Raw genomic sequence first — 57,671 nt, 5'->3', positions numbered from 1 at the left:
CGCGTGATTATTTTGCTTTTAAAGAGAACGATAAAGTTACTTCGAAAGTACAAGATGGGCGTATTTTTATTAAACGCGCAGCAATCCAACAAGCCAAGTATGACTGGATTATTCTTGATGCATTTAATGGTGATTACATCCCTGAGCATTTACTTACTAAAGAGTTTTTTGCGGAAGTGAAAAGTGTACTGGCTGATGGTGGCGTAGTAGCGGCAAATACCTTTTCATCAAGCAAACTTTATGAGCATGAATCTGCCACTTATGAAGCGGTATTTGGTGACTTTATTAATGTGAGCACTGAGAAAAATAGTAATCGAATTATTTTAGCTGGCTTTAATAAATTTCCAAGTCCTGTGCAGCTAGCACAGCGAATAGAAAAGCTAACCCCGTTATTAGCCCCCTATCGCGTTGATATCAAAGCGGTGAGCGAAGGGATGATTTCGACCAAAGATAATAAAGACTGGCCTAGCGATACAAAAGTACTCACTGATCAGTACTCACCCGCAAACTTACTCAATTTCTAAAGTTTACGGCCATTTGTTACTACACTTAGGCCAGCTTGCTGGCCATCAAAGCTAACTGCTAATTCCCCCTTTTTAAGTTAATACCCGATTAAATTTCTAATAGAGTCTTCCCTCATAGATTAGTTTAAGGTTCCTGCTGCTGCACTGATAGATAGTGTGCTTTGAGCGAAAGTTATAGTTAGGCTTGTCTTAAGTATTTCTTAAGAATTGCCTGCTATTGTTAAACTAATTATTTTTAGGGGCTTAAAAAGTGGTGATTATTTCTCGGTCTGTATCACGGTTTATGCTTGTGACGGCACTTTTTACTGCTATGGCGAGTGCGCCAGTGTTAAGTAAAGAAACCGTTGTTCCAGTTATCTCCAGTCAGCAACAACTAACCGATAAGTTAGCAGAGCTTAAAGGCCAAGTGATATTCTTAGATTTTTGGGCTTCGTGGTGTACACCTTGTCGTAAGTCTTTTCCTTGGCTTAATGAAATGCAAACAAAATACCAATCGCAAGGCTTTACGGTGTTGGCAGTTAACTTAGATGTTGAGCATCAAGATGCGGTTGATTTTTTAGCACACACTCCCGCTGATTTTCCTATTATTTATGATCCTGATGCACTAATAGGCAAACAATTCGATTTACTCGGTATGCCAAGTAGTTATGTGTACGGCCGTGATGGCAAAATAAAATATCGCCATATTGGCTTTAAGAACAGTAAAAAAGCGCAATATGAGCAAGAAATAACTCAGTTATTAGCCGTTCAGCCTTAAGAAGAGGTAACGATGAAAAAATTAATAAAATAGCCTCCTTATAATGTTACTTGGTTCACAATTCCTCCCCCATTGGATTATTCGCTAATTTGCTCAACACAGTGATATTAAATCGTTTTTAAAGCCCTCTTTGCCGTTATTTTTTTAGAGCGTTTCAATATTTACTTAGCATGCTAAGTAATGTTAAACTAGTTAGCATGCTAAGTAACTAGGTACTATTATGATTTCATCACCTCCTTTTCATGAAACTTTAGATTTAAGTTTATGCGGTAGCATGGGGCGCGTTTTCCGACTCTGTCGCGATGCCGTTACTCTCGCTGTTGAGCCTTTAGGGTTAACACAATCTCGTTGGACTGCGATGATCCATATCCATCATTTAAAACAAGGTGTTACACAACAAGAACTGGCTAGCAGTTTGGGGATTGAAATGCCTTCGCTAACGCGAACAATTAAACAGTTAGAGCAACAAGCGATTATTGTTCGTCGCATTGATAGCGATGATAAACGTAGTCGTAAAATCTATTTTACTGAGCAAGGATTACTATTATTAGATGCGCTCAGAGATATTATGGCTGAGGTTAAAACACAACTTTATGCAGAACTTACAACGCAGCAGCTTGATACTATGGCCTATGGTTTAGTGCAAATGGAAGCCAATGCTCGACGTTGTATTAGCCACTTTTCTGGAGAGAAATAATTCATGACACCGGATCAAAAATTTGCCCGCTATGTAAAAATATCATTAGTTGGGTTTATTTTATTGTTCGCTTACTTTGTCGTTGCCGATATGTTTTTACCGGTTACTCCGCAAGCGCGCGTATATCACCCTGTAGTGCAAGTAACGCCACAAGTGAGTGGCCGCGTGAACCAAGTATTGGTGAATAATAATCAAGCGATTAAAACGGGTGAAGCGCTATTTTTAATAGAAGCAGCTCCTTTTAAATTAGCACTAGAGCAAGCACAACTGGCTTATGCTGATGCGCAGTTGCAAAACCAGCGCTTAGACAGCAGTGTTAAAGCGATACAGGCTCAGCTAGCCGCTGGAAATGCCAAGCTGCATGAGCAACAGTTGTTATTTGATCGCAGTGAATCGTTATTGAAAAAACGGTCTATATCGGAGCAAGAGTACGAAACAATTAGCGCTAATTATCAATCAAGTAAAGCGAATGTCGCAGCTATTGAAGCACAGTTAACCGAGGCAAAACTGGCACGTGGGCAATTAGGCGAAGACAACCTAGCATTACGCCATGCGCAAAACCAACTGGCACAAGCGAAACTCAATTTATCATACAGCATAGTGACTGCTGATGCTGATGGTAAAGTCGCAAACTTGCAAGTAAGCACCGGAACATTTGCTAATAAAGGTCAACCGATGTTAGCTGTTGTGGCCAATAAAGCTGATTTAGTGGCTGATTTTCGTGAAAAGTCGTTAGTTAATATTAAAGTGGGCAGCAAAGCAAAAGTAACGTTTGATGCTCTGCCAGGCCAAGTATTTGCTGCTACAGTGAACTCTTTTGAAGCTGGCGTAAGTAATGGGCAGCTCAATGCTAATGGCTTATTAAGCAGTACTGAAAGCAGTAATCGCTGGGTTCGTGATGCGCAGCGCCAACGTATTCACATTGATTTAGAGCAAGCACAGCTATTAAGTAAACTACCTAGTGGTGCACGTGCAACAGTGCAGCTACTGCCTGAGTCAGTAATTGGGCAATGGTTTGGTGTCATGCAAATTCGCTTTATCAGTTTACTGCATTACATTTACTAATAAGGCTTTATTATGTCTGCATCAGTCCCTGTAAAACTAGACCAGAATGGCCTTCGGCAAGCGTTGCGTATCGCTGGCGGCAGCGCGTTGGGATTTAGTTTATGTAAATTGATGAATTGGCCAAATGGTATTTTCTTCACCGTTTATCCTATGTTGATATTAGGATTAGTGCCGATTTTAAATGCACATATCATTCGTCAGTTTTTTGCCAGCGCGGCATTTAGTGGGTTATTTGTATTAATAGTACAGGGGTTATTTTCTCATTTACCAGTGGCGATGACCTTGCTGTGCTTTTTAGCGTTTGCATTTTTGTTTTATCAAATGAGCTGCGGTGCTAACTTTTTGTTTGGTGCTTTAAGTGTCGTTAGTTTATCTATTCAACTGCACTTTTCTAGTTATGTTGGTAATGGCACAAGTATTTATCCGTTGATCATCAGCAATGGTTTAGCAGTCGTAGTGACCGTGTTAGCGGCGGTATTAATGCACTTTGTATTTCCTGATGTTGCACCACGCCAAGGTCGGGTGATGCCAACAAAAGCAAAAGAGAGTATTCGCCACGAAGTACTGTTGTGCGCTACGGTTGCTACACTGTCGTTTGTGATTTTTCAGGTATTTGATTTACAAGATTCAATTTCAGCACAAGCGGCATCGATCTTAATTTTGTTTCCATTGTGCTGGAAAGCCGCTGGCATGGCTGGTTGGCAACGAGCAATTGGCACATTAATTGGTTGTAATTTAGCGTTAGTATCGCAGCTGTTTTTGTATAATCACACCGATATTCTGATTTTTCCGGCGCTGATCTTGTGGGTTTTAACCTTTATATTTAGCCGTTATCATATTTTAGGTGGCGGTATCCCTGGTGTTGGATTTGGGGTTATTACCACATTTGGAATTTTATTTGGTCAGTCTCTCGGACCTGGGCAAGACTTGGTTTACAGTGCGCTTTATCGGTTTTCGTCTGTATCGGTTGCGATAATCGTGAGTTTATGTGCGGTGTATATTATGCATCATATTCTTAACCGGTTTAGTGTCACCCGTCATCATACTTTCGACTAATATAATAACCGCCTTAGTCAGTTCCTTATGCACTAGGGCGGTTATTACTTTGTTATACTAACTGTGTTTAAATAATGATCACTTTAGGCGTGAGTTTATAAACCACTAATTAACACAATCGCTACTCAACGATGCGTTAAGCTGATTTATTGCGAGTGTTATTTTCGCGGGATCAACCATAAAGTCAGCGCGCCTAACAATATCCCCCAAAATGCCGAGCCAATAGAAAATAAAGTAAGATCAGAGGCGGTGACCAAAAAAGTGATCATTGCCGCTTCAGTATAGTAACTATCAGACAAAGCTTGCTGTAAGCTCGAGGCAATGGTGGTGAATAAAGCAATCCCCGCCAAGGCTAAAATAAGTGCTTGTGGCAAACTTGCCACCAAACCCACTAGAGTCGCTGCTCCAATCGCCATCAGGATATAAAAGCCACCGCCCGCGATACTTGCCCAGTAACGCTTTTTAGGGTCGCTGTCGGCATCTTCACTCATGCAAATTGCCGCAGTAATAGCTGCTAAATTAATGGCATAACCACCAAAGGGGGCAATAAGGATATTACTAAAACCAGTGACATTGAGCGCTGCAGAGATGGGGGCTGGGTAATTATGTGCTTTTAACACTGCAATGCCTGGCAAGTTTTGTGAAGTCATAGTGACGATATAAAGCGGAATACCTACGCTGATCATCGCTTGTAAATTAAATTCAGGAGCGATAAACGCAAACTCGCTCATTTTCCATTGCCAACTGCTGGTATCTATTTGTCCTGTAACGCCTGCCATTACAAATCCGGCAATCAGTACTATAAGCATTGAAAAACGTGGCATTAAACGCTTACAGACTAAATAAACCAGCACCATCGCACCAATTAGCAATGGTTTTTCACCCATAAAGTTAAATACATCTATGCCAAAAGTCACTAAAACACCGCCAAGCATTGCACAAGCAATTTGACTCGGGATACGTTGCATTATTTTTTCAAACCAGCCTGTGATCCCTGATATAAATACCAGTAAAGCACTGAACATAAATGCGCCTACAGCTTGATTTAAACTATAACCTTGGGCACTGGTAATGAGTAAAGCGGCACCGGTTGTTGACCAGGCAATTAAAATTGGGATTTTATAGTAGTACGATAAGCCAATTGAAGTGACACCCATCGCAAGACCTAACATAAGTACCCAACTTGCAACGAGCTCCGCTGTGCCACCTAGCACAATAACGACTTGGTAAATAAGTGCGATAGAGCTGGTAAAACCGATGATCACCGCAACTAAGCCCGCAGTTAAACGGTTTAATAGTTGATTTGATAGTTGCATGTGGTTCCTAAATCGTTGAATTCAATCGTTCTATTTATACACAAATATTACTTTGATGCTAGGGCGTGTTTATCTTTCAAGGTTACTTATGACTAAGGTCTTACTGGTTGGAGAAAGTATTGATGTTCTGAGGTAGTGATAAAGTGTTAGATTTGTAATGGCGACGGTGTAACAGTTTTCACACGTCACCAATGACAGCTTAGTATACAAAGCAATAGTCGTTATTTACGACTAAAATTTTACTGTACTACAGCGCTTAATTTGGGGCTTGGAGTTGGCTGTTCCATCACATCTTTACTGTCTTCATCGAAGGCTAAGCTTAAATTCTCTGGGCGGTCAAAAATACCCAAGCGAATGCGAATAAAATGCAAGATTTCACGAGCCACATTGATCCCCAGTGCAGCTTCTAAGCCTTCAAATCCAGGGCTTGAATTTGCTTCGCAAATTTTAAAGTGATTATCATCAAATAATAAATCAATACCAGCAACGTCTAAATTGAGTACATTAGCTGTTTGTGTAGCTAACCATTCAATCTCTGGAGTAATTGGGTGCGGTTTACCAGTGCCACCTGCACTCACGTTCGCTTTAAAGTTTTTACCGCCAGAGTTTCGCTCCATACATGCGACAGCACGGCCACCAATAGTGAGTACTCGCAAATCACGACCATGGCTAGATTTAACAAACTGTTGCAAGATGATATTAGCTTGCGGGTTGGCGGCTTCAATTAATTGCATTAAATCGTCAAATTCGCTTTTTGACTTTGATAAAAATACGCCACTGCCCTGCGAGCCTGAAAGTGTTTTAATCACCACTGGAAAGCCTATTTGCCTATCTACTAAGTCGATATTTACTGGAAATTTTACCAGCATAGTATTTGGTGTAGGTAAGTTACGCTCAGCTAAAATTTGCTGTGCAAACAGTTTATCTTTTACCGTCTCAATTGATTGTGAGCTATTAACGCAGTACACCCCTAGTCGCTCGAGATGGCGAATAATTGCTAGTGCAAAATAGGTGGTGCTGGCGCCCATGCGAGGAATAACAAAGTCAGGCAAAGTTGTGGTTACACCGTCAATTAGAATGCTTTTGCCATCTTCGCGGGTGATAGTTAAATCAAATTGATCGGGAGAGAAAACTTGTAAATCGATACCTTCTTCTTTTGCTGCGGCCAGTAAACGCTCTACTTCGTAGGTCTCTTGTTTTAGTAATCCAGCACTGTCTTTATAAATGATCCAGCCACGCATGGTATTTCCTCTTGAGTATTGATCCGCAGCTCACAGAAAAAATAGGCTCACTACGTTATAGATGTTCACAGTCACTTATGATGATGAGAGTCTGCGGCAAAAGACGCGGAGTATGAGGTTCATCTGATGTGCAGTAAAACAAATAAATTTTATCGTCACGATAATATTATTTTTCAGATCTCATTTTGGTTAATCAATAGTCGGTGTTTTTTTATTGCAATAAAGTATGTAACTGTAAAAGGTATAATTGATAAGTTAATGTTAACTTAAAAGGTTGTGTTATGAGGGGGAAAGTTAGCTTTTAATAGGTTTTGTTTGATGAAATTATTAACCATAAGATTAATATGATAAATATTTAAAAAGACTGTTTTTATTTTCGGTAACAAATTTATGCTTGCGCTTTAATTTACTCTGATGTAAAAATAACAATATATTAACTTTTAGATCTAAAAGAGAGACAAATGAAAAGGGCTATTGCATTTATAATTGTCGTTCCGATCAGCGCTTTTTTGCTATATGAGTTTGTTATCTACAAAGAAAGCAATGTCACCCATTCGGTTGCTGCGAGTGACGTTCAGTTATCGGGTATAGCGCCTAAGAAGCTAGCCGCTAAAGTATCAGCTGATATATCGTTGCCAAGTGTGTCAGCTACACAGCCAGCTGTAGTAGATCAAACGTATGATGAATTTGATGCTATTAATCGTCTCTCAGAGAAAGCAGAGCAAGTTCTCAAAGCCTCAGGATTATTGCCTACAGATTTACATAACGAAGCTTATATCGAGTTCGATTTAGTGGCGCTCAGAAAGCTCAAGCAAGGTGATAATTTTGATCTAGCTATTCCACAAACTGCTGAAACTTTTAGTGCAGAGGTGACTAATATTATTGCAGCAAGCAATGGTGATAAAAGTATTTTTGGCCGAGTGCTTGGTGCTGATGGGCGATTTCACACCACCGTAATGACTATTGGCGAAGACGCTATATATGGTCAATTAACTGCACCAAGCGGTAATTATGTATTTGAAAGTAAAGGTCAATATGGTTGGCTTGCGGCAAAGCGAGATCTTTATAAAAATCATATGGAACATCAAGTAACGAAACAACCAACCCCTCAACCAAGTAATGGTGAAGATCCATTTGCGCCAAAACCTACGGGTAATAATTTATAGAAATTTAGCAAAATAAATTTTTATAAGGCAATAAACACAACCAAAAAGGAACTAACATGAATAAACGACTAATTCCCTTAGCTGCATTTTGTGCATTAGGTATGACAGCAACTAGCCACGCTGCGACAATTGATATTGCGATTTTATATACAGATCAAGCGGCGGCTGCCACTGCAAACATTAATACTAAAATTAACCAGTATATTGCCTTTAGTAACCAGGTTTACAGTCAAAATGGTATTGATATTACGCTTCGATTAGTTGGTAGCGAAAACTTAGGAAATCATGCGATTACACCTTCAAGTAGCTGGTTAAATTCAGTCACTAACAGTAGCTATATTCAAGGCTTACGCAATAGCTGGGGTGCTGATATGGTCGCGGTACTTGGCACCGGTCAAAGCGCTGGCAGTAACTTAATTTCGTGTGGTATTGCGTGGGTTGGCAGTGGCAGTAACGGCAATTTATATAGCTCAGTAAGTAACAGTATGTACAGCATTACAGCGGTAGATTGTGGAGCAACAACCTTCGTACATGAATTGGGCCACAATCAAGGCTTAGCGCACTCTCGTAAGCAAGGCGATACCGCCGGTGGTGTTTATGTTGATGGTATGGGCCATGGCGTACAAAATCAGTTTGCCAGTATTATGGCGTACCCTCATGTGTTTGGAAGTGCCACGCAATACGATTACTTTTCTAACCCTAGCTGGGATGTTAATGGTATCCCCTATGGTGTAACTGGTGAGTCGTTTGCATGGCGTACAGTAAATGCCACTAAAGACAGTATTGCTAACTTTAAATAGCGTTTATTTTTAGTACATAGTTTTTTCCCTTTTGAGCGCATTTGCGCTCTTTTTATTATTTAATTAAACCAAACCTAATTATGATAGATTTATTACTCAAAGATCAGCTTAGTTAGTTTAAAGCAGGCCAAAGTGTTGCACCATCGCCATCGATTGCATTGAGCACTTTAATTCCCAGTACTTTGGCAATAAGTGGATATATATCTAAATTATTTACTTCATCGATTACTAATGAATTTTTAAATGCTGGGCCATTGGCAATAAAGGTTGCCGCCATATCTTCGCTATACGCATAGCCATGGGTACCTAAATAGCTTACTTTACCGGTATCAGCAAAACTTCTTGGTGCTGTGGTTTGTAAAATAATATCACCAGTTCGGCCATTGTTAGCATAGTGATAAAGCTTACGTTGTTCATCACTTAGCACGGTATAGCGCCCTTTTGCTGCTTTCGTTAAGTGTTGTTTATATGCTGTGATCTCAGCTTTTGTAGTGCCCTTATTAGCATAGATCAATACTCTCGGTCCGGTATTTTTAACCATAAACTTGTCGTCTTTCGGTAAGCTGCTGATAGCAATACTTTGGTTTGGCTCAACGGTACTCATACCATGATCGGAGACAATCACTAAGTTAACATTTTGCTCTAGTTCATTAAGACGTTGCTGTAATTGCCCCATTAATACATCTACTTCTTTTACCGCTTGCTTGGTTTGCTCAGCATCAGGCCCATATTCATGGCCCATACTATCTACCAGTGAAAAATAACTAACAACTAATTGCGGGCGCTGCGCTGCTGGCAATGTTAGCCATTGAATAATTTGATCAACACGATTTTGATAATCACTGTGTTTTGAATAATGGTAAAAGTAATCCGGCAGCATGCCATTAAATCGCGCATCCGATTCTGGCCAAAAATAAGCGGCTGATTTTAATCCTTGCATCGACGCCAAATTCCACAGTGGAATACCGTTGAACCATGTGCTGTCGTCTTTCCCTTTTCCCATGCTATAGCATTCATTTCTTTGTGTATCGCAAAAGCGGTTATCTACTACGCCATGATTAATTGGCAATAAACCTGTAATAATAGATATATGATTAGGAAACGTTTTAGTCGGATATACCGGGCGCATTTTAGTTGCGCGAACTCCCGATTTAGCTATTGCGGCTAAATTTTTAGCACCGTGTTTTTCGATGTAATCCCAGCGGAATCCATCAAGAGAAACAAGTACTACGGTATTACTTGCAGAGTTTTTATCGTCTTTAGCGTGGCTAAAAGAGCTATAAATGAGCAATGCTAATAACAGAAAACTTAAAATAGGCTTCATTGTATTACTACCTTTGTTGGGCATTATTGGTAATCAGAAGATAAACAAATACGTTACGATATGCTTATGTTTAATATGCAGTGTACCGCTATTTTATGACCGTGATAATTATTAATAGATAAATTTATGTGCGAACAGCAGTCATGGATATTAATTTAGTAAACAAGCTGTTAGATTAAAAGTAGACAATAAAAGGAGCGTCTATGATCGATTTCAGCAAAAAAATAACGTCAGCGCGTGAGCTGCGCTCAACCCCTAATTTACAGATGGCGTTAGAAAGCGATCGTGGCCGTATCATCAATAGTGCTGCAATTCGCCGCTTACAACAAAAAACGCAAGTGTTTCCGTTGGAGCGCAATGCTGCGGTACGCTCGCGGTTAACTCACTCTCTCGAAGTACAACAAGTTGGGCGTTTTATAGTGCAACGCATCTTTGCGAATTTAACGGCCAAACAACAAGCTGAATATGGCCTAACAGGATTAGAGAGGCCGCTAGAAAGTCTGGTTGAAATGGCCTGCTTGATGCACGATATAGGTAATCCACCGTTTGGTCATTTTGGTGAAGCTGCGATTAATCACTGGTTTAACGCAAATTTAGCAACGCTTACCCCTCAGCGCTGCGCCGATCCACACACGGGAATTGGCTTAATATTTAAACATTTAGCACAAGATATTTGTAACTTTGAAGGTAATGCGCAAGGTATCCGTATTGTACACTCACTATTATCACTTAATTTAACCTATAGCCAAACGGCTGGTATTCTAAAATACACGCGTCCGGCAAGTATGGCGAAAGAAGATATACCGCGAACTAAAAATTATTTGATGAAAAAAGTAGGCTTTTACTACAGTGAAAAAAACTTTGTTGAAAGATTGCAAAAAGAGCTATTGATAGAGCCACAATGTCGCCACCCCGGCAGTTATATAATGGAAGCGGCTGATGATATTTCATATTGCTTAGCTGATATTGAAGATGCCGTAGAAAAGGGCATTATCACTGTTGAGTTATTATGCGATAAACTCAAACAGCATTATCAAAAAGTGTTAACTAATCTTACTATTGACGATGCAGAACATCAGCACGTGGTTGAAAAAGCAGTTAACTATGCCCTCGATAAGGCCGCTCAGCAACCTTATAACTTTAATAGCGAGTTTTTTATTTATTTACGGGTAACTCTACTCCACCCTCTGGTTAATTATGCGGCCAAACGTTTTATAGATAATATTGAAGCGGTTTATCATGGTGATTTTAATCAAGCCTTGTTAGAAGACCGCAGTCATTTACATGCTATAACCACCACTTTGAAACAAGTGGCGTTTGAATATGTGTTTTCACATAAGGAAGTCGGTAAACTTGAATTACAAGGCTATCGAATTATCAATGGATTACTTGATTGTTATAAGCCATTACTGCTGCTAAGTCATGATGACTTTAAACGGGTGCTCAAAGGGGATGGTCGTTTCTTAATTGAAACACGGTTACTCAAAAAGCTTTCGAAAAAGCATTTAAATAGCTATTTACAAGCCATTGAAGCGATGCAAGCAGAACCCGATCATGTACTCGCTTATGAGTTTTATTATCGCTGTCGATTTATTCAAGATTATATCAGCGGCATGACAGATCAATTTGCTTACGATGAATACCGTACCTTGATGGTAATTGATTAGCAAAACACACTGCTAGATAAATTTGCGCACAACTATTAAACTGGGTTTATTGTGTTATTTTGTTTAATAGATTTATGATGGCTCACGTATTACGACTTTGCTTATTTATTTTATTTACTTTTAGTTTCAATAGCTTTGCTAAATACAGTGAAGCTATGTGCATTTTGTATAAACAACAAATGCAGCAATACAGCGATAATACAAGTAGCCGTAGTTATCGAAATGCGGCAAAAGATTATAAAAACAACTGCAGTAACCCACCTCCAGCAGCGTCTCAAGCGCAACCAGCACCTGTAGTGATTGCACCAAAAACACATGTTGATAATAAAATAAAATCTACATTAGAGACGCAAAACTCGACTGTAAACCCCCTTGACAGCAATTCGTCAGTAGCCAAAAATGAGCCAGCAGAAGTTCAAAGGGAGGCGTCTGTAATTGTTGAAAATGTTGAGAATGTCCAAAGTATTGAAGTTGAGCAAAAGAGCAGCGCAGAAACCACAGTCGAACAGCCGCTTGGGCAAAACAATGATGAAGTTGACGCTACACCCGAAGCCGTAATAACAAGCGAACCTGCGACGATAAAGGTAACAGCCCCAGAACCAGTGCGCACTGAGTCGGATTCGTTATTGATGCCAAGTTTACTGTTGTTAGTAGTTTTACTCTTAGCTGCAATGTTGCTGCAGCGCTTACGGGCTAACAAAAAAGCAGCAGTTGAAACTGCGCCGCTGATTCCTGCAACTGATGAGGCTTCAAGTACAGAAGCCGCTGTATCAAAATTAACCCCCGCAAAGGCTGAGCCCGCAGCAAGCGAATCCACTGTTGCGCCAAAAAAAGCGGTTATAGCAGAGCAAGTAGTCATTGCAACTCCACAAACTGAAGTGATAAGTGCAGACGATGTGAACGTAAAAGTTGAGCTAACGCAGCGGCTTTTTAAAAATGAGCATGATTTTAAAGAGCCTGAAGTGCGTATGTTTGATCCTGATGCGCCATTACCAGGTCAGAAGCCACAACAACCTAAAAATGTCATAAAGCCTGCGACGATAAATGTTAAAGCTGATCTTGATACTAATTTAGAACCACACCAAACGACCACAACAGAGCTCGATAGCGAAGCTGAGCAATTACCTAAAATGGATGATGAAAACGTTATTCATTGCGCAACGAATGAAGTAGCAAATGAAATTGTCCATTCGGATGCTGTTAATAGTAGTGGCCAAGTGCTCACATCAGGCCTTTCGCAAATGAGGGAAGTTAAGCTATCAACGACCGTGGATGTTCAACCACAAGCTGATACTTTAACGGTAACTGACAGTGATGATGAAATAGCACAGGCGCTTGCGGCATTAAACGATGAATTAGCAGCAGAGCAGCATAGTGCATCAGAGCACGATGAAAGAGATGATATATCTGGCGCATTTGTAGCAGATCCAAATCAGAGTAAAGCTAACCCATTTGCTAATTTATCACTCGACCCTACTTGGGATCCAAATTCAAAAGAAAAGCCGACGATTGTCCCGAAAAAAACAGTGCCAAAATCAGCCAAATTAATTGCAGCACAAGAGCGTGCAAAACAGTTAAAAACCGACGATTAATTTATTAATTGTCGCTGGAGATTGATTCTCCAAAGCTCAGACTATTTCGTTTAGTAGCAGCCTGCTCTGGGCTGTTACTTGCTGCTATAAATTACTTTATTGGTATGAGTTAAGATTACGAACCGCTTCACCCTTTTAGCATGTCGCCAACTAAAAAATAAAATCACAACGGTAATAAACAAACAAATACAGACAATCCCCATTAATGAAGAAGCATGTTGTAATAAGCTTGTTTGGGGGAGTGACTTTACGTTTTGAGTAGCTAAACTAATCGATTGCATGCCTTTTCTGGGTAGGATGATTTCATAGACATGATCATTAGGTTGTACTTCGGCACGTTGTAAGTTGCCCGCTGTTTGCCATTGTAATTCAAACTGTTGGCGTTTTTTTCGCTGATGCTCCGTACACCAAAGTGCATTAATGGTGGCGTTTTCTTTAGTTTTACAGCGCGCTGGCAACTCATAAAAATTGCGCCATGCAGTCTGTTTTGCCGTGTTGTTATATGAGTGTAGATAAAAACCAGCTGTTATTGGTGATTCAATTATATTCGCGAAGCTGTCTTTATCGGTTGATGTTGTGATGTTTTCTCTGCGATTACAAAAATCAGCTAGTCGAGTTAATAGTGTTGTGTCAGGTTGTTCTAATTGCGGTTGTGTCAAAGGGGAGTAAACAGCGGATGCAGTACATAGCGGGCTGAAACTGAGGGAGATTAATATAAAAATCCATTTTTTCATTAGTTACGTCCTGTAAAAGATGAACTTACAGCCTACCATTATTTTTTGTTATTGCAAACTTTATAGGTACAAAAAAATAAGACGGTAACCGTTAAAAGCTTATATTTGGCTTGAAAGCACATGAAAAAATTATTATTGATTCTAAGTGTGTCAGTACATTGTTGTTAGTGGGATGATACACAATCCCAAGTAATGGTGGTTTTATTAGACCTAATACGAATCTATTTGGTTAGGGTAATATATTGAAAAATAAAGTGTCAATATTAAAACCGTTAACCAGCGTTGGGTAAACGGTTTTAAAAATGCTTTAATGCATGTCTAGGAAGTAATAGAGCATTGTGAAAGGTAAATTATTAGTTTGCGTTTAGCGTTTTTGTGCCACATAACCACTAAAACCAAGTGTTTTAAAATACAACTTGCCACTATTGAAGCCTGTTTCATCGAGTAAGTCGGCAAGACGAATTCTATCAAGTGGGAAAAACTCATGCTCAAAATTATGCTGCATGCGCTCTACCCCTGTTTCAGTTAAGCCTAATTGTTTGCTGAGTATCAATTGGGCATCACGCTCAAAAAGTGTTTCTGGACGCATTAAATCGGCTAAATATAATTGCCCATGTGCTTTTAGCTGTGTGCTAATTGCTTGCAACATGGCTTTTTTATCGCCGTTATCTGCCACAAAGTGCATCACTAATAAGCATAATGCGGCATCCGCTTGTTGTTTAAGTTCGGATGGCGAGCCTAAGTGTAAAGTAACCCGTTCGCTGATCCCAAGCTCAACAAATCGTTGCTTTGCGATATCGAGCATGTCTTGTGAGGTGTCTTGTGCAGTGAAATGCCACTTAGGCTGCAAGGCAGCAAGGAGGGCGACTTCTTTACCGGTACCGGCGCCTATTACCAAAATATGCGCTTCATCGCCGAGCGTTGCTTGTAGTTGCGCTGCGGTACTGCTGTGCAGTAATTCATACCCCGGTACTAAACGAGGAATGCGAGAATCATACTGCGTTGCTTCGTCTTGTGTAAATGTTGGCATTACTATTCCTTAAATAATTGTAACAGTCGAATAGCCACCAGGTTTCTTGGCGACATGAACTTGGGTAGCAACCCGTTCTGTCATTTGAGATACATGGGAGATCACGCCCACTTTGCGCCCCTGCGCTTGTAATGAATCAAGTGCATCCATGGCAATGCTTAATGTTTCACTGTCTAACGTACCAAAGCCTTCGTCAATAAACAAAGAGTTAATACTTACTTTATTGGATGACAAAGATGCAAGGCCCAGCGCAAGTGCCAACGAGACTAAAAACGACTCGCCGCCGGATAAGGTATTAACTGAGCGTTGCTCATCAGCCATGTCCTTATCAACAATGGCGATATCCAAGGTTTGCTCAATAGCTGTAAGTTCATAGCGTTTGTTTAACGTTCGTAAGTGGCTGTTTGCATAGTGTAATAATATTTTTAGCGTTTGCGTTTGTGCTAAGTTACGCATGGTTTTACCCGTTGCATCACCCAAGACTTTATTAAGTACATGCCATTGCTCGACGTGTTTTTGCACGGTTGCCAATTCAGTTTGTTTGCCTTGCAGCGCCTGACGGTTTTGATTGTGCTGTTCAAGTACAGTATTGGTTGCAAGCAGTGCTTTGTGCTGAGCAGCTTGCTGATCGTTTAAATTGGCTAACTGTTGAATAAGCTCAGCATGGCTTTGCTTAGGTTTATCGCTGTTTTGATGCTGTAAGTAAGCGTGTTTGTGCTGCTTTAACGCGGCATTTTCATCTATTAAAGCTTGCGCTAATTGTTCATGTTGCTTTAAATGCGTTTTAATTTCATCGCTACTTAGTGTTAGTAAAATTGTGACCTGTTCGTGGCTTGCATCGCTGTAGCGGCTTTTAAATTCAGCAAACCATTGATTATAGCGAGTATCGAGGTCGGCTTGTTCTTGCGTATTTTCAAGTAGCCGTTGCTCGAGGCCTTGCAGCGTTATCGCGTGCTCGTCGCGTTGTTTTATCGCGTTATCGTGCGCTTTTTGGCTGTGCTGAAGCTGTGCTTGGCATTGCTCTTGTTGAGCAGCTAGCTTCGTTTGGTAGTCGTCAGCACTAATGTGTTCATTATTAAATAGCGCTAAGCGCTCACTTTGCGAGCTGCTATGTTGTTGCTGTGCTTTGGCTAAATCATCATTTAGGTTTTTTAAGATTAGCTCAGCATCACTGATCAGCGGTGTAAACTGCTGCATCTGTTGGTCAGCGCTATCGAGTTGTTTTTGCGCTTGCTCAAGCTGCTCTTGGTTGTGCTGATATTGCTCAACTTGCTGGTTTAACTCAGTTAAATCAAGTGTATTATTTTGTAGTTGTTGCCAAAATTGAGCCTCTTGAAATTGTGAACCAAGGGTCGCGGTTAGCTCATTAATTTGTGTGCTTAGCTCACTTAGCTTGCTATTGAGCTGGCTTTGTTGATTGCTTAGTTCAAGGTGGCGTGTATGTAACTGTTGTTGAGCTTGCTGCTCATTTTTAAAGATACTTTGCAGTTGGTTTACCTGCTCTTGCAAGTTGCGCTGTTGTTTTTGTGTTGCATAATACTGTGTTTTTTGTTCATTGAGCGCAATGTAACTGGCCTCCAATTGCTCTGAGGTTAAGTCATTAAGTTCAGTGCGGGCCGCTTGCATGGTATGTTTTATTTCAAGCTGTTTAGTCTGTGCAGTCTGTACCGCTTGGCTGTGTTGTGTGTGTTCAGCAACGAGCACAGCATGCTGAGTTTGATGCGAGTGAAGCTCTGCTAGGGCATTTTCGTAGTGCTGTTTTGCAGTTTTATAGTCATTTTCAAAAGCAGCGATTAAGTTAGTTAATTGCTGATCTGCGAATGGGTGTTCGGTTGCTCCACATACCACACAAGGTTCATTTGGCGTAAGTTGAGCACGTAAATGTTCGACACTTTCGCTGGCACGCAAGCGAGCTTGATTTAGTGCGTATTCACTGTGTTTAAGCGTTTGTTCTCGTGTTACTAGGTTCTGGGTTAGCGTTGTTTGTGTTTGCTCGCCCTGACTTAGTTTGCTTGCAATAACACTTTGTTGTTGCGTGCTTTGCTTTAGCTCTTGATTAAACTGTTTGTAACGCTCGCGTTGCTCTTTTAAGTAATCGATACTTTTAAGTTTGGCATCACATTGCTCAATATTAAATTGGCCGTGTTGCTTGTTGAGTTGATCAAGCTTTTGTTGTTCGCTTAAAAGTGTTTGTTCGCTTAGCGTCAGTTTTTTAGTTTGTGTTTCCAGCTGCTCGTTTTGCCTTATAAGCTCAGCTGCTAACTGTGTACTTTGTTCAGTCGTTGTTGCAAATTGCTGCTTAGCGTGCAAAAACTGATTGAAGCTATGCTGATAGTAATTCCAATCACTCGCTAGTTGCTTTAGTTGACTATGCTGGGTTAGCCATTGCTGGTGTTGCTCGGAATGTTTTTTTGCTTGTTGATGACTTACTTGGCTTTGTTTAAATTGCTGCTGTAAATGAGTAAGTTGTTTTTGCTCTTTTTCATTTTGCCTTGTAATGCTGGTTATGGTTTGTGTTTGCATCGCAAGTTGATTGTCGAGCTCACGCGCTTTAGCAATGATTGGTTCTGCGCTTTTTTGCTGTTGTTTCGCCGTTTGCAAGCTCTCGTTGTGCTTTTCAAGTGCGCTGGCAAGATCAGTAATGAGTGCCGCGTGATCGATACTCTTTAAATCATTTACCTTGGTATTTAGTTCATTATTTTGCGCCGTTAAGCTTTTAAAACGATTGCGATTGTCTTTAATTTCCAGTGCACTTTGCGCTTGTTTAGCCTGTTCACTTTGTGTTGCAATGGCTTTAAGCGCTGTACTGGCTTGTTGTTGATTTTGTTGTGCTAGATTCAGTGCTTGCTCTAAGCTATTGGCTTGCTTATACCAGTTTATACCCTGCTCGATGCCAGCTAAGGTTTTTGTAGTATCTTCAATTTGCTGTTTTAAATCATCAAGTAGTTGAGTTTTCGCGGCAAGTTCTTCGTCGGTGAGTAAGGTATAACTGGCTAAACTGGCTTTGAGCAATTCGAGTTTATTTAGCTGTTCTTTATGGCGCTCAAAAATACGTTTACCAATCAAGCTAAATTTATCTGTGCCAGTTAAGCATTCTAAAAGCTGGGCTCGTTCATCACCCGTGGCCTTTAAAAATGCCGCAAACTCATGTTGCGCTAATAATACCGCCCGCGAGAATTGTTCAAAGTTGAGCCCTATTTTACTTTCGACTTCTTTTATGGTGTTGCTTTTATCAGCTATTAGCGTTTCGTCTGGCAAAGTATAGAGGCTGTGCTCAGCTACTTTTAACTTGCCGGTTATTTTTTTATGAGTTCTTTGAATGGTATAGCGCGCGCGATAGAGCTGTTTATCTTGGCCTAAAAAATCGACCTCGGCAAAACCTTCCCATTTACCCTTACGTAATAAGTTACGTGGGTCATTTAACTTTATACTGTCGCCATTAAAATCTATTAAGTTACCTTTATCACCTCTTAATCGAGCTGTTTTGGTATAAAGGGCTAAGCAAATCGCATCTAAAAAAGTGCTTTTTCCTGCACCGGTGTCGCCCGTTATGGCAAATAAACCAGCATCCCTTAACGGTGCTTTGGTAAAGTCGATTTCGGCGTCAACAATTGAGGCTAAGTTATGGATGCGTACTGCGGTTATTTTCATAGTTGTTCTTGCTCCGCAAGTTCGCTTATTACATCGTTTAAAAGGGTTTTTAGCTCATCCGGGACAGCTTGCCCCGCCATGTCTTTGTTATTGGCAAACGCTTGCTCTAATAACATTTGCGGGTTGAGCATCTCGACTTGGCTTAAATCTTCAAAGACAGTTAAACGCTGCTCTTTATTTTGCTGACGAACGCGTTCTATGCCACAAAAGCGCACTTCTTTGTTCTCTAGTGCTTTTTCAATTTGCTCTCGAAAGGTTGTATCGGTATCACCTGCACTAAGCTTTACTCTTACATACGGAGCTTGGCTATATTGGCTTAGGTCTAGGCTCGATAGTTGTTGGCATAATTGTTCAAGAGGTACGCACTCTCCTTCAGGTAATAAAATCACTTCTGTTGGGCGAGGAATGTAAAGGGGGTTTACAGTCACTGCAATCGTATCATCAGTGGTGGTTGTAAACTCAGCAACACATACTTGGTGTTTATAGTTGCGCTCTGAAAACGACATCGGCATTGGTGTACCGCTATAGCGGATTGTCTCGGACTTTGCGACTATTTGCGCTTTATGCAAGTGGCCCAGGGCAACGTAATCAGCATGATTGCTAAACACGTTTGCTGTGACTGATTCTTCTCCGCCAATTATCAAATTTCGCTCAGAATCACTAGAGATATCGCCGCCCTTGGCATGTAAGTGCCCCATCACTATTAGCGGCGTTGTTGCAGGCTTATCAATGAGCGCATGCTCAATACTTAGCTGGTACGCCTTAGCTATGCCTTGAGCGTAATCGTGACCGTTTTCAGTGTGACTAAGTGAACTAACATCACTGGCACGTAAAAATGGCATTGCAACGATATGAGCTGTTACAGGGTTGCTATTTAAACGCAGTACCACATCTGCTGGACTATTCGCATCAAAACGGCCTACGACCTGAGTATCAAACTGAGCAAGCAGCGGCTGGGCAGCCATTATGCGATTTGCAGAATCATGATTACCGGCAATAAGCACTATTTGTAATGCAGGGCAGTGTTTTTTAGCATCTTTTATAAATTGGTAGAGTTGATTTTCACTGCTAGCAGGCGGGGTAGCTGTGTGATAAATATCACCAGCGACTAACAGCAGATCTATTTGTTGTGTGATGAGCGTGTCTATGAGCCAACTGAAAAACACCTGATGCTCTTGGCAGCGATTGTGTTCGTAAAATTGTTGGCCTAAATGCCAATCTGAGGTATGTAAGACTTTCATGTCACGCTCTTAAAAAACAGTTAAGAGCGTCAATATACCCAAGCTAAATTAAGATGCAAGGGCACAAGCTGAATCTTTAACTTGTTAGGTTATACCAAGCAAAGATCACCATGGGTAAAGCTAACAATGCCAGCACTAATGGTACTTTGAGAGCTTTGGTTTGTTTGGCCTGCAGTACTTTTAACGCATTCGTTTCGTTACAGGCAGCTACTTTATCAATATAAAAATAACCTGAATCTAAATACTGTTTACAACTTTGTTCATCTGCTGGAATTGCAATTACTTCTTGTTGTTTTTTTAGGATATAAAAATCCATATGCCCACCGCATTTTACTAGTATGTTGAAACACTTTTGAGGAGAAAAGCGATGCTTTTAACCCCCTCAAATCAAAAAAGTGGGCGATTTTAAATACAAATGACTATAAAGGTCAACTAAAGAATTCATTATTTAGCCATTAATACAAAAATAGCCGAAATTAAGCTAAAAGTTATGCTTATAACCACCAAACTACTGCATAAAACAAGCCACTTTTTACGTTTTTTACTATGTTTTGGAAAGCGAGCGAGTGCGTCGTTTTTATCGCAAGCCGTAACGACTTCAACAAACTTAAAGCCCCGCTTTTGATATTCATTTAGTTGCTTAGTCTGAGCTGGAATTGCCGCAACACTATTATCTTTTTTTACAATGTAAAATTTCATCGGTTACCCCTGCAAGCTGTCAGCTAACTTATTCAATACTATGGTATGAGGGTTTACTACTCATCGTTTAGGTTAACGTGTTTACAAACTGTAAAGCTAACTGTAATTGACTTGCATTAATTAAGCCTGAATTTCGTACAAAAGTTGCTGTAAACCCCCTTTACAATAATTGCCTTGTTGTTAATCATCAGTATTTAAGAATAAGTTATTTTTTACCCTATAAATGCGGCGGTTTATCGCTATTTCATTGAATATATCTCACTATTTTGACAAAGTATGCTTACGAAAAATTAACAGGATTAATTATGAAAAAAGCAGTTGTAACTTTAGGGGCTATATTTTTACCGTTAGCTCTCTCAAGTACTGTTATGGCTTCTGCAGTTGAGCAAACAAAAGGCAGTTATGTTGATAAGTTTCGCCAACTTGATGAAGTGCTGCCTACACCGAATGTTTATCGTAGTGCAGCAGGTGAGCCTGGTGAAAAATATTGGCAGCAGCATGTTAATTACGACATCGATGTAAAGCTTGATGAAAATGCACGTCGCTTAACAGCAAGTCAAACCATAGAGTATAAAAATAATTCACCGCACACACTCAAGTATTTATGGTTGCAACTCGATCAAAATATTTTTAAAAGCGACTCTATTGCAGAACGTACTGCTACATTTAACGGCTCTGCCCTACAGGGAGATCCACAACCAAAAGCAACTAAATTAAGTTTAAGTCAGTTACGTCGTCAACAATTTATGAGTGACAATGAACTTGGCTTTACAATTGCTAATGTTAAAGATGATAACGGTAAAGAATTAAAAGTCACAGTTGTTGATACACTAATGCGTATTGACTTAAATGAACCACTGAAACCAGGCAAAGACACTGAATTCAGCATGGACTTTGCTTTTAACATCGTCGAAGAAGATGCCGTTGGCGCTCGCTCTGGTTACGAGCATTTTGAAAAAGATGGCAACGACATATTCTTACTTGCTCAATGGTTTCCGCGTTTAGCTGCTTATACAGATTACGAAGCATGGACTAATAAAGCCTTTTTAGGCAGTGGAGAGTTTACGCTAGAATTTGGTGATTATGATGTTGAGATCACTGTTCCTGCCGATCATATCGTCTCTGCAACGGGTAAGCTTGATAATGCTAGTAGCGTGCTGACCCGTACTCAGCGAAACCGTTTAGAACAAGCCAAAAATACAAAGCGCCCAGTATTTATCGTTACTGAAGATGAAGCCTTAGAAAATGAAAAAGAAGGCACAGACAAGACCAAAACATGGCACTTTAAAGCTGAAAATGTGCGTGACTTTGCATGGGCGTCGTCGCGTAAATTTATGTGGGATGCAAAAGGTTATCAACAAGGCGGTAATGATCAGCCATTAGTGATGGCTATGTCATTTTTCCCCAAAGAAGGTGGCGATCTATGGAAGAAGTATTCGACCGAAGCAATCGTACATACAATGGAAGTTTATTCACGCTTTTCATTTGATTATCCATACCCTGTTGCGCAGTCAGTCAATGGTCCAGTAGGCGGTATGGAATATCCAATGATCACATTTAATGGCCCTCGAACTGAGTTACAGGATGACGGTTCGCGTACTTATTCACAAGCTGAAAAGCGCTTTTTAATTGGCGTGGTGATCCACGAGGTTGGTCATATTTATTTTCCTATGGTGGTGAACTCTGATGAGCGCCAATGGACTTGGATGGATGAAGGTTTAAACAGCTTTTTAGATGGTGTTGCTGGGCGTGAATGGGATCCAACTATTCCATGGGGGGTTGAACCACGTGACGTTGTTGCCTACATGAAGTCTGAAAATCAAGTGCCGGTAATGACTCAGTCAGACAGCGTACTGCGTTTAGGGCCTAATGCTTATACCAAACCTGCGGCCGCACTGAATATTTTGCGTGAAGTGATTTTAGGCCGTGAGTTGTTTGATTTTGCGTTTAAAGAGTACGCCCAGCGTTGGAAGTACAAGCGCCCTACCCCTGCTGATTTTTTCCGTACCATGGAAGAAGCATCAGGTGTTGATTTAGATTGGTTCTGGCGTGGCTGGTTCTATAGCACTGATCATGTTGATATCTCGCTCGATAAAGTCTATCAATTACGTTTAGATACTAAAAACCCTGATATAGATTTTAATCGCCTACGTGATATTGAAGCGGCTAAACCTATGCCACTATTTGTGGAACGTAATAAGGCTGAAGCTAAAAAGCTATGGGTTGAAGAAAACTCCGACGTAACTGATTTCTACGATGAAAACGACCGCTTCACTGTTACTAACAAAGAGCGCAACTCGTATAATAAATTCTTAAAAGGCTTAGAGCCATGGGAGCGTAAAGTACTCGATCGCGCAGTTGCAGAAGATAAAAACTATTACGTGCTTGAATTTTCGAATTTAGGCGGCCTAGTAATGCCAATTTTACTTGAGCTTAGCTATGAAGATGGTACTAAAGAAGATCGTATGATCCCTGCCGAAATCTGGCGTCGCAACCACAAACATGTGCAAAAACTTATTATTACTGATAAGAACAAGCCTTTGGTATCAGTAACGGTTGATCCTCGTTGGGAAACTGCAGACGTAGATGTTGAAAATAATAACTACCCTCGTCGTATTATCCCTTCACGTATTGAAGTGTATAAAAAAGAGCAAAGTAAAGCCAAAGTCAGCCGCGATATCATGCACGATATTAAAACTGAGCTAAAAACAGGTGACGAAAAAGACAGCGATAAGGAGCAAGAATAATGCGTTTTATGCTTATTATTCTTGCTTTTATAGTTGCTATGCCAGCGATGGCGCATCAACTTAAAGCATCAGTAACTACAGTTTTATTTAATAAACGTACTAGTAATATTGAGCTAATGCATCGTTTTTATTTACATGATACCGAGCATGCTGTGGAGCATTTATTTGCCGGTGGTGCAGATATTATTAGTAATAAAGAAGATCAACAACGCTTTGTAGATTACATCGAATCACATGTTGCTTTACAAACTCTCGATGGTGAGCCGCTAGTGCTGAAGGAAGTGGGTGCGCAAGTTGATGGTAAGTTTTTTTGGGTTTATCAAGAAGCACCGATCCCAAAGGATATTAAAGGTATCCGTATGAGTCACGGCGCGCTGCGCGATTTATGGCCTGCGCAAGTGAATATGGTTAATGTTGAAGGTAAAGGCAAAGTGAAAACACTGCACTTTACCCAAGATGACACTTGGCTAGAAGCGCGCTTTGAACCAGCTAATACAGCGGTAGAGCAAACAAAGTAGGCAAATTTAAAAGTCCCCCAACCGACGCGCACAGTAGTTTTGTGCGCGTTTTTTATTAATTTTTATATTAAATACGAATATGTTCCTTTTCATATCTAATTGCGTAAACTATCTTAAAGTAAGTAATTTGGATGAAAATCAAATCATATACAAGGAGTGGTATGAATACGTATCAAAGTACAGTAGCTGGGGTTATTTTTGATTTAGATGGCACCTTAGTATCATCTGAACTTGATTTTACTCTTATCAAAGCTCAAGTCGGTTGCCCTGACGAGCATGATCTACTTAGTTTTATTGATGGCCTTCCGTCTCCTTACATGCGTGAGGAAGCAATGAATATTGTCCATCAGCATGAGCTTATTGATGCTCAACATGCAACGTTGTTACCTGGTGTAGCGCAAGCTATCGCGCGTTTAAAAGAGCAAGCAATACCAATGGCAATCGTGACACGTAATTACGACCGCGCTACTGCGCTGAAATTAAAAAATAATCCGTTGCCAATTCAAACTGTACTCACGCGTAGTGATGCCCCCCCTAAGCCAGATCCGAGTGCTTTGAATGCAATTGCAACGTTATGGGGAATAGATCAGCAACATATACTTTATGTTGGTGATTATCTTTATGATATCCAGGCTGCACATAATGCCAATATGCGTGCTTGTTTATATGCACCGAGTGATGTTCCTGCATATGCAGAACAAGCTGATTATATTCTGCACCATTTTTCTGAATTGCCTAAGTTAATAAATAATTTAGGGCAAACACGACAATCTCGACTTATAAATGCTTCAGTTTAAGTAGAATTTTAGTGTTATGTTAAATAGCGTGTTGTTTAACTTTTATAAGCGTAAGTACTGTTAAGCGAAATGTCATAATTGTGATTTTGCAGTCATTTAATCACTAGCTCAATACTGCGCAAATTGTTAAAATGTTGCCAATATCGAGTTTCCAATAGAGGCATAAGATGGGCAGAGCATTTGAAGTACGTAAAAGCTCCATGGCGAAAACAGCCAATGCTAAAACCAAAGTTAATTCTAAGTACGGTAAAGAAATTTACGTAGCAGCAAAAAATGGTGAACCTGATCCAGAAGTAAACCAGTCGCTAAAACGCTTAATCGAACGCGCGAAGCGAGATCAAGTACCAGCACATGTCATCGAAAAAGCGATAGAGAAAGCTGCTGGCGGAGCTGGTGAAGATTATGCAACAGCCCGTTACGAAGGCTATGGCCCAGGTAACTGTATGGTGATTGTTGACTGTTTAACAGATAACCCAAATCGTACTATTAAAGATGTTCGCTTACCGTTTACTAAAACCGACTCAAAAATAGGTACACCAGGCTGTGTAGCACATATGTTTGATCATTTAGCTGTACTTGGTTTTAGTGGTGACGATGATGAAGTGGTACTTGAAGCTTTAATGATGGCTGATGTTGATGTAACCGATGTAGAAGTTGAAGATGGCAAAGTATCGGTTTTTGCTCCACATACCGAATATTACAAAGCAAAAACAGCATTAGAAGAGGCGTTTGCAGGTATTATTTTTGAAGTTGACGAAATCACCTTCGTGCCACAAGTGCATATAGAAATTACTGATGCCGATGTTATCGCTAATTTTGATAAATTTATTGCAATGTTGGAAGATTGTGACGACGTACAAAACGTTTATCATAACGCCACGGTAGTGAATTAGGCTGAAGTTATAAATTTAGCTAGTAGTAACACTAGTTTCGAGAAGATACAAAAGCGCATTTCATTGCTGGAATGTGCTTTTTTGTTGTTGATGGCTTATTTTTCTGAATGCTGATTATTCAGCAAAGTTATGGTTAAAGGATAATTTAAGCAAAAAAAACCAGCCCGAGGGCTGGCAATATGACACTAACAAACTCGAAGGGGAGTTATTGTTGCGCTTTATATTTTATACGAAACGCATGCAACAATGGTTCAGTATAACCACTGGGTTGTTTAACTCCTTCTAATACAAGGGCTAATGCCGCTTGATATGCAATACTTTGTGCTAAGCTTTGCACTGAATCAGCCATATTAACATAAGCCGGATCCCCTTCATTTTGGCTATCCACTACTTTTGCCATTTTCGCCATAGTAGTTTCTATTTGTGCTTGCGTGCATACCCCATGCTGCAACCAGTTAGCCATATGTTGGCTTGAAATACGCAGTGTAGCCCTATCTTCCATTAATCCTATATGGTTAATGTCAGGCACTTTAGAACAGCCTACACCTTGATCAATCCAACGTACTACATAACCTAAAATACCTTGAGCATTGTTATCCAGCTCTGCCTGAATATCTTCTTTGCTCAAACTATTAGGATCAACCATCAAAGGCGGAGTTAATAGTTCTGTTAAACTAGCTTGTTGACGCTGGGCAATCGCTTTTTGACAGGCAAACACATCAACGTCATGATAGTGCATAGCATGTAAGGTGGCTGCAGTAGGGGAGGGCACCCAGGCTGTATTAGCGCCTGCTTGCGGATGGGCAATTTTTTGCTCCATCATCAACGCCATTTTATCGGGCATTGGCCACATACCTTTGCCTATTTGTGCGCGACCACTTAACCCGGTTTGCAAACCGATATCGACATTTCTGTCTTCATAAGCATTGATCCAAGGTTGTTGTTTAATGGCTGCTTTTGGTAATACTACACCTGCTTGCATTGAGGTATGAATTTCATCACCTGTACGGTCTAAAAAGCCAGTATTGATAAATACCACACGTTGTTTAGCAGCATTAATACAGGCTTTTAAGTTCACCGATGTACGGCGCTCTTCATCCATAATGCCCATTTTGATGGTGTTTTTGGGTAACTGTAAAAGCTGTTCAATACGACTAAATAATGTATTGGTAAAAGCAACTTCTTCAGGACCATGCATTTTCGGTTTGACGATATTGATACTGGCTGCAGTTGAATTTTTTACCGGGCTATTGCCATTTAAGTCATGCAGTGCGGCAGTGACCGTGATCATTGCATCCATGATACCTTCAAATACGTCGCGGCCTTGGCTATCTTGAATCGCAGGGTTTGTCATTAAATGGCCAACATTACGCACAAACATCATACTACGCCCTTTTAGACTTAGCGGTTTCCCATCAATACCTGAATAACTGCGGTCTTTAGCGAGTGTACGCTCAACCGTTTTGCCATCTTTTGTGAATGACTCAGCGAGAGTGCCTTTCATTAAGCCTAACCAATTTTGATAAACTTGCACTTTATCTTCGCCGTCAACGGCGGCAACGGAGTCTTCACAATCCATAATGGTGGTAAGTGCAGCTTCGAGGAGGACGTCTTTTAAGCCCGCTTTGTCGGCTGCACCAATGCTATGATTATGATCTATTTGTAGCTCTATATGGAGGCCATGACTGAGTAATAAAATTGCCCTGGGGTTTTGTGCTTCACCTTGAAAACCAACAAGTTGCGCTGGTTGTTTTAAGCCTGTTTGTGAGCTATCACGTAAGGTGATGATGAGCTGGCCATTAACTACCGAATAATTAGTACTTTCAATATGTGAGCCATTTTCAAGTGGTAACGCTTTATCTAAAAACTGCCTTGCGTAGGCCATTACTTTAAAACCGCGAACAGGATTATAGTTGCTGCCTTTTTCAGCGCCATCTTCTTCGCTAAGTACATCAGTGCCGTATAAGGCATCGTATAACGACCCCCAGCGTGCGTTAGCGGCATTAAGTGCAAAGCGTGCATTACTTACTGGCACAACCAGCTGAGGGCCAGCTGTGCGGGCTATTTCAGGCTCAACATTTTCTGTCTCAATGCAAAAATTATCTGGCTCAGGGACTAAATAACCAATGTCAGTTAAAAACTGTTGGTATTGCGCTGCATCCCAGTGTTTATTTGCTAGGTGATAGCTATCAATTTGGTGTTGTAGGTCTTCACGCTTGACTAATAATGCACGGTTAAGCGGACTAAGATCATCAATAATTTCAGCAAATCCTTGCCAAAAGTGTTGTTCGCTAATACCTGTACCGGGTAGCAGTTGCTGGTTAACAAAATCGGCTAATTGGTTATCTACGGTTAATCCAAATTGGCTGTGAGAGAGTGTCATAATCGATATCCTTTTAAACGGTCGCGGTGCAATTGACTGCATGTGAGCAATCTTTTGTTAACCATAACCTAAAAATACGCAATAGGTGTTCTTTTAGCCATTCACTAAATATATAGCCAGCATAACAACTATAAATTTACTAAATCCAATAAATCGGCCTAATGTTGATTTAAGCGCTACAGAGCATTAACTCTTAGCCTCTCACACAACCATATAAATAAAATTTAGTTTTAACCCGTTCAGAGGATTTTTTATTATGACTACTTATCAACGTGAAACCGATACTTTAGCTACACTTTGTCAAGCACAAGGTAAAACATGGCAAGCAATTAATCCTGAATACGCAAGTCGTATGCGCTTGCAAAATCGTTTTCGTACGGGATTAGACATCGCCCAGTTTACAGCTGACATCATGCGTGAAGACATGGCTGCATATGATGCTGATACCAGCCAATACACACAATCGCTTGGTTGCTGGCATGGTTTTACTGCCCAACAAATGATGATGGCGATTAAACGTCACCAAAAAACCACTAAGCGTAGCTACGTATACCTAAGCGGTTGGATGGTTGCTGCGCTGCGCTCTGAGTTCGGCCCACTACCGGATCAAAGTATGCACGAAAAAACCTCAGTACCGGCGTTGATTGAAGAAATTTATACTTTCCTAAAACAAGCCGATGCTCGTGAACTTGACCATTTATTTAAAGACTTAGATAACGCCAAAGCAACTGGTGGTGATGTACAAGCGGTACTTGATAAAATAGATAACTTTGAAAGTCATGTGGTACCGATCATCGCAGATATTGATGCTGGTTTTGGTAATGAAGAAGCAACCTACTTACTCGCTAAAAAAATGATTGAAGCGGGGGCATGTGCTATCCAAATCGAAAACCAAGTTTCAGACGCGAAGCAATGTGGTCACCAAGCAGGTAAAGTAACTGTGCCACACGAAGACTTTTTAGCAAAAATTAACGCCGTGCGTTATGCCTTTTTAGAACTGGGTATTGATAACGGTATTATTGTCGCACGTACTGACTCACTTGGTGCCAGCTTGACCCAAAAAGTGCCGGTATCACAAACACCTGGCGACCTTGCTAGTCAGTACAATGCGTTTTTAGAAACCACACCAATTAACGGTGTTGAAGATTTAAATGAAGGTGATACGGCAATGAAGCTGAACGGCCAACTATGCAAGCCGACTCGCCTTGATAATGGTTTATACCAATTCCGCGAAGGCACAGAAAAAGACCGTGTTGTACTAGATTGTATTACCAGCTTGCAATCGGGTGCTGATTTACTGTGGATTGAAACTGAAAAACCACATGTAAAACAAATTGCTGAACTGGTTAATCGGGTTAAAGAGCAAGTTCCTGACGCTAAACTGGTTTATAACAATTCACCTTCTTTCAACTGGACATTGAAATTCCGCGAGCAAGTTTATCAACAGTGGTTAGACGAAGGTAAAGACTTATCTGCTTATCCAAGCATTGATGATAATAAGGCGCTAATGGCACCAGAGATGGATGCAACTGAACTTGCAGTCGCAGCAGATGAGTTAGTACAAAACTTCCAACGTGATGGCGCGCGCGAAGCTGGTATTTTCCACCACTTAATTACGCTACCGACCTATCACACGGCTGCATTGAGCACTGATATTCTGTCAGAAGGCTACTTTGGTGACTTAGGTATGCTGGCTTATGTACGTGATGTGCAGCGTCAAGAAATTCGCCGCGAACAAGCATCCGTTAAGCATCAAGACTTAGCAGGTTCTAACATGGGAGATACCCATAAAGAGTACTTCTCAGGTGAAAATGCGCTTAAAGCTGGCGGCGAAGCAAACACTATGAACCAGTTCTAACATAACAGTCCAACTCAACAATGTTACAAAGGGCCGCAAGGCCCTTTTTTTGATGCTAGCAATTACAGAGGATATACAGCTTTACACTTGCTAACTTTACCGCTCAGATCAGATTTTAACTAAGGCTTGGATCAGTATTTAACTAGCATCAGATTTACTTTCAATTTTTGGATCAGATTTTTATCAAGTAAATTTTTTTGCGGTATTTCTTATCAATTTAGCGATTTAATCAGCTTTTAGCTCTTTGGAAAGGGGGGATTTTGATAAAAATGGCCGTTATTAGCCATTAATCAGAAAATATAAACCGATTTTTTACCAACTCTAACCGACTACAAACCACTTTTTTACCAACTTAAACGCCATAAACAGTGACTCAAACCGATTTTTTACTAACTCAATGACCAAAAAATGTCATAAACCGAAATTTTACTAACTCGATTTTTTACAAAGTCCGATATTTGTGTAAACTTTAGAATATGTGAATGAGCACTCACTTTTTGTAAAGGGGGTTTACAGGGGATTTGACTAGTGACAAATTAGCGAGAGTAAAAGTTGCTAAGGACCAAGCTACGGTTTCTAGCTTCACACTTGCAACTTGTTAACTTTACTCTCGCCGCTAACTAATTTCTATTTACTATGTTTATCAAACCACCATTGAATATAAGCGACTTTAGCCATCAAGTTTGACGGCCGTTTTGTTATGCCATGTGATGCATCAGGAATACGTACCATTGCTGTATCAACTCCTTGTAGCTTTAATGCTTGATAGAATTGCTCGGTCTCAGAAATAGGAGTGCGGTAATCCGCTTCACCAGTGAGTAGCATGGTTGGTGTTTTAACATTACCAACATAGCTAATTGGCGAGCGCTTCATATAATGCTCAATATGATCCCATGGCTTACCTGGGAACCAGTAATCGGCAAAGAATGGGTAGAAGTCAGCAGTTAGTACAAAGCTGATCCAATTGATCACCGGCTTGGCAACAACAGCGGCGGCAAATCTGTCGGTATGGCCTACAATCCACGCCGTAAGTACACCGCCACCTGAGCCACCGGTTACAAACAGTTTTGACTGATCAATAAAACCTTTGCCAATAAGCGCATCAACGCCAGTCATTAAGTCATCAAAATCGTTACTAGGATAATTGTGATGAATAGTTTGCGCGAACTCCTTCCCGTATGAATCACTACCACGCGGGTTCATATATAAAACCACATTACCTTTAGCGGCAAATAATTGTATTTCAGCGCTAAAGTGTGGACCGTAGTTAGCGACAGGGCCGCCGTGTATTTCTAAAATAAGGGGATATTTTTTATTACTATCAAACCCAGGAGGGTAGGCGACCCAACCTTGAATTGATAAGTCGTCATAACTTGATTTCAGCCAAATTTCTTCTACTTTTGCCAGCTGTTTATTACCAAGCGCGTCGTCATTTAATTTTGTTAAACGTTGTGTTTTACCATTTTTAACTATTGCTATATCAGCAGGACGTTGGGTATCAGCAAGCGTGATTGCCACATTACCATCGTCGCTTATATCAAAGTCACCACCAGAATAAGGGCGACCGAATGAAACACTCCCTATTTTTTGTGTGATCACTTTTCGTTTGCCGCTACGTGGTTGATAAGCGAGTGCGGTTTGGCCTTCACTGGCGTAACTAAAATAAAGCCCTTTAGAGTTATCAGCCCATTTAATTTGCTCGACACTGCGGTCAAAATCAGCGGTTAAACTTGTGGTATCACCCGATTTTAAATCGCGAATATATAGCTGGGTATTTTCATAATTGGTACGTTTATCATCATAACCGGTATAGGCAAGATAACGCCCATCTGGTGATATTTGCGGTTGTTGATCAGGACCTTCTCGGTCGGTAAGCGCTGTTATTTGTAGATCATTTAATGTCAGCTGATATATTTCAGAATTTGTTGGTTTGAGTTTAAAGTCAGCATGGCGATTAGCCGAAAAATAAATGCTGTTACCATCTTCAGAAAAGCTAACTGGCCCGCCATGATCAAAGTCGCCAGAGGTTAACTGACGGGCATTACCGCCATTGGCTTCAATAGTAAACAAATGACGAAAACCAGGCTTGGTATAACCGCCGCCATCGGCACGATAATATACGTCATCAATAAATTTAGCAGGCTCTGCCCAGCTGGCACCTTCAGGCTTGCCTGGTAAGTTAATAGGAGAACTAACTTTACTCGGTACAAATTGGCTAAACAGTAATTGCCGACCATTAGGTGACCACTGCAAACTTGCAGGGCTTTGAGTAAGATTACTAATTTTTGCAACAGCGCCTGTTTTTAGCCATTTTACATAAATTTGGCTACTGCCATCACGAGTTGAAATAAACGCTAAACGTGATTGGTCTGGCGACAAGACAGGGGAGTAATCCATATGTACACCCGATGTAAGCGGTTGTAATTGCTTTGAACTACTGTCGACAGACCAAATATTACTAACTTTACTATCTGATTTAATGTCCATCCGATTTCGAACAAAGTAGACGGTTTTACCGTCGTTAGTCATTTCAATTTGATTGGCATATTCAAGGTCGAATACATTTTCTAGTTGAAAAGTTTGCAGGTTATCATTGGCTAATACTGAAAAACACAGCGAGGTTAGGAGGGCTGCGGGGGCAATCAATTTCATTTTAATTCCTTGTTATTAATTATCGCACCTAACCGTTATAGAATAACAAAACCCAAAGGTACACCATCATGCGATGAATACCTGATTGATTATTAGTGGCTACTTGCCGACATTAGTATTTTTGAGTGGTTGAGCTGCGATAGTAAATTCACACTCGGTGAGTACTACACTTTTATTACATTGATAGAAAACGGTTACGTAAGTGTCTTGAGGCACTTGCTCTGCGAGCGATTTAGTAATTTTAAACTGCAATTGTTGCTGATTAAAAGCAATTAGCTGTGCAGCTTCAAAACCAAAAAATTGCTTTACGCTTGGATATAGTGCTTTAAAAATACTTTCTTTTGCTGAAAAAATGACGGTTAATGGATGTGAAAGCTGCCCAGCCAATCGCCTAAACAGTGGATATTCATCGGGATGCAAAATTTGCTTTTGTAGCTCTAGCTCTTGTTTGGCACTCATTAGTTGCTCTATATCAATACCAATTCCAGCGATATCAGTGTGCTGACATGCTATAGCCATTGCGATCCCTTGCGTGTGGGTAATGCTACCAATAATGTTTTTAGGCCATATGGGCGCGCGATCGGGGCCTGAGATAATATCAAAACAGGGGATATTGAGGGCGGTTAACACCTGTTTTGCGCAAAAACGGCCGGCGAGGTATTCAGCTCTTCGTTTAACAACAGCCTTTTGTAGTTGTTGCGGTAACACAATCTGATAATTTAAAAAGTCACTGTCAATAAAACTGCTACTGTCAAACTCACAACAATAACTATTATGACTAAGTTGTGGGCTCAGTTTAGTATAAAGAGAAAAATCCATAACATTTTGCTGTTTTGTTTAGTGTCATTAGTAAGACTTTGATAATACGCTAATAACTTCATAAATAAAGTAAAGGCTATGACTATTTAAGCTGAGCTTTGGTTAAGAGATTTACTAACATATTTATTTTAGCATTAATATTATTTTCAGTTGCAAATGGTCAACTACTGGGTAGTTGGTCAACAGGGAAAAACATTGCTCGTGATATTGCAATATCAGCAAACGGTCAGTTAATAGTGGTAGGCTATCGTAGCTGTGAAGCTGATGTGATCAACTCTCTAACGAAGCAAAATACGCTATTTCAAGTTCATCGCCTTGATATTAATTCTGTAGCACTATCTGCAGATGGACAAACAGCATTAAGCGGTTCAAGCGATAAGTTTAGTTATTTATGGTCAACGAAAGATGGTACTATTTTAAAAGAGTTCAAATTAGCGACTCGTGTTAATCATGTCAGTATAAACGAAAATGCAAGTTTAGGTTTTGTGATAGATTCTGTTGATGATCGTATACTTCTTGATTTAAACACCGGTATTAAAAAAGCTGAGCTAAATATATTTACTAATTTTATAGAGTTTAACCACTCGCGGTTTGTAAATGATGATAAATGGTTTTTAACCGGCTCACCGAAAAGCACGATACAATTATGGCGTGTAAAAGATGGTACATTATTGGCTGAGTATAAAGCGACACAACAGCGCATTCGTGGCTCAGTTTTAGCTGTAGCGTATGATAAAGAAAATAAAACAATTGTCAGCGGAAGCAGTGATGGAGTACTAGAAGTTTGGCCGTATCAGCCTAAGTAAGCGAAAACTTAATTGGATTTTAAAAGCCGTGTTTACTTAACAAACCCAGCTTTTATAATTACCGCTTAGCGCTATTAATAATCAAACTTATGTTCAGTAAATAAGCTCTGTACTTGTTGCCATATTTTCCCTGGTTTGCCATCAGCGACCAGTTGACCGTTGAGTTTTACCACTGGGCCAACTTCTTTTGTGGCACTGGTTATCCACACTTCATCGGCTGCAAATAGTTCCTGCTTAGTAATAATACGTTCTTGGACTTTGAAGTCACTGTGGCTGTGTAATATCGTTAAAATTAACCAGCGAGTGATACCCGGTAAAATTTGGTTATCCAATGGGGGTGTGCTGATCACGCCATCTTTAACAATAAACACATTACTTGAGCTTGCTTCGGTAAGCTCATCTAAGCGATTGTATAAAATGGTTTCTTTATTGCCAGCCGCCGCACCATGCTGGTAATGAATCACGTTGCCGAGTAATGCGGTTGACTTGATGTGGCAACGCTGCCAGCGCTTATCTTGCTCAACGGATACAGTATAAGTCGTGGCGTTGTCGATATCACTAACGGGTTGTGCTGGAATTTCAAAGGCGTAGGCAAATACCGTTGGCGTAATACCACTCGGGTAGGCATGAGCACGCTTAGTATCAGCGCCACGGCTAACGTGCAAATAAATACCAAGGTTTTCACCGTGATTTTTCTCACACAGCTGCTGGCAGATTTCACGCCATGTATCAGCTGTATAATCGAGTACAATTTCCAGTTCATTTAAACCATTCTTCATGCGTTCAATATGCGCTGCAAAGCCAAGCATGTTGCCATTATAGGCAGGGATCACTTCGTAAATACCATCGCCAAATAAAAAGCCTCTGTCCATTGGCGATATTTTTGCGTGCTCTGCGTTCATATAGTCGCCGTTTAAATACACCGTACTCATTATAAATCCTCATTCTGATTGGCAACACCGCTAAGCTGACGTAGTCTTGCGATGAGTTGTTGGCCATGCATAGCATGTAAGCCATCTTCGGTTAATTCGTTTTTGTGAGTAACGCCATCTACACTGCCACGTTCACTCAAATATTGCAGGATTGCTAAAGTATCGACTTCTGCGAGTAAGTCTTGGCTATGCCAGCGGCTTAAAAACGCAATAATGCCGTAAGCTGCCCAGTTTGATACATCCGCTAACAGCAGTTCATCGCAGCAAGTAAGGCACGGCATAATGCTCAGCTCAGTCATATATTGTGATAAATTGCCCATCCCTATTTCGTTACCGCCATCACCAATAGCTACCGTTGGGCAGGAGGCTTGGCTGACAAAAAAATCAAAACAACCACAATCAGCCGAAATATCAATACCACGCATATTGTAATATTTATTGCCGTGACACAGCCCGGGGCGCTCGATAGACAATACGCAATCTGGCTTTAATTCAGCCAGCGCAGCTTTGCTAAAAGCCATTGCATCAGTAAAATTATTCAGTGGCAATTCAAAACAGTTAAATTCATTTTTCAGTGCACTGTAAAGGGGGTTTCCACAGACTAAAATAGGATTTTTACCTAGCGTAATTAAAGCATTGTATAAAGCAATGGCGCCAACAGGGCCATCGGTTTCAAAGGTTTGCTTGACGGCAAAACCGGTACCAATGAGTACCGTACTTTTGGCATCAAATAACGACTTTGCAGCGCGCAGATAAGTCCCTGTCTGTTGATAGGCATAGAGATTTTGCATACCACGTAGGTTTTGTTCTACCATCATGGTTTCGATTGCTTGACTTAATTGTTCATCACTTAACGAGTGTGGCATAACGCTTTGATCTCTTGAATTAGGGCAATGCCTGCTGCGTTATCGCCATGCACACATAAACTGTCGGCGTGTAAAGGCAGTTGGTTGCCCGATTGTGTGGTTACGCAGCCGGTGGCGAGTAACTGTTTAACTTGCGCTATTAGCGCAGGTTTATCATGCACACTACCAGCAATTTTCCGTGATACTAATTGACCGTCATCGGTATATTGGCGATCAGCAAATGCTTCTAAAATTAATTCAAGGTGATATTGTTGAGCAAGTTGTTGATGTTGCTCTGCTTTCGCAGTGGCGAGAAGCATTAGTTTTAAAGGGCTCGGGTAACTGGCAACAGCTTGCATCACCGTGGTCAAAATTGTTTTATCGGCCATCATATCGTTATATAACGCGCCATGTGGCTTCACATACTCTAAAGTGAGGCCTTGTACTCTTGCCATACCTTCAATTGCGGCTATTTGATAATGCAGGCAATTGCTTAGCTCTTGTGGTGTTAATGCCATGGAGCGACGCCCAAAGCCCTGTTTATCAGGATAGCTGGGGTGCGCGCCTATAATGACATCATGTTGTTTAGCAAGCATCAGGGTGCGTGCTAGAACATCACTATCACCGCCATGAAAACCACAAGCAATATTAGCCATATCAATATGCGGCATTACCTCTTCATCAAGGCCCATTTGCCATGCACCAAAGCTTTCCCCTAAATCACAATTGAGCTTCATCATTATTCCCGTTTAAAAAGCCGAGATATGGGCGTTTTGAATGTCGGTGATCAGCATATGACCTGGGCTATGTGTAATGCAAAAATCAGGCGCAGCATTAGCTATGGCTACTTGCGGCGTGACACCACAGGCCCAAAATACCGGTACTTCACCGTCTTTAATGGTGACAGATTCACCAAAGTTAGGGCGATTAATATCTTTAATACCTATTGCAGCTGGATCCCCAAAGTGAACTGGCGCTCCATGCACATCTGGAAAGCGGCTACATATTTGGATTGCCCGAATCGCATCTGCCGGCTTCATCGGTCGCATACTAACGACCATGTTAGCATGAAATATACCGGCGCTTTCGCAGGGAATATTAGTCATGTACATAGGTACATTTTTATTTTCCGTAATATTACGTATTTCTAGGCCCGCCAACTTTAACGACTCTTCAAATGAAAACGAGCAACCAATTAAAAAAGTGACCAAGTCATCGCGCCACTGCTCTTTGATATTCGTTACTTCTTCAATCAATTGGCCATTTTTAAAAATACGATAGCGAGGTATGTCAGTCCTAATATCTAAATCATGAGCAACATTTGGAATGCTAGTAGATCCAGGCGTGCGGCTACTTGCTACAATTGGGCACGCTTTTTTGTTTGCTTGGCAAAATTGTAAAAAATCAAACGCATAGCGCTGGGGCAAAATCACTAAATTAGCCTGTACAAAGCCGGGAACAAAGCCCGATGTACTACCGGTATAATCTTCATTCCTGATCATATTACGAATAGCGTAAGGCGTAGTAAGTGATGCGTTATGTTGCATAGTATCCTCGTAAACTTTTAGTTGTTGTTAATGCCACTGACGGTAACAGGCAAAGTACCTTGCGCTGGCTTTTTACCAACTAGTACTTTTGCAAGAGCAGTAAAAGCTGGCCCTGCTACTTTAACATCATTATCTACATCTATGTTATACGCATAAGTTGCTAAAATTGCATCCGCATATTGGCCAAATGTGGCAATATCGTATGGTGCTCGTAAACTAACAAAAACGGTTTTCTTATCAGCTTGTTGCGCTTGCTGAAGCAGTTTTTCAAGTGCCGGACCTTGCGCCGATTTTGCAATTGCAAATGCAGGGTTATCAGCAAGGTCATCCATGCCGCCAATTTCTACCGCGCTTTGGTTTGGTGATGCATTGCCTGCAATGATGATATCCGCTTCATTGATTGCTTTTAACGTCGCTGTGGGCTCAAAGCCTTGTAAACTGGTGCAGCTAAATGCAAGTGGTTGTTGAGTATTTTCTGTAATTGCCTGTTGTAGCGCCAAACACTTGCGGGTATCAGGCATGATGATATGTACTTTACTATTTGTCGTCAGTTTAATCGGTAAAGTGTGCTGGTCATTTTTAACTTGGGTAATGGCGGCAAGAGCCAGCTCTGCTTCGACTTTGCGATGATTATCATCACCGAGAATAAGTTGTGCTTTTTGCATTGCTAACGATTCGTCAAGCTCTGTGGTCAGTTTAAATTTACTTTTTAAATTGATGATGCGTTGAGCAGAGATAGCGACTTCGTCGGCTTGTAAATTACCTTTTTCAACTTCGCTCACTAAGCGGCTGATCAATTTATCTAATACGACTAAATCTTTTGGACTACGAATTTCAATTGGCATCAAAGCAATATCAACTCCGGCAGCAAAGGTATTTACAACGGCTTCAATTGGTTCGAAAAAGTGGCTAATACCAGCCATATCTAGCGCATCGGTGATCACTACACCTTGATAGCCCATTTCATCGCGTAATAATTCGCTGATGATTTTATGCGACATCGTCGCAGGTTTGATCATGGTTTTGCCATCTTTACTAACAAATGTGCTGCTATCCAGTGCTGGGTACTGAATATGTGCAGTCATGATCATGCCAGGGTTTTGCTTTTTAATAATAGTTTGAAACGGAGGTAAATCTTTTTCCCAGATAGTTTCTTTATCGTGCATTACTTTTGGCAAGCCAGTGTGGCTATCAACGTTTGTATCACCATGGCCTGGAAAGTGTTTCAGTGAGGTAATTACGCCATTACCTTCAAAGCCAGCAACTTGTGCGCCACCTAAAATACTCACAAGTGTTGGATCTTCACCGTATGAGCGCACATTAATAACCGGGTTATCAGGGTTCATGTTTACATCAACAGTTGGTGCATAGTTAACATTCACACCAATGGCTTTTAATTCATCAGCAATCACTTGTGCAGATTGTGTAGCAAACTTGGTGCCGTGAACCGCATAACTTGCGCCAATCGACATATTACCAGTAAATGAAGTGGCAATATCACGAGGAATACGTGCAACACGTCCGCCTTCTTGGTCAATTGAAATAAATAATGGTGCGCCTAAGCTCGACTTTGCTGCAGCTTGTTGCATAGCATTATTTAATTTAACGATTTGCGCAATATTATCGATATTTTCAGCAAATAAGATCACCCCACCAATATTATGTTTAGTGATCACCTTGGCTAAATCTGCAGGTAATTCAGTGACTGCATTACGGCACTTTTGCTCAGGTGTGTTCTCGCTGTCTTGCTCACAATAATAACGAAAATCGAGCATCAGCTTTTGGCCAAGCTGTTGCTCAAGGGTTAAATTGGTCGCTGCAAAGGTCGATTTCATTGGTAATAAACACCCTAGTCCAAAGAGAATTGATGATATGGCAAACTTATTTAACACAGTAGGCTCCAAAGCTGAATTGCTTATTTTATTTATGAATATTTTATTCTTGATGGTAATGCCATTTTGGATTAAAATACAACATATTTTTGTCACATTAACGTTTTTTTTGCAGAACTGCAAAAACCACCGACGAATCACATGCTTGCCTGATCATTACATAAATATTAAGAGTTAATAGTTATTTAGATGAAAAAAAATAATATTAGACGAGCTTTTATTAATGGTAATTCGCTCTTATTTCAAGTAATAATATATTCCATAATGCTTGGTGGGTCGCCAAGCGAGTAAATTAACAGAACGCAAAGGGGCAAATAATGGCAACAGCACTGACACTATTTCAACAACAACTCAGTGATAAGCTGCCTGCCTCGGCGTTCATTGAAGATTACCCTAGGCGCTATGCTTTTGGCACTGATGCCAGCTTTTATCGTTTAGTGCCGCAATTAATAGTACTGGTTGCTGATCAGCAACAAGCGCAACAGGTCATCAGTGCCGCTGCAACATATAAAGTTGCCATTACTTTCCGGGCCGCCGGTACTAGCTTATCAGGCCAAGCAATTACAGATTCTGTATTAGTGCTGCTTAGTGATTGCTGGTCTGGTTATCAAATTGAAGATAACGGCGCTGCCATTCGGTTAGAGCCAGCTATTATTGGTGCTCGTGCCAATGCCGTACTTGCGCCTTTTGGCCGTAAAATTGGCCCTGATCCCGCTTCAATCAATAGTTGTAAAATCGCTGGCATGGCAGCCAACAATTCATCAGGTATGTGCTGTGGCGTGGCACAAAATAGTTACCATACAGTAAAGGACATGACCTTAATCTTCGCTGACGGTACAGTGCTTGATACACGCAGTGAGCAAAGCCGTTCTGAATTTTTACATAGCCATCAACCGTTTATTAACGATATCACTGCGCTTGCCCAGCAGGTTACAAATAATCCTGAGTTGGCACAGCGTATCGCTCATAAATACCGCTTAAAAAATACCACTGGTTATGGTTTAAACGCGCTAATTGATTACACTGATCCGATTGAGATCATTAAGCATTTAATGATTGGCTCTGAAGGTACGCTGGGGTTTATTGCTGATATTACTTACCACACGGTGATTGATCATGCTCATAAAAGCTCAGCGTTTATTATTTTTGATGATATAAGCCAAGTCTGTGAATTAGTAAAGCAGCTAGCAACGCTTGATGTAGCGGCGGTTGAGTTATTGGATAAGCGCTCGCTCCTGTGCGTCGCGCAGCATGACATCATGCCTAAAGATGTTCATAACTACCCAGCAGATAGTGCAGCATTATTAATCGAAGTACGTGCAGAAGACGCAACAAAATTAGTTAATTTACAACAACAAGTGGATCAGCTTGTCGCACATTTTAGCGCCCATCAATTAGCGATTATGGCGTTTTCAACAGATGCTAAGCGCAATGCATCATTATGGAATATTCGTAAAGGTACGTTCCCGGCAGTCGGTGCAGTGCGCGAAAATGGCACCACTGTGATCATTGAAGACGTGGCTTTTGAGCTGGATGTATTAGCTCAGGGTGTTAAAGCTCTGCATCAATTATTTGATAAATACAGTTACGATGAAGCGATTATTTTTGGCCATGCCTTAGCGGGTAATTTGCATTTTGTATTTACCCAAGCATTCGATACACCAGCGCAAGTAGCGCGTTATGAGCAATTTATGCGGGACGTGTCGCAACTGGTGGCGGTTGAACTTAATGGCTCATTAAAAGCTGAGCATGGTACTGGGCGAAATATGGCGCCGTTTGTGGCAACTGAATGGGGCACTGATGGCTTTGCTGTGATGCAGCGTATTAAACAATTGTTTGATAAAGACCACATTTTAAACCCAGGAGTGATCATCAATACCGATGAAAACTGCCATATTCAGCATTTAAAAACCATGCCTAGCAGCGACGATATAATCGACAAATGTATTGAGTGTGGTTTTTGCGAAACCGTATGCCCATCAAAAGGACTCACCTTAACGCCGCGCCAACGTATTACGCTGTGGCGACGTCGCACTGAATTGGTTAATCAACTTAGTAACACTGGTGATATTAGCGAAAAACAGCACATTAATCGTCAGCTCAGCAGTATCGAAAAAGATTTTCAATATTTAGGTATTGATAGCTGTGCAGCAACCGGGCTGTGTGGCATGAAATGCCCCGTCGGTATTAACACCGGTGAATTTATAAAATCCCTGAGGGCAAAAAAGCAACTCAATGCAAAAATGGCGCCGCGCATAGCCAGTTTTGCGGTCAAACATTTTGCGGTATTAGCAAATACAGCACGCTTTGGTTTAACCAGTATGGCGATGGTGCGAAACATCATTGGTGCACAGGCACTGCGTACTTTAACCAAACCTACTAATAAGCTGATTGGCACCCCACTTTATTATTCAGCGTGGCCAAGGGGGGAGCAGCCAATTAATCACAGCATAGTACAGGCACAACAGCCTGATAAAGTGGTTTATCTTCCCAGTTGTGCCAGCAGGGTGTTTGCAGCCGATGAGCAAGCGGATGATCGCCGCTCAATTATGCAAGTTATGCATAGCCTCGCGACTAAAGCGGGAATTGAACTGTTACTGCCGATGCAAATTAATGAGCTATGTTGTGGCATGCCCTTTGCGAGTAAAGGTTTACCTGAACAGGCAAAAAGTAAAGCTGAGCAGTTACTCGATATCGCGCAGCAGGTGTCTGAAAATGGTCGTTACCCGATTATTTTTGACGCCAGTCCATGTGCATTAACAAGCAATGAAGCAGCGCAACAGCGCGGTTTAACAGTACTCGAAAGCGCTGAGTTTGCTTATCAATATTTATTGCCTAAGTTGACCATCACAGCCCAACCCGAGCCGGTTATGTTACATGTTACCTGTAGTAGCAAACGCCGTGGCAGTGAACAACAACTTGTTGCCGTAGCTAAAGCATGCAGTAACGAAGTGATTATTCCAGCTGATATTGAATGTTGTGGCTTTGCCGGCGATAAGGGCTTTAACTTGCCAGAGCTAAATGCTAATGCATTAAAAACGCTGCGTAACCAAGTGCCTCAAAATTGCAGTAGCGGTATTTCTAATAGCCGCAGTTGTGAAATTGGCTTAACTCAGCACAGTGGTATTAACTACCAATCTGTGCTGTATTTATTAGATAAAGTGAGTCAAGCAGCCTCTTGATGAGGCTTAGACATTATACTTTCCAAAAAATCCCGCGTTTATAGCACGCATACATCACTAGATAAGAGGCGAGTAAAAATAGCAACGAATAGCTAAAAGAGCCTAAATAATTACCAAATAGCGGTTGTAATACTTGATTAAATATAGCACCTTTTAAACTTGTATCAGCCACTGGGATCATAATTAAAATACGCGCTACGATGCCAGCAAACATAAAGAACAAAATAGCGTTAGCGCCAAACACTAAAAACGGCGCACTCCACAAGCGAACTTTACGAATATCGAGAATATAGCTACACAGTGCATAGCATAACATCGCTAGTCCTGAGCTGATTATTACATAGCTTGGTGTCCATAGTGCTTTGTTTATTGGTATTAAAAGTGAAAGTAAGCACCCGCAAACAATGCTTGTAATAGCCACTAGGGTAAATATTCTGACTTGTTTGCCAAGGTTTTTTTCAGTGCTTATATAGTATCCGCATAATATTCCTGATAATGCCGTTGCAATTGCAGGTAAGGTTGAAAGTATTCCTTCTGGATCAAATGCTAAAGGTTTTGCTGTGGCATAGTAAACATGATTTGCACCGAGCAGTAAATTATCAAGCCAAGCGCTGAGGTTATTACCATGCAGCCACAGCCCTTTAACGATTTCACCGTTAGGCAATGAATAGGGCGTATATATCATTAACGCGCCGTACCCGATGAGTAAGCTCACAAAAGTAAGCGCAATATACTTTGGTTTTATATAAAGGTAACAAGCTAAGGCAATCAGATAAACTAGACCGATGCGTTGTAAAACGCCCATGATCCTAATACCTGCTAAACGTTCATCTAGCCAGCTGAAATTAGGATCGCGAAAATTATAGTAAAACAGGGCTAAAAACCAACCTAATGCAATTAGCTTTACCGTACGCACTACACCAGATCTGAGTATACTTTGTTTAGTAATTCCTTTTGCCTGCATGGCATTAACCGATAGGGTGATCGACATCCCAACAATAAAAATAAAAAATGGGAAAATTAAATCAGTGGGTGTTAGGCCATGCCAATCAGCATGTTTAAGCGGCCAGTACATATATAACCAATTCCCTGGGTTATTGACTAGAATCATCGCAGTGATAGTGAGCCCTCGCAGTACATCTAAGGCGAGCAAACGATGACTGGGTAATTGTGACAATATATTCTGGCAGTGATGTTTAACCATAATGTTCTTTTATTTGTTATTTGTTTTTTAATTGTAATAATTTATTCGTTTTGCGCAAGGTAAATTTTCTTCGCTTATTTTGTTAAAAGCGCAAACAGATAAATTGATTTTTCTATGGGGAAACAGCAATCGCTTAGCGCCAGCGATTAGAACAAGTAAATGTTAATAAATACACTGTTAATTTGCGCTAAATCAAGTTTAGAGCGGATTGAGTTGTCGGTTGTGAGAGTAACTTGCTAGTATGGGTTGTTTACATAACCGCCAAGGAAATACAAGGCCAGCATAGAGAAAAACTATTTTGCGAAGCCTTAAGAATATCAACCTTGATTTAAAAAAGTTAATCTTGTTTTTAGCTATTTCAGTGACTGTGATCACCTTTCTAAATGGCTTTTATTCCAGCTACCAAGTACAAAAACAGCAACTACAATCACAAACCTTAAAAAACCATAATGCGTATGCCGCTAAACTTGTCTCTGCCACTGACCGGTTTCTACTGGCTGCTCAGCAGCAACTCGCTTATTCAGCAAAAATCCTTGCTATCCAGTTTAATGATGCAAACACTCTCGCACAAGAAACGCAGCGTCTTCGGTTGCAAACTGATAGCTTTAATTCAACCGTTGTCGTTGACAAAGATGGCGTAGTTTTGGGGCTCTCGCCATTGAGTCTAAAGCTCAAAGGACAGCTATTAGAAAGTGATGGCGCAAAACAAGCGTTAGCGAAGAAAAAGCCAATGATCAGTGAGCCTTATATTTCTGCGGCAGGGAATCTCATAATATTTATTTCGCATCCGATATTTAACTCTCAAGATGAATACCTTGGTTATATAGGTGGGACATTATATCTAAAACAAAAAGGGATTTTACATGACTTACTGCAAGTACATTTTCATAAAGACGGCTCATATATCTACGTTGTTGATAAGAGTAGGCGCTTACTTTATCACCCTGATGTTGCTCGGATTGGTGAACAAGTTTTTGGCAATCCAGTGATCGAAGCGGTGCTAAGAGGTGAAAGAGGCACTAGGCAGTTAATTAATAGTCAAAACATTGCCATGCTGGCAGGTTATGCACCATTAAAAAGTGCCTCTTGGGGCATTGTCACACAACGACCATTAGGCGCTACATTTGCGCCACTAGATGGTTTGATGATGAATGTTCTATATCGAACCCTGCCAGTAGGGTTGGCAACTTTTATATTTATTTGGGTGCTAGCTCGATTAATTTCACAGCCTTTAAGGCAACTTGCAGAAACGGCTAAAACACTTGATAACCCGTCAACTTCGCAACAGTTAAAGCAAGTGCGGTCTTGGTATTATGAAAGCTCTGAACTGCGTTTAGCTATGCTAAAAGGAGTCGGCTTATTACAAAACCAGATTGGTCTATTACAGCATGAAGCACAAACAGATCCACTTACGGGCTTACATAACCGACGTAGCCTGGAGTTCATGTTAGATCAATTAACTTTACAGCAAACGTCTTTTACTGTGCTTGCTATCGATATTGATTTTTTTAAGCGTGTTAATGATGAGTTTGGCCATGATATTGGTGATATTGTTTTGCAATCGTTGGCTACAATTATTGTTGATGTAACCCGTGAAAATGATTTTGTTGCACGTACGGGAGGAGAGGAGTTTATTGTTATATTACCAAATATTAACGCCAAGTCAGCTTATCTACTTGCGGAACGATTACGTATGCGTGTATCAGAAACAATCATCGAACCAGTAGGAAGTATCAACATATCAATAGGTATTTCTGGCTGGCCACTGATGCAATTGAGTGTTGAAGAGATACTCAAACAAGCGGATCAGGCTTTATACAAAGCGAAAAAAACGGGTCGTAATCGATGTATTATCGATTCTCAGTTTATCCAATCTGAGTTTGTCGAACAGCAATAATTTATTGGCAATGGCTTTTAACTATGCAATATTACTAGCCTGTTTTTAATGTTATAGGCTACTACAATGTTGTTAAATATCAGTTTTAAACTAATATCACTGCTTGGAATACATGCTTTAAGCAGTACAGCAATTGCCCATGACGCTAACGCTAAATATCCCGACCCAGCTCAAAGCTATCGTAGTGAGTTTGTTGATGTGGCAACGTTAATACCAACTGCATTCTTTGATATCCGCTATTTTAGTGGGCAAAACTTTGTCGGTAAACCAATCGAAGGTTATAACGCACCTAAATGCTTATTACATAAAACGGCAGCCGCAGCGCTGGTAAAAGCGCATTCTCAGGCGGAGCAAGCTGGTTATAATTTTAAAATCTATGATTGTTATCGGCCACAACGTGCCGTTGACCACTTTGTGCGTTGGGTTAACGACGCAACTGACACAAAAACTAAAGCAGCGTATTACCCTAATTTAGGAAAAGACCAGTTACTCGGTGATTATATCGCAGCTAAATCAGGCCACAGCCGTGGTTCAACCATTGATTTAACTTTGACAGATAGTCAAGGCAAAGCATTAAATATGGGCTCATTGTTTGATATGTTCGATACCATTTCAAATACTGACGACCCGCGTATAACGCAAGACCAACAAGCGAATAGGTATAAACTGAAAAATCTTATGCTTGCCGCTGGATTTTCACCTTACGCAATGGAGTGGTGGCACTTTACCTATCAGCCGCAAGCCTACCCGAATACCTATTTTGACTTTGTGGTCGAGTAATTAAAACTGCTCCTCAATGGGTGAATAATTAATTGCGATTTCAATAGTATCAATAACGGTATATTGCTTTAAATCACTTATTGTTGATTTCAAGTCGGTATTTTTATCGACTAGGAATTGATAGGTGTGCTTGGTAATTTTTTTTGTGTTGTACGTACTTTTGAGTGCTAGCGGAATATCGTCGCTTTTCAAGGTGATAAACACGGCTCCAGTGACAATTCCTTGCTCCGATGTCGCGTGATTATGGACAGTTGTTCCTTTAAGTAATTTATCCGTTTTATAGCTAATCTTTTCCCCGTTATTATTAATTGAATTGCTAACTAAAAGTGTTGTTTCTACATTCTTTAGTTTTTGTGAAGTATTTAAAGCTACTTCTTGAGCTTTTTCATTGCTAGTATTGATGCTGTTTTCGGTACTATCAGTTAGTGTTTCATTTTTTTTACATCCACTTATTAGTGCGATTGTAATTATAACTAGCTGTAATTTAAAGTTATTTGACATATTTGAAATTCCCCCATTTACCTTTGTTTACATTTTGCTTTCTTTGGTTAACATCATTAGTGTACATTGTTCTTGGTTATGAATGTTAACCAAATTAAAATTATAACAACAGGGGATTATTAATGTATCAATTTAAAGTAACGGCCGTTGCTTCGATGGTTACGGCTATTTTGGCATCGACTCAAGTACAAGCTACTGAGCAAACTCGATTTTTTAATGCGCCAAGCGTCAGCTCTCAAGTTCAATTTAATCCACAAATAACCCAGCAACGTGCATTAGCTGAACGTAGAACAGTATCGGGGCATGATTCAATTTTTGATGCTCAGCTTGGCAAGGCAACGTTTCTTTGGCAAGCCGTTGGTCAAGCAAAACCTAATATGTCAGTTGTTTTACCTGAACAAAGAAATGCATACGCTGCAGATTTTTATTTAAATGCTTTAACCGGTTTCAGTACTAGTAAAAAAGGGACGTCAAACGCAGTTCTTGCAGATTTATCTAAACAAAAAAGTGGTTCTGTAACGGCTAAATATAAACAACAAGTTCATGGCGTAGAAGTTTTTAATCGTGAATATAACCTTATCATGGATAAGGAACATAACTTGGTGGCAGGATCAGGCTATTTTGCTAACACAAGTGCAAATACTAAACGTTCATTAGCACCATTAGCTGATTTTGTTGGTGCTGAGCAGAGCATTAAACAAGCGATTAAAAAGCTAGCAGATATTAATGTATCCCTTACAAAATCAACTGAACAAGGCGATTACGTTAAATACACTGTAACTAATCAAAGTGGTGATAAAGTTGTAGTTGGCCAGCCGCGCGCTAAAAAAGTATTCTTTGAGGTTAATGGTCAACTTGAATCAGCTTATTATGTTGAAGTTGAAGTCGCAGATAAGAACAGTTTAGAAAGTGACTACTTCAGCTATGTTATTGGTGCAAAAAACAGCAAAGTATATTTCAAAAAAGACCTGAAAGCGCATGCTGCTGATTTTAACTACCGTGTCTGGGCTGATGCAGATGGTTACCCATGGGAAGGCCCACATGGTGATGTTATTCCTGCTGACGGTCCTGATCAAACAGATGAAACCGAAATCCTTGATGCACCGATAGTGAGCCTTTCTTATTACAGTAAGTTAAGCACCATGGATCCATGGCTTACTGATGATGCTACAACTACATCTGGTAATAACGTATTTGCATATGCCGACGTTATAGCACCACAAGGTTTCACTGAAGGTGACTTCACTGCTGAAACAACCTCAGATTTTACATTTGATTACCCCTATCAAGTTGATCAAGTCGCAAACAGTTACGACAATCGCAAAGCGGCAATTGTAAACTTATTCTACATGAATAACTTTTTGCACGACTTCTTCTATGATCATGGTTTTGATGAAACTTCGAATGTAGCTCAGCTCTCTAACTATGAGCGCGGTGGCATTGAAGGGGATCCAATTGAGGCTCAAGCGCAAGATAATAGCGGTTTAGATAATGCTAATATGGCAACACCAGCTGATGGTGCAAGTCCACGTATGCAAATGTATTTGTATAATAGTAAAGATGCAAAAGTAGGCACAGACTTTGGTGTGGTTGTAACCTCTGACGCAACTATTGGAGTTCTTGAGTCTTCTAAAGTCTCGGGCTTTGGGCAATTCCAATTTGCTGATGTTACAGCTGAAGTTGTACGTTTGGTTGATGGTAATGACACTGATTCGGGTAGCGTTTTCGATGGCTGTGAGCCTGCAACTAATGGCGCAGAGTTAGCTGGAAAAATTGCCCTAATTGATCGTGGTTCGTGCAACTTCACAGCAAAAGTTTTACATGCTCAAGAAGTTGGAGCAATCGGCGCAATTGTTGTAAACAACGTTCCAGACACTGATGAGCCTGCGGCTATGGGCGGTGAAGATGATGCGGTGTTAATTCCTAATATGGGTCTTAACTTTGCTGATGGTCATCTGATGTATGACTCTATAAGTGCTGGTAATACAGTTACTGTTAATATGTTCAATAATGCCAAGTTAAAAGATGGCACACTTGATAACGGTATTATTGCTCATGAATGGGGCCACTATATTAGTAACCGTTTAGTTGGTAACTCTGCGGGTCTAATTAACTTCCAAGGCCGTGCAATGGGTGAAGGCTGGGGTGATTTCCACTCCCTGATGTTTATTGCTAAAGCTGATGACATCAACATCACAGGTAACGACAAGTTCCAAAAAGCATACGGCAGTGGTACGTTTGTTGAAGACTTCTACTATGGTATTCGTCGTGTACCATACTCTACAAATAAAGAAGTTAATCCGCTTTCATTCCGTCACATTACTGAAAATGCAGGTGCAGATGTAGGCATTTCACCAACAAGTGTAGCCTCTCCACATGCTGCGGGTGAAATTTGGGCGACTATGCTTTGGGAAAGTTATGTAGCATTAATCAATGAACATGGTTTTGAAGAAGCACAAAATCGCATGGCTAACTACCTTGTTGCAGGCTATAAATTAACACCAATTGCGCCTTTATATACTGAAGCACGTGATGCGATATTAGCGGCGGCATACGCTGTTGATACCAAAGATTATGAGCTTATTTTAGGTGCATTTGCTAAGCGCGGCATGGGTTTAGGTGCTGTAGCGCCAGATCGTTTCAGTGAAGATTTAACGGGCGTTGTAGAATCTGACAAGATGGAACTGGCTAGCTTTAACCTCAAAGATGTGGCTATTGATGCAAACTACAATGGTGCAGAGCTAGGCTTTTGTTCAAATGACGGTATTGTCGATAAAGGTGAAACGGCCACATTAACTGTGAGTATTACAAATACTGGTAGTAAAATGCTTACTGGTACGCAAGCTCAACTGACTGTGGTCAGTGATCATGATGTGACATTTGAAAATGATGGTTTAGTTACATTTGCTGACACAATGCCATTTTCGACTGCAACGAGTTCACCCCTTAAGTTTACCTTAAATGAATCAGGTACAGCTGAAAACTTAGAAATTGAAGTATCATTCCCAGAGTTGTCTGCTGACGATGAAATTGTTGAAGCTGCCACTGAAAAAGTTACTTATTCGGTCAACATGGCTTTTAAAGAAAAACAGCCAGTCGGCGCGCAAACTATGGATAACATGGAAGTAGCGAGAGCATCATTATATGATCTAAAAGAAAATGTAATGATCGGTGGTGATTTAGCTAAAGGTACACAAAGTATGGCAGCTGATGATAATGTTGCCTTTTTCAACAGCTTTGGTTTTGAGCTTGGTGAGCAAACGATGTTCTTGCAGAACAACGATTTCCAATCAGATGTAGCGATAGAAACTAAAGGATTTGATATTGGCTTTGCAGGTGACTTTGAGGTGTCATTCTGGCATTTTTATCGTATTGAAAACGAGTGGGATGGTGGTGTTGTTGAAATTAGCGTCAATGGTGGTAGCTGGGTTGATGTGACTGAAATGGGTGGTACATTTAATCGTGGTTACGATGGTCCGTTAATTGAGAATGACTCCCAAGCTATCCAAGAGCGTGATACGTTTACAGGTAACAACATCAATCAGGATAACGTATACGGTAACTACGAAACAATTAATTTTGGTAGTGAACTCAATGGTAATAGAGCAAAACTACGCTTTCGCCTTTCATCAGATGGCGCTGTTGGTGATTTAGGATGGTGGATTGATAACCTTACATTTAACAATGTAACAACGCCAATCTTCTCAGCAGTAATTGCTGGCGATGCAGTCGCATGTGATAACGCAGCTCCTATAGTAACAGTTACCGGTGAGTTAGGTATTAAGGAATCAGTAACCAGTACTTTAAATGCTGTAGCCACGGATAGAAATGCAGATGAACTCACTTATGCATGGACACAAGTAAGTGGCACAACCGCAACACTATCTAATGCAGATACTGCGGTACTTAGCTTTACTCCAGGCGCAATCACAAGCGACGAAGAAGTCGTGTTCGAAGTTGCGGTCAGTGATGGCACCGTATCGGTTACCGAGCAAGTAACGGTTGCCGTAAGCAACGAAGCAGAACCTGTGGTTGAAAAGCCCAAATCGAAATCAAGTAGCGGTAGTCTAGGCTTCTTGATGTTATTACTTACTCCATTAGCAATATTTGGTCGTCGCCGTAAGCGTTAATCATAATATTAGTAACGATTAAGAAAAGCCCTTGCAGTTAGCTGCAAGGGCTTTTTTATTGGTCGTATTTACAAGCCATTATAAAAACGCATGTTACCGCTGCGTGCTGTTTTTTAGTTTTGAATTTACTACAGGTTGGCTCATGACTGAGTATTTATATATTAATTAATAAAGGGGTTGACATAACTTATTAACCCTGTATAGTTTGCTGCAGCTAGAAAGAAAGCATGAAAGCTATAAATCTCCATTTCGATGTTGTATAAGTAATACTTGTAGTACCGTCCTGAAGTTTTTAAAGTACCATCTCATTTTTTGCTACACCGCTCATTAGAGCAATTATTTTATTTTTATATCAGGATATTACAATGTCTAACATCGTATCAGGTACAGTTAAGTGGTTCAACGAGTCTAAAGGTTTTGGTTTCATCGAGCAAGAAAATGGCCCAGACGTTTTCGCACATTTCTCAGCAATCAAAAGCGAAGGTTTCAAAACTTTAGCTGAAGGCCAACGTGTAGAGTTCACTCTTTCACAAGGTCAAAAAGGTCCACAAGCAGAGAACATCACTGCTGTATAATTTTACCTTTTAGGTAGAATAAAAAAAGCAAGCTTAGGCTTGCTTTTTTGTGTCTGAAAATTGACGTAACTTGCTCCCCCTCCTATTCTTTATCTATTATTATTATTCTGTAACGAGATAGATTATCTACCGATTACTCATCCTAGTAATTAGCCTTGGATTCACATTTACTTGCATTGCAAAGCCAACAATTACTATTTTTACTGAACAGTTTCCCCCTTATAATTTTTCGAATAAAGGGCAGCTGCAAGGGATTAATTTAGATATTGTGCGTACGTTGTGTGAGCTTTCACAAGTGGAGTGCAAATTTGAGCTGTTGCCTTGGGCAAGGGCATACGATTTAGTGCAAAAAAATCAGCTCTCAGGGCTAGTATCAACCGCTCGCAGTGCTGAGCGAGAAGATTTATTTTACTGGGTTGGCCCGTTGGTTTCTTCACGTACATTTTTTTATCGCCTTCGTGATAACAAACACATTAATCCAACTGATATTACTCAAGTTAGTGCATACACCTTAGGTGTCGTTAGAGGCAATATTTATGAGGGGGTAGTGGAGAGTATTGGTTTCCAACAAGATAAAAACTTATTAAAAGTAGCTCATCACTATGAGTATATGAACTTATTTTTTAAAAATAAAATCGATTTAATTCTCGGCTCAGAGTTTGCCTTAGATTACCAACTACAGCAATTTGGTCACGGTGGTAAAGAAGTCGTCCAACTTGTTGAGCTGCCAGTAAATACATTACAGGGTAATTATTTAGTTTTTAATAAAGAGATGCCTATCGAGATAGTTGAGCGCTTCAATGAGCAGTTAGAAAAACTCAAAGCGGTGGATAACTTTGATGCTTATCGGCATCGTTATGTAAAATAGCTAATTAATTAGCCGTTATTAATTGACGGTATTTTTCAGTATTTTTAACCTTTAAAAAAGCCTGCTGCAGTGCCTTTATAATATCTTCATCAGTATTAATATTTGCAGCTAAGTAACCAGCTACTGCCAGTCCTTCTATGGCATGTACGAACGTCAGTGCGTTAGCATTGATCGCTAGCTGCTCACTCATTGAAGCTAGATAATTAGCATCGTCTACTACCAGATCAACTTTTCTTGCTAGTAGTAACTGATATGACTTTTGAATATCAGTGGTCAGCAATACTTCGAAACCACGTTTTACTAATACTTGCGATGCAAGGTCATGGCGCTGTACGGCAATTTTATATTGCTTGGCTTGCTCTGTATTATCAAAGTTAATATCACTGCGCTCAGAGAGTTTTACAAAGCCCATTTCAAACTGTGCTACTGGCCCAATCCAATGAAACAGTGTTTCGCGCTCCGTAGTGCGTGCCATACTGTAAATTAAGGTGTTGCTATTATTAACCGCCATTTTATAAGCACGTGCCCAAGGGTACATGTTGATTGGGGCATTGAGCTTAGCCTCTAAAATAATCATATTTACTAACTCAGTACTATAACCAGTTACCTGATTATTCAGCAAAACTTGATTCGGCGGTGACAACTCGGTCACAACCATTAAGTTTTGATTTGCAGTACTATGGACACTGATACAAAGAAGTAGCAGATTAATAAATAGCCGCATTTATTTTCTCTTTTTGACGATAGAACTTTGAGTATAGCAATAACTAGGAAAAGTATTATGAAAGTAAACAGTGAATTAAAAACGATAAAAGGGCCATAAAGGCCCTTTGTGAAGTATCGTTCAAGTAAGATAAGTCTTTAACCCCTTAAAGGCTTATCCTATTGTTTTGCAACTAAGGTTCATCTCAAAGTTTCTAAGCTAGCGAGAGGAAAAAACCTGCAATTGCGGCGCTCATAAGGTTAGCCATAGATCCTGCTAACACTGCTCTGAGCCCTAAGCGTGCGATATCCTTTCGCCGACTAGGCGCCATACCGCCTAATCCACCTAGTAAAATGGCTATCGATGATAAGTTAGCAAACCCACATAACGCGAATGTGACAATCGCTTGTGTGTGCGCACTTAACGTATCGCGATAATTCATAAAGTCTAAATAAGCAACAAACTCATTGACTACTATTTTTTGACCAATAAAGCTACCGGCTATAACTGCTTCACTCCACGGTACGCCAAGTAACCAGGCAACCGGAGCAAAGATATAACCTAAAATCATTTGTAACGTTAAAGAGCTTATCCAAGCACCCGTGCTATTTAGCGAATCACCAATGGAGTTAAATAAACTTGCGATTCCATCTATTACCTCCCAGTCACCAGCAGTTTTATATAATAAATGACTGAAGTTAATTGACCAACCGCCGATGCTAGCCAATAAACCTCCAATGCCGCCAAACAAACCATTTAATAAAGCTATTAAAGCAACAAATGCTAATAGCATTGCACCTACATTTAGTGCTAAATGCATACCGTTTGCTGCCCCTGATGCTGCTGCATCAATTACGTTAACCGGCTTGTCTTCGTCAAGCTCTAAATCAGCTAAAGTATCTTTTGGTGTTTCGGTCTCTGGCACAATCATCTTGGCCATTAAGAAACCACCCGGCGCTGCCATAAAGCTGGCTGCAATTAAATATTTAAGCTCTACACCAATAATCACGTAACCGGCCATAACTGAGCCTGCTACGGTGGCTAAACCACCCACCATAACAGCAAACAACTCTGACTTAGTCATGGTTGCTATAAATGGTTTTACAATCAGCGGCGCTTCTGTTTGGCCAACAAAAATGTTCGCAGTCGCTGAGAGCGACTCAGTGCGTGAGGTTTTTAATAGCTTTTGTAAACCACCGCCTAATATTCTTATTATCCAATCCATAATGCCAATGTGATAAAGCACTGCAACCAATGCAGAGAAAAACACAATAACGGGTAAAACTTGTACGGCAAAAATAAACCCTAAGGCATCTTGGCTAGCAAGCGGACCGAATAAAAATGCTATTCCGTCATTTGCAAAACCAATTACCGATGATACGGCTTTTGACATGCCAACTAATGCATTTTTGCCTGCGTCTGAAAACAGGACAAAACCACCAATTATAAATTGCAGGGCAAAAGCGATACCGACAGTTCTTAAACTAATTGCTTTGCGATTTGTCGAAGCCGCAAATGCAATGCCTAGCAGCATACACATGCCGACTAAGCTCATAAATGTTGTCATCTTTGCTTATTCCCGTTGTTATTTTTGCAGTAAATATTTTATTTTACTTTTAATTATATCAATCGCAACACGATTCATACCACCACGTGTAACCACTAAATCAGCATTGTGCTTTGAAGGCTCAATAAACTGATAAAACATCGGTCTCACTGTAGCTTGATATTGTTCAACAACGGACTGTAATGTTCTGCCTCGTTGCTCCATATCACGTTGCATACGGCGCATCAGGCAAATATCAAGCGGTGTATCAATAAACACTTTGATATCAAATTCTTTACGTAGCGCTTTATCACTAAGCAATAAAATCCCTTCAACTATGAGAATTTCTGCTGGCATCACAGTGCGTGTTTTGTCACTGCGAGTATGCTGCGCATAATCATAGGTAGGTACTTCTACCGCTTCGCCATCACGTAACTGTGTTAAATGCTTACACATTAACTCATGTTCAAACGCATCAGGGTGGTCGTAATTCGTTTGCGTACGATGATCAAACGGCAGATGCGATTGGTCTTTATAGTACGCATCTTCTTCAATCACGGCGATGGCGCCTGGTTCAAGCTCATTTACCAATTCATTGTAAATTGTTTGGCTAAAAAGAGATTTGCCAGACGCAGAAGCGCCAGCAATGGCTATTATTGTTCGTGTCACTAAAGTTCTCATCCACACAGAAGGATACATTGTTGGTAGATCACAATAGCAAAAAAGACACGAATAATCTCTCTTGCTTCGCTTTAAGGGGTGAAATTTATAATGTTTAGGTTTTATGAAACAGGACTTATGTCCTGTACGTTAAAAAGCACAAAAATATAAAGTAGCTACATTGGATAATCGAGGTGAGTATGGCAAGAGCAATTATATTAATGGCAGATAGCCTAGGCATAGGTGCAGCACCAGACGCTGATAAGTTTGGCGACGTGGGCGCAAACACTTTTGCACATTTGCTTAAAGCATACTTTGAAGAAACCGGCGAACGGCTATCACTACCTAATTTATCGTTATTAGGTTTAGTTGATGCATGTGAAGCTGCAGGCAACGAACCGTGCCTTGTTAGCGACCGCCAAACACCGATTGCTGCTTGGGGTTACGCTAAAGAGCTTTCTAGCGGTAAAGATACCCCATCAGGTCATTGGGAAATGGCCGGTGTACCGGTGTTATTCGATTGGGGATATTTCCCTAAAACACAACCGAGTTTTCCACAACAGTTAATTGACGAGCTGATTGCTCGTACCGGTATCCCAGGGATTTTAGGCAACTGCCATGCCTCGGGTACTACTATTTTAGAACAGCTAGGTGAAGAGCACGTAAAAACAGGTAAACCAATCTGTTACACCTCAGCTGATAGCGTGTTTCAAATAGCCGCGCATGAACAAACTTTCGGTCTAGAAAAACTTTATCAGGTCTGCGAAATCACACGGGCGCTGCTTGATGAAATGAACATAGGACGAGTGATTGCGCGGCCATTTTTGGGTTCCAATAATCAAGACTTTGCCAGAACGGGCAATCGTCGAGATTATTCAGTGTTACCGCCAGCGCCAACATTGCTAGACAAACTAGCCGATGACGGTGGTGAAGTGATTAGCATAGGGAAGATATCTGACATCTATGCGCATCAAGGGATCACCCAAAAACACAAAGCCCCAGGCTTACAAAACTTGTTAGCAAAAACCACTGAGGTAATGGCATCAGCGCCAGATCACAGTTTGATATTTACTAACTTAGTTGATTTTGATGAAAAATTTGGTCATCGCCGCGACCCTGTTGGGTATGCAAAAGCGCTTAAACAGTTGGACGATTACTTACCAACGATACTTAAGCAGCTTAAAGCCGACGACGTACTAATTATTACGGCGGATCACGGTTGTGATCCAACATTCCCGGGCAGTGAGCACACCCGCGAATATGTGCCTGTACTTGCTTATCAGGTAGGGCTTGAAAATACCCCGCTTGGTGAACGTGCTAGTTTTGCAGACATAGGTCAAACACTTGCCCAGTGGTTTAACTTATCTGCACTTGAATATGGCGATGGCTTTATTGATAAGCTTAACGCGCTAAAAGTAAAAGGAAACGAATAATGAGTACTCCACATATTGACGCAAATAATGGCGATTTTGCACAAACGGTATTAATGCCGGGTGATCCATTACGTGCGCAATACATTGCTGAAAATTTTCTTGATGATGCTGTAAAAGTAACCGGCGTTCGTAACATGTATGGTTTTACTGGCACTTATAAAGGTAAACCAGTAAGCATTATGGGTTCTGGTATGGGCATTCCATCAATGTCGATTTATGCACGCGAACTAATCGTCAGCTATGGCGTTAAAAACCTTATTCGTATCGGCACCTGTGGTGGTATTGGTAGCGACATTAAAATTCGTGACGTTATTTTTGCACAAGGCGCAAGCACAGATTCAAATGTAAACCGTGCGCGTGTACGTGGTTATGATTTCTCAGCAATTGCTGATTTTGATTTACTATTAAACGGCGTTAATGCAGCAAAAGAGCTAGGTATTAAAGCGAAAGTGGGTAACGTATTTACCACCGACACATTTTATCAAGCCGATAACAGCTTTTATCAAGAACTTGATAAACTAGGTATGTTAGCGGTAGATATGGAAACAGCCGGTTTATACGGCGTTGCTGCTGAATATGGCGCAAAAGCCATGGCATTATTTACCGTGAGTGACCACGTGATCACTGGTGAAGCAACCCCAAGTGAAGAGCGTCAAAGCACCTTCAATGAAATGGTTAAAATTGCCTTAGAGTCAATCTAAGCGTAATAAACAAAAAGTTCCTTGGTAACGTATTCACTCGTTTGGAGACACGCCCAAATACAGTGAGACTAACCTCCAAAGCCGCCTAGTTAAACTAAGCGGCTTTTTTTGTGGGGAAAAGCGGAGTTTTTCAAGTTAGTTGTCGCCTCAAGTTAAATTTTATGCCACCCGCATTTCTTCTTTTTTCTCAGGATTTAAATTTACTTCCTTAATTATTGACCAATCGCGTGATTTTCCTGACC

45 protein-coding genes (1 of these 45 running past the window's edge) are annotated in these 57,671 nt (G+C 40.6%); 23 read left to right on the top strand and 22 right to left on the bottom strand.

The features are described 5' to 3' along the window. From H5186_RS04275 to H5186_RS04255, 5 genes are all read left to right on the top strand, one after another. Window positions 1-524 carry the 3' portion of a spermidine synthase gene (locus tag H5186_RS04275; protein ID WP_182761146.1) on the top strand. Its footprint begins 361 nt before the window's first position, so 524 of the gene's 885 nt are visible here — the last part of the coding sequence; the start codon falls outside the window, past its left edge; it ends in the stop codon at window positions 522-524. 283 nt (window positions 525-807) lie between these two features. Continuing rightward, window positions 808-1,281 carry a TlpA disulfide reductase family protein gene (locus H5186_RS04270; protein WP_179959137.1) on the top strand — a complete coding sequence of 158 codons (474 nt, stop codon included), beginning with the start codon at window positions 808-810 and terminating at the stop codon, window positions 1,279-1,281. Between the two features lie 220 nt (window positions 1,282-1,501). Then, a complete protein-coding gene (locus tag H5186_RS04265) occupies window positions 1,502-1,978 on the top strand; it encodes a MarR family winged helix-turn-helix transcriptional regulator (protein ID WP_182717320.1) in 477 nt (158 codons plus the stop codon). 3 nt (window positions 1,979-1,981) lie between these two features. Beyond that, window positions 1,982-3,043 carry an HlyD family secretion protein gene (locus H5186_RS04260; protein ID WP_149980335.1) on the top strand — a complete coding sequence of 354 codons (1,062 nt, stop codon included), beginning with the start codon at window positions 1,982-1,984 and terminating at the stop codon, window positions 3,041-3,043. 12 nt (window positions 3,044-3,055) lie between these two features. Then, the gene (locus tag H5186_RS04255; protein WP_182761148.1) at window positions 3,056-4,099 is read left to right on the top strand and encodes a DUF2955 domain-containing protein; all 1,044 of its coding nucleotides are present in this window, start codon (window positions 3,056-3,058) and stop codon (window positions 4,097-4,099) included. Window positions 4,100-4,257: 158 nt separating this feature from the next. Here H5186_RS04255 and H5186_RS04250 read toward each other — a convergent pair whose 3' ends face one another. Together H5186_RS04250 and H5186_RS04245 are read right to left on the bottom strand one after the other, a co-directional pair. Continuing rightward, complete coding sequence (locus H5186_RS04250) at window positions 4,258-5,415, bottom strand: benzoate/H(+) symporter BenE family transporter (RefSeq protein ID WP_182717321.1); 1,158 nt, start codon at window positions 5,413-5,415, stop codon at window positions 4,258-4,260. A 239-nt stretch (window positions 5,416-5,654) separates the two neighbouring features. Then, complete coding sequence (locus tag H5186_RS04245; protein ID WP_182794161.1) at window positions 5,655-6,656, bottom strand: RimK family alpha-L-glutamate ligase; 1,002 nt, start codon at window positions 6,654-6,656, stop codon at window positions 5,655-5,657. Between the two features lie 461 nt (window positions 6,657-7,117). Here H5186_RS04245 and H5186_RS04240 point away from each other — a divergent pair, with 461 nt between their 5' ends. Both H5186_RS04240 and H5186_RS04235 read left to right on the top strand, forming a co-directional pair. Then, entirely contained in the window at window positions 7,118-7,822 is a 705-nt protein-coding gene (locus H5186_RS04240; protein ID WP_149980339.1) for a hypothetical protein, read from the top strand. Window positions 7,823-7,878: 56 nt separating this feature from the next. Next, window positions 7,879-8,622 carry a zinc-dependent metalloprotease family protein gene (locus tag H5186_RS04235; protein WP_149980340.1) on the top strand — a complete coding sequence of 248 codons (744 nt, stop codon included), beginning with the start codon at window positions 7,879-7,881 and terminating at the stop codon, window positions 8,620-8,622. A gap of 112 nt (window positions 8,623-8,734) precedes the next feature. Here H5186_RS04235 and H5186_RS04230 read toward each other — a convergent pair whose 3' ends face one another. After that, window positions 8,735-9,946: an ectonucleotide pyrophosphatase/phosphodiesterase gene (locus tag H5186_RS04230; protein WP_182717323.1), complete on the bottom strand. Its 1,212-nt coding sequence runs from the start codon at window positions 9,944-9,946 to the stop codon at window positions 8,735-8,737. 203 nt (window positions 9,947-10,149) lie between these two features. On the opposite strand from H5186_RS04230, the gene dgt reads away from it, so the two are divergent. After that, window positions 10,150-11,613, top strand: coding sequence for a dGTPase (dgt, locus tag H5186_RS04225; RefSeq protein ID WP_182794160.1), 1,464 nt, complete (start codon window positions 10,150-10,152; stop codon window positions 11,611-11,613). 74 nt (window positions 11,614-11,687) lie between these two features. Next, window positions 11,688-13,205 carry a hypothetical protein gene (locus H5186_RS04220; protein WP_182794159.1) on the top strand — a complete coding sequence of 506 codons (1,518 nt, stop codon included), beginning with the start codon at window positions 11,688-11,690 and terminating at the stop codon, window positions 13,203-13,205. A gap of 74 nt (window positions 13,206-13,279) precedes the next feature. On the opposite strand, the gene H5186_RS04215 is transcribed toward H5186_RS04220, so the two are convergent. The 6 genes from H5186_RS04215 to H5186_RS04190 all read right to left on the bottom strand — a co-directional run bounded on the left by H5186_RS04215 (window position 13,280) and on the right by H5186_RS04190 (window position 20,560). After that, window positions 13,280-13,939 (bottom strand): hypothetical protein, encoded by a 660-nt coding sequence (locus H5186_RS04215; RefSeq protein ID WP_182739343.1) that lies wholly within the window; start codon window positions 13,937-13,939, stop codon window positions 13,280-13,282. A gap of 364 nt (window positions 13,940-14,303) precedes the next feature. Further along, entirely contained in the window at window positions 14,304-14,969 is a 666-nt protein-coding gene (locus H5186_RS04210; protein ID WP_182717327.1) for a class I SAM-dependent methyltransferase, read from the bottom strand. 9 nt (window positions 14,970-14,978) lie between these two features. Next, window positions 14,979-18,620, bottom strand: coding sequence for an AAA family ATPase (locus H5186_RS04205; protein WP_182794158.1), 3,642 nt, complete (start codon window positions 18,618-18,620; stop codon window positions 14,979-14,981). Continuing rightward, a complete protein-coding gene (locus H5186_RS04200) occupies window positions 18,617-19,861 on the bottom strand; it encodes an exonuclease SbcCD subunit D C-terminal domain-containing protein (protein ID WP_149980347.1) in 1,245 nt (414 codons plus the stop codon). The genes H5186_RS04205 and H5186_RS04200 overlap by 4 nt, the downstream gene beginning before the upstream one ends. Window positions 19,862-19,937: 76 nt before the next feature. Next, a complete protein-coding gene (locus H5186_RS04195) occupies window positions 19,938-20,177 on the bottom strand; it encodes a hypothetical protein (protein WP_145238872.1) in 240 nt (79 codons plus the stop codon). Between the two features lie 128 nt (window positions 20,178-20,305). After that, window positions 20,306-20,560: a hypothetical protein gene (locus tag H5186_RS04190; RefSeq protein WP_182794157.1), complete on the bottom strand. Its 255-nt coding sequence runs from the start codon at window positions 20,558-20,560 to the stop codon at window positions 20,306-20,308. 305 nt (window positions 20,561-20,865) lie between these two features. On the opposite strand from H5186_RS04190, the gene H5186_RS04185 reads away from it, so the two are divergent. From H5186_RS04185 to H5186_RS04170, 4 genes are all read left to right on the top strand, one after another. Beyond that, window positions 20,866-23,307, top strand: coding sequence for a M1 family metallopeptidase (locus tag H5186_RS04185; protein WP_149980349.1), 2,442 nt, complete (start codon window positions 20,866-20,868; stop codon window positions 23,305-23,307). Beyond that, a complete protein-coding gene (locus tag H5186_RS04180) occupies window positions 23,307-23,825 on the top strand; it encodes a DUF6702 family protein (protein WP_149980350.1) in 519 nt (172 codons plus the stop codon). The genes H5186_RS04185 and H5186_RS04180 overlap by 1 nt, the downstream gene beginning before the upstream one ends. Before the next feature lie 161 nt (window positions 23,826-23,986). Further along, the gene (locus H5186_RS04175) at window positions 23,987-24,622 is read left to right on the top strand and encodes an HAD family hydrolase (protein WP_182717332.1); all 636 of its coding nucleotides are present in this window, start codon (window positions 23,987-23,989) and stop codon (window positions 24,620-24,622) included. A 167-nt stretch (window positions 24,623-24,789) separates the two neighbouring features. After that, a complete protein-coding gene (locus H5186_RS04170; protein ID WP_182761151.1) occupies window positions 24,790-25,515 on the top strand; it encodes a YebC/PmpR family DNA-binding transcriptional regulator in 726 nt (241 codons plus the stop codon). Between the two features lie 205 nt (window positions 25,516-25,720). Here the strand turns inward: H5186_RS04170 and H5186_RS04165 are convergent, their stop codons facing one another. Then, the gene (locus tag H5186_RS04165; protein WP_182794156.1) at window positions 25,721-27,898 is read right to left on the bottom strand and encodes a malate synthase G; all 2,178 of its coding nucleotides are present in this window, start codon (window positions 27,896-27,898) and stop codon (window positions 25,721-25,723) included. A gap of 256 nt (window positions 27,899-28,154) precedes the next feature. Here H5186_RS04165 and H5186_RS04160 point away from each other — a divergent pair, with 256 nt between their 5' ends. Further along, entirely contained in the window at window positions 28,155-29,756 is a 1,602-nt protein-coding gene (locus H5186_RS04160) for an isocitrate lyase (RefSeq protein WP_145238853.1), read from the top strand. 627 nt (window positions 29,757-30,383) lie between these two features. On the opposite strand, the gene H5186_RS04155 is transcribed toward H5186_RS04160, so the two are convergent. Beyond that, window positions 30,384-32,408, bottom strand: a complete 2,025-nt coding sequence (locus tag H5186_RS04155; RefSeq protein WP_182794155.1) for a S9 family peptidase — start codon at window positions 32,406-32,408, stop codon at window positions 30,384-30,386. Window positions 32,409-32,507: 99 nt separating this feature from the next. Next, entirely contained in the window at window positions 32,508-33,227 is a 720-nt protein-coding gene (locus tag H5186_RS04150) for a 4'-phosphopantetheinyl transferase (RefSeq protein WP_182761154.1), read from the bottom strand. Between the two features lie 98 nt (window positions 33,228-33,325). Between H5186_RS04150 and H5186_RS04145 the strand changes: the two genes are divergently transcribed. Next, window positions 33,326-34,033, top strand: a complete 708-nt coding sequence (locus tag H5186_RS04145) for a WD40 repeat domain-containing protein (RefSeq protein WP_182784058.1) — start codon at window positions 33,326-33,328, stop codon at window positions 34,031-34,033. Window positions 34,034-34,107: 74 nt separating this feature from the next. Here H5186_RS04145 and H5186_RS04140 read toward each other — a convergent pair whose 3' ends face one another. Genes H5186_RS04140 through H5186_RS04120 form a run of 5 tightly spaced genes read right to left on the bottom strand, consistent with a single transcriptional unit; the run spans window position 34,108 to window position 39,192 of the window. Continuing rightward, a complete protein-coding gene (locus H5186_RS04140) occupies window positions 34,108-34,965 on the bottom strand; it encodes an aminotransferase class IV (RefSeq protein WP_145238837.1) in 858 nt (285 codons plus the stop codon). Continuing rightward, complete coding sequence (locus tag H5186_RS04135) at window positions 34,965-35,831, bottom strand: glutamate cyclase domain-containing protein (protein ID WP_149980356.1); 867 nt, start codon at window positions 35,829-35,831, stop codon at window positions 34,965-34,967. Before H5186_RS04135 ends, H5186_RS04140 begins: the two co-directional genes overlap by 1 nt. Then, complete coding sequence (locus H5186_RS04130; RefSeq protein ID WP_182717351.1) at window positions 35,816-36,547, bottom strand: 5-oxoprolinase subunit PxpA; 732 nt, start codon at window positions 36,545-36,547, stop codon at window positions 35,816-35,818. The genes H5186_RS04135 and H5186_RS04130 overlap by 16 nt, the downstream gene beginning before the upstream one ends. A gap of 12 nt (window positions 36,548-36,559) precedes the next feature. Continuing rightward, window positions 36,560-37,357 carry a putative hydro-lyase gene (locus H5186_RS04125; RefSeq protein WP_182794154.1) on the bottom strand — a complete coding sequence of 266 codons (798 nt, stop codon included), beginning with the start codon at window positions 37,355-37,357 and terminating at the stop codon, window positions 36,560-36,562. A gap of 17 nt (window positions 37,358-37,374) precedes the next feature. Next, complete coding sequence (locus tag H5186_RS04120; RefSeq protein ID WP_182717339.1) at window positions 37,375-39,192, bottom strand: glycoside hydrolase family 3 protein; 1,818 nt, start codon at window positions 39,190-39,192, stop codon at window positions 37,375-37,377. A 374-nt stretch (window positions 39,193-39,566) separates the two neighbouring features. On the opposite strand from H5186_RS04120, the gene H5186_RS04115 reads away from it, so the two are divergent. Further along, window positions 39,567-42,431: an FAD-binding and (Fe-S)-binding domain-containing protein gene (locus H5186_RS04115; RefSeq protein ID WP_182794153.1), complete on the top strand. Its 2,865-nt coding sequence runs from the start codon at window positions 39,567-39,569 to the stop codon at window positions 42,429-42,431. Between the two features lie 13 nt (window positions 42,432-42,444). On the opposite strand, the gene H5186_RS04110 is transcribed toward H5186_RS04115, so the two are convergent. After that, complete coding sequence (locus tag H5186_RS04110) at window positions 42,445-43,635, bottom strand: acyltransferase family protein (RefSeq protein ID WP_182784062.1); 1,191 nt, start codon at window positions 43,633-43,635, stop codon at window positions 42,445-42,447. Between the two features lie 298 nt (window positions 43,636-43,933). Here H5186_RS04110 and H5186_RS04105 point away from each other — a divergent pair, with 298 nt between their 5' ends. Both H5186_RS04105 and H5186_RS04100 read left to right on the top strand, forming a co-directional pair. Beyond that, on the top strand, window positions 43,934-45,532 hold the full coding sequence (locus tag H5186_RS04105; protein WP_259400278.1) for a sensor domain-containing diguanylate cyclase: 1,599 nt from the start codon (window positions 43,934-43,936) through the stop codon (window positions 45,530-45,532). Window positions 45,533-45,598: 66 nt separating this feature from the next. Further along, a complete protein-coding gene (locus H5186_RS04100) occupies window positions 45,599-46,312 on the top strand; it encodes a M15 family metallopeptidase (RefSeq protein WP_182784064.1) in 714 nt (237 codons plus the stop codon). Here the strand turns inward: H5186_RS04100 and H5186_RS04095 are convergent, their stop codons facing one another. Next, window positions 46,313-46,813 (bottom strand): hypothetical protein, encoded by a 501-nt coding sequence (locus tag H5186_RS04095; protein ID WP_149980362.1) that lies wholly within the window; start codon window positions 46,811-46,813, stop codon window positions 46,313-46,315. Window positions 46,814-46,935: 122 nt separating this feature from the next. Between H5186_RS04095 and H5186_RS04090 the strand changes: the two genes are divergently transcribed. From H5186_RS04090 to H5186_RS04080, 3 genes are all read left to right on the top strand, one after another. Beyond that, window positions 46,936-50,943 carry a rhombosortase-dependent M36 family metallopeptidase gene (locus tag H5186_RS04090; protein WP_182717343.1) on the top strand — a complete coding sequence of 1,336 codons (4,008 nt, stop codon included), beginning with the start codon at window positions 46,936-46,938 and terminating at the stop codon, window positions 50,941-50,943. Between the two features lie 365 nt (window positions 50,944-51,308). Then, on the top strand, window positions 51,309-51,518 hold the full coding sequence (locus H5186_RS04085) for a cold-shock protein (RefSeq protein ID WP_058559473.1): 210 nt from the start codon (window positions 51,309-51,311) through the stop codon (window positions 51,516-51,518). A gap of 121 nt (window positions 51,519-51,639) precedes the next feature. Next, on the top strand, window positions 51,640-52,386 hold the full coding sequence (locus H5186_RS04080) for a transporter substrate-binding domain-containing protein (RefSeq protein ID WP_310737078.1): 747 nt from the start codon (window positions 51,640-51,642) through the stop codon (window positions 52,384-52,386). Window positions 52,387-52,390: 4 nt separating this feature from the next. Here H5186_RS04080 and H5186_RS04075 read toward each other — a convergent pair whose 3' ends face one another. From H5186_RS04075 to udk, 3 genes are all read right to left on the bottom strand, one after another. Beyond that, the gene (locus tag H5186_RS04075) at window positions 52,391-53,110 is read right to left on the bottom strand and encodes an ABC transporter substrate-binding protein (protein WP_182739355.1); all 720 of its coding nucleotides are present in this window, start codon (window positions 53,108-53,110) and stop codon (window positions 52,391-52,393) included. A gap of 193 nt (window positions 53,111-53,303) precedes the next feature. Beyond that, complete coding sequence (locus H5186_RS04070; RefSeq protein WP_310737077.1) at window positions 53,304-54,623, bottom strand: NupC/NupG family nucleoside CNT transporter; 1,320 nt, start codon at window positions 54,621-54,623, stop codon at window positions 53,304-53,306. A 51-nt stretch (window positions 54,624-54,674) separates the two neighbouring features. Continuing rightward, window positions 54,675-55,304: a uridine kinase gene (gene udk / locus H5186_RS04065; RefSeq protein WP_149980367.1), complete on the bottom strand. Its 630-nt coding sequence runs from the start codon at window positions 55,302-55,304 to the stop codon at window positions 54,675-54,677. A 191-nt stretch (window positions 55,305-55,495) separates the two neighbouring features. Here udk and H5186_RS04060 point away from each other — a divergent pair, with 191 nt between their 5' ends. Both H5186_RS04060 and deoD read left to right on the top strand, forming a co-directional pair. Next, window positions 55,496-56,728, top strand: coding sequence for a phosphopentomutase (locus H5186_RS04060; protein ID WP_182794152.1), 1,233 nt, complete (start codon window positions 55,496-55,498; stop codon window positions 56,726-56,728). After that, window positions 56,728-57,429, top strand: a complete 702-nt coding sequence (gene deoD, locus H5186_RS04055) for a purine-nucleoside phosphorylase (protein WP_145238795.1) — start codon at window positions 56,728-56,730, stop codon at window positions 57,427-57,429. The genes H5186_RS04060 and deoD overlap by 1 nt, the downstream gene beginning before the upstream one ends. The last annotated feature ends 242 nt before the right edge of the window (window positions 57,430-57,671 follow it).

It is taken from the genome of Pseudoalteromonas sp. SG41-2 (assembly GCF_014164535.1).
Lineage (GTDB): Bacteria > Pseudomonadota > Gammaproteobacteria > Enterobacterales > Alteromonadaceae > Pseudoalteromonas > Pseudoalteromonas rhizosphaerae.
This window is presented reverse-complemented; position numbering and strand designations above follow the sequence as displayed.

Coding starts and splice junctions, on each gene's coding strand:
- H5186_RS04060 (WP_182794152.1), top strand. CDS start 55,496: ATGGCAAGAGCAATTATATTAATGGCAGATAGCCTAGGCATAGGTGCA.
- H5186_RS04155 (WP_182794155.1), bottom strand. CDS start 32,408: ATGAAATTGATTGCCCCCGCAGCCCTCCTAACCTCGCTGTGTTTTTCA.
- H5186_RS04260 (WP_149980335.1), top strand. CDS start 1,982: ATGACACCGGATCAAAAATTTGCCCGCTATGTAAAAATATCATTAGTT.
- H5186_RS04195 (WP_145238872.1), bottom strand. CDS start 20,177: ATGGATTTTTATATCCTAAAAAAACAACAAGAAGTAATTGCAATTCCA.
- H5186_RS04075 (WP_182739355.1), bottom strand. CDS start 53,110: ATGCGGCTATTTATTAATCTGCTACTTCTTTGTATCAGTGTCCATAGT.
- H5186_RS04255 (WP_182761148.1), top strand. CDS start 3,056: ATGTCTGCATCAGTCCCTGTAAAACTAGACCAGAATGGCCTTCGGCAA.
- dgt (WP_182794160.1), top strand. CDS start 10,150: ATGATCGATTTCAGCAAAAAAATAACGTCAGCGCGTGAGCTGCGCTCA.
- H5186_RS04185 (WP_149980349.1), top strand. CDS start 20,866: ATGAAAAAAGCAGTTGTAACTTTAGGGGCTATATTTTTACCGTTAGCT.
- H5186_RS04210 (WP_182717327.1), bottom strand. CDS start 14,969: ATGCCAACATTTACACAAGACGAAGCAACGCAGTATGATTCTCGCATT.
- H5186_RS04235 (WP_149980340.1), top strand. CDS start 7,879: ATGAATAAACGACTAATTCCCTTAGCTGCATTTTGTGCATTAGGTATG.
- H5186_RS04135 (WP_149980356.1), bottom strand. CDS start 35,831: ATGCCACACTCGTTAAGTGATGAACAATTAAGTCAAGCAATCGAAACC.
- H5186_RS04160 (WP_145238853.1), top strand. CDS start 28,155: ATGACTACTTATCAACGTGAAACCGATACTTTAGCTACACTTTGTCAA.
- H5186_RS04150 (WP_182761154.1), bottom strand. CDS start 33,227: ATGGATTTTTCTCTTTATACTAAACTGAGCCCACAACTTAGTCATAAT.
- H5186_RS04125 (WP_182794154.1), bottom strand. CDS start 37,357: ATGCAACATAACGCATCACTTACTACGCCTTACGCTATTCGTAATATG.
- H5186_RS04165 (WP_182794156.1), bottom strand. CDS start 27,898: ATGACACTCTCTCACAGCCAATTTGGATTAACCGTAGATAACCAATTA.
- H5186_RS04265 (WP_182717320.1), top strand. CDS start 1,502: ATGATTTCATCACCTCCTTTTCATGAAACTTTAGATTTAAGTTTATGC.
- H5186_RS04170 (WP_182761151.1), top strand. CDS start 24,790: ATGGGCAGAGCATTTGAAGTACGTAAAAGCTCCATGGCGAAAACAGCC.
- H5186_RS04230 (WP_182717323.1), bottom strand. CDS start 9,946: ATGAAGCCTATTTTAAGTTTTCTGTTATTAGCATTGCTCATTTATAGC.
- H5186_RS04250 (WP_182717321.1), bottom strand. CDS start 5,415: ATGCAACTATCAAATCAACTATTAAACCGTTTAACTGCGGGCTTAGTT.
- H5186_RS04070 (WP_310737077.1), bottom strand. CDS start 54,623: ATGCTGCTAGGCATTGCATTTGCGGCTTCGACAAATCGCAAAGCAATT.
- H5186_RS04175 (WP_182717332.1), top strand. CDS start 23,987: ATGAATACGTATCAAAGTACAGTAGCTGGGGTTATTTTTGATTTAGAT.
- H5186_RS04240 (WP_149980339.1), top strand. CDS start 7,118: ATGAAAAGGGCTATTGCATTTATAATTGTCGTTCCGATCAGCGCTTTT.
- H5186_RS04180 (WP_149980350.1), top strand. CDS start 23,307: ATGCGTTTTATGCTTATTATTCTTGCTTTTATAGTTGCTATGCCAGCG.
- H5186_RS04115 (WP_182794153.1), top strand. CDS start 39,567: ATGGCAACAGCACTGACACTATTTCAACAACAACTCAGTGATAAGCTG.
- H5186_RS04130 (WP_182717351.1), bottom strand. CDS start 36,547: ATGAAGCTCAATTGTGATTTAGGGGAAAGCTTTGGTGCATGGCAAATG.
- H5186_RS04085 (WP_058559473.1), top strand. CDS start 51,309: ATGTCTAACATCGTATCAGGTACAGTTAAGTGGTTCAACGAGTCTAAA.
- H5186_RS04270 (WP_179959137.1), top strand. CDS start 808: ATGCTTGTGACGGCACTTTTTACTGCTATGGCGAGTGCGCCAGTGTTA.
- H5186_RS04215 (WP_182739343.1), bottom strand. CDS start 13,939: ATGAAAAAATGGATTTTTATATTAATCTCCCTCAGTTTCAGCCCGCTA.
- H5186_RS04190 (WP_182794157.1), bottom strand. CDS start 20,560: ATGAAATTTTACATTGTAAAAAAAGATAATAGTGTTGCGGCAATTCCA.
- H5186_RS04245 (WP_182794161.1), bottom strand. CDS start 6,656: ATGCGTGGCTGGATCATTTATAAAGACAGTGCTGGATTACTAAAACAA.
- H5186_RS04090 (WP_182717343.1), top strand. CDS start 46,936: ATGTATCAATTTAAAGTAACGGCCGTTGCTTCGATGGTTACGGCTATT.
- H5186_RS04110 (WP_182784062.1), bottom strand. CDS start 43,635: ATGGTTAAACATCACTGCCAGAATATATTGTCACAATTACCCAGTCAT.
- deoD (WP_145238795.1), top strand. CDS start 56,728: ATGAGTACTCCACATATTGACGCAAATAATGGCGATTTTGCACAAACG.
- H5186_RS04205 (WP_182794158.1), bottom strand. CDS start 18,620: ATGAAAATAACCGCAGTACGCATCCATAACTTAGCCTCAATTGTTGAC.
- H5186_RS04120 (WP_182717339.1), bottom strand. CDS start 39,192: ATGAAATCGACCTTTGCAGCGACCAATTTAACCCTTGAGCAACAGCTT.
- H5186_RS04220 (WP_182794159.1), top strand. CDS start 11,688: ATGATGGCTCACGTATTACGACTTTGCTTATTTATTTTATTTACTTTT.
- H5186_RS04140 (WP_145238837.1), bottom strand. CDS start 34,965: ATGAGTACGGTGTATTTAAACGGCGACTATATGAACGCAGAGCACGCA.
- H5186_RS04200 (WP_149980347.1), bottom strand. CDS start 19,861: ATGAAAGTCTTACATACCTCAGATTGGCATTTAGGCCAACAATTTTAC.
- H5186_RS04100 (WP_182784064.1), top strand. CDS start 45,599: ATGTTGTTAAATATCAGTTTTAAACTAATATCACTGCTTGGAATACAT.
- H5186_RS04095 (WP_149980362.1), bottom strand. CDS start 46,813: ATGTCAAATAACTTTAAATTACAGCTAGTTATAATTACAATCGCACTA.